Source organism: Bradyrhizobium sp. CCBAU 45384 (assembly GCF_028128665.1).
GTDB lineage: Bacteria > Pseudomonadota > Alphaproteobacteria > Rhizobiales > Xanthobacteraceae > Bradyrhizobium > Bradyrhizobium manausense.
In genome coordinates this window covers 1-55888 of sequence record NZ_LBIZ01000102.1, presented here as the reverse complement: position 1 = coordinate 55888, position 55888 = coordinate 1, and the positions used below count along the sequence as shown (strand labels likewise).

Sequence of the window (55888 nt, the reverse complement as noted above, 5' to 3'; positions counted from 1 at the left end):
TGAGCCCTACATCGATGCGATGATGACCGCGTCACCCGTGGGGCTACGGCTATCAAAGGAATGTCTCAACATGAGCGTCGATGCGGGATCGCTGGAAGCGGCGATCGCGATGGAGGACCGCAACCAGGTCCTGTGCAGCCGCTCCGAGGAATTTTCGGAAGGCATCAGGGCCTTCCTTGAGAAGCGAAAGCCTGTCTATATCAAGCGCTGAGACGAGAACGATCCGCAAAGGACAGTAATTCCGGGAGACGCAAAATGAGTGGAAGCGCGGCAGCGGTGATGGCGAAGCCCGCCTTTCGCAAGGTCGAGTGGCTGGCACGCGATATCGATGTCGAGCGCCGCGCCGACGGCACGGTGGTGCTGAAGTCGCGCATTCCGTTGCAGGCCTATGAGAAGCATCTTCCGGCCTCGCTGGCAAAATGGGCAAGGGAAGCGCCCGAGCGGATCTGGCTCGCGCAGCGCGGCGGCCCGAAGCGCGACTGGCGAAAAGTCTCTTACGGCGAAGCCAAGCGGACCGTCGATGCGCTGACCCAGGCACTGCTGAATCTCGAACTCGATGGGCGCCCGGTCGCGATCCTGTCAGGCAATTCGATCGAGCATGCGCTGATGACGCAAGCCGCGATGCAGGCGCGCGTCCCGGCAGCGCCGGTGTCGCCGGCCTACTCGTTGATGAGCCACGATCACGTCAAGCTGAAATATTTGTTCGACCTGATCAAGCCGGCTGTCGTGATGGTGCAGGACGGCCCGACCTTCGAGAAGGCGCTGAAGGCGATCGACCTAACCGGCGTCACGGTCGTTCACGTGGTGCGGCCCTGCGAGGGCGTCAAGAGCGTCAGTTTTGCCGAACTTGCCGCGACGCCGGTGACCAGCGACGTTGAGGTATCGATCGCCCAGATCACGCCCGACACCATCGGCAAGCTGCTGTTCACGTCGGGCTCGACCGGCATGCCCAAGGCCGTCATCAACACGCAACGCATGATGTGCGCCAATGCGGCGATGATGATGCAGGTGCGGCCGCGCACGCCTGGCGGTCCGCTACCGGTCGTGCTCGACTGGATGCCGTGGAATCACACGATGGGCGGCAACGCCGCCTTCCATCCAGTGCTGATCGACGGTGGTACGCTCTATATCGACGACGGCCGGCCAGTGCCGGGTCAGCTGGAAGAGACCATCAGGAACCTGCGCGAGATCTCGCCGACCTATTACGCCAACGTGCCCGCCGGCTACGCCGCACTCGCCGCTGCGATGGAGAAGGACGACGCGCTGTGCCGCTCGTTCTTCAAGAACCTGTCGATCATGGCCTATGGCGGCGCGCGGCTGCCTGATGATCTCTACGACCGCATGCAGGCGCTCGCGGTGAAGACCACCGGCGAGCGCATCGTGTTCTACACCGGCTGGGGCTCGACCGAGACCTCGCCGACCTCGACCGGCACCTATTGGGACACCGAACGCGTCGGCCTGATCGGCCTGCCGTTCCCCGGCGTCGAATTGAAGATGGTGCCATGCGGCTCGAAATACGAGCTGCGGCTGCGTGGCGTCAACGTCACATCAGGCTATTTCGGCCAGCCTGATCTGACGAACAAGATGTTCGACGAAGAGGGCTTTTACTGCATCGGCGATGCCGGTATTTTCGTCGACGACAACGATCCGGTGAAGGGCATCATCTTTGCCGGTCGCGTCGTCGAGGACTTCAAGCTCACCACCGGCACATTCGTGCATGTCGGCTCGCTCCGCACCGACGCGATCGCTGCCGCGACGCCTGTCGTGCATGACGCGCTGGTCGCGGGGCAGGATCGCGCCTTCATCGGGCTCCTTGCCTGGCCGAATCTGCATGCCTGCCGGCAGCTCGTCGGCAATGCCGATCTCAGCTTCGAGGATGCGGTGAAGCATCCCGAGGTGATTGCATGCTTCAAGCGCGGGCTCCAGGCCCATAACAAGGAATGCGAGGGTGCCAGCAGTCGCGTCATTGCGCGCGCGATGCTGATGGCCGAGCCGCCTTCGATCGACGGCAACGAGCTTACCGACAAGGGCTACATCAACCAGCGCGCCGGCCTCGAGCGCCGCGCGGCGCTGGTGGAGCGGCTTTATGCGGACAAGCCCGACCAGGATGTGATCGTGCTGCGATGAGTGCGACTGAATTCGTCATCCCGGGGCGCGCGCAGCGCGAACTATGGTGCGCAATTGCGCACCTGAGAATCCATCGGGCCCAATACGCGCGGCAGAATGGATTCCGGGCTCGCGCCAAGTGGCGCGCCCCGGAATGACGGTCTCAATGACAACGAATAACCGAGGGTAAGCCCGCCATGAACTTCGATTTCTCCGACGACCAGAAGCAGCTCCGCGACCAGGCGCGCAAATTCCTCGCCGAGAAATGCTCGCCCAAAGCCGTGCGCGTCGTGCTCGATGGCAAGGCGCCGTACGACAAGGAACTCTGGAAGGGGCTCGCCGAGATGGGCTTTCTCGGCGTCGCCATCCCCGAGGAGTTCGGCGGCGCCGGCGCCGGCCATCTCGAGCTTTGCGTGATCGCGGAGGAGATGGGCCGCGCCAATGCGCCGGTGCCGTTCTCCTCGACCGTCTATCTTGCCGCCGAAGCGCTGCTGATCGCCGGCAGCGACGCGCAAAAGAAGAAGTGGCTGCCCGCGATCGCCGCGGGCGAGGCGATCGGCACGCTGGCGCTGTTCGAGGGCAAGGGCAATCCCGCGCCGAAGAATGTCAAGCTGACGGCCGCGAACGGCGTGCTCAACGGCGTCAAGAAACCGGTCGCGGACGGCGCGATCGCCGACTTCGCGGTGGTGGCCGCGCGTACTGGTTCGGGCGGGCGCGACAGCGATATCTCGCTGTTCCTGGTCGATCTTAGGGACGGCGGCGCCGAGGTGAAAAGCCTCACCAATCTCGATCCGACCCGCGGGCAGGCGGAAATCACTTTCAAGGACTGCAAAGCGGAGCCGCTCGGTTCGGCTGGGGAGGGGTGGAGCATTCTCACCCGGATGCTTGACCGCGCCGCCGTGCTGTGTGCGTTCGAGCAGGTCGGCGGCGCAGACCGTGCGCTCGAGATGGGCCGCGACTACGCGCTCGACCGCATCGCCTTCGGCCGCCAGATCGGCTCGTTCCAGGCGATCAAGCATATGCTCGCGGACATGTATGTCTCGGCGACGCTGGCGCGCTCCAACAGCTATTACGGCGCCTGGGCACTCTCGACCAACGCGGCTGAATTGCCGGAGGCGGCCGCCGCCGCGCGCATCAGCGCGACGCAAGCGTTTCAGCATTGCGCCAAGAACAACATCCAGGTTCACGGCGGCATGGGTTTCACCTGGGAGTTCGATTGCCACATGTACTACCGCCGCGCCAACGCGATGGCGCTCGGGCTCGGCAGCCTGTCCTATTGGGAAGACCAGCTGATCGACCGCATGCGCAGGAAGAACGCGGCGTAAATTCTTGTGGTCATTCCGGGGCGCGCGAAGCGCGAACCCGGAATCTCGAGATGGGTCGATAACCTCTGGATTCCGGGTTCGATGCTTCGCATCGCCCCGGAATGACGGAAGAGAGAAAGAGACATGAACTTCGACGACACCCCGCAGGAGGCCGAATTTCGCGCCACCGCCCGCGCCTGGATCGGCGCCAACGCGCCGAAGCAGTACGAGGAGGAGCTGCGCAAATCCTCGCTCGGCCGCACCGTGCTCAAGAACGCAGACATTCTCGAGGTCGCAAAGGCTTGGCAGAAGAAGAAGGCCGACGCGGGTTGGGCCTGCCTGCATTGGCCAAAGGAATATGGCGGCCGCGGCTCATCGCCGATCGAGCGCGTGATCTGGCAGCAGGAGGAAGGGCCGTTCGGCCAGCTCTCCCGCATGTTCATCATCGGCCACGGCATGTGCGGGCCGACCATGATGGCGTTCGCGCGTGAGGAACATAAGCGCACGTATCTGCCGCCGCTCGCCTCCGGGGAGAAAGTGTGGTGCCAGCTGTTCTCCGAACCGGCCGGCGGCTCTGATGTCGCGGGCCTGCGCACGCGCGCCGAGAAGGACGGTGACGACTGGATCATCAACGGCCAGAAGATCTGGACCTCGGGCGCGCATTATTCCGATTATGGCATTCTGCTCACCCGTACCGATCCCACCGTGCCCAAGCACAAGGGCCTCACCATGTTCTTCCTGGACATGAAGAGCCCGGGCGTCGAGGTGCGGCCGATCAAGCAGGCGAGCGGCGCCTCCGATTTCAACGAGGTCTATTTCACCAACGTCCGCATCCCCGATCACCAGCGCCTCGGCGAGGTCGGCGACGGCTGGAACGTGTCGCTGACCACGCTGATGAACGAGCGCAGCGCGATCGGCGCGGCCGTCTCGACCGGTTTCCCGGAGCTGTTCGAATATTGCTCCAGCCTGATGCTCGACGACGGCCCTGCCATCGAGAATCGCGCGGTACGCTCGAAGCTGGCGAACTGGGCGGTGAAGGCGAGCGGGCTGAAATACACCAGCATGCGCGCCATCTCCGCGTTGTCGCGGGGTGAGCGACCGGGGCCGGAAAACTCCATCGGCAAGCTGGTCGCGGGCTCGATGATCCAGGACGTCGCGACCTACGCGCTCGATCTGCAAGGCGCAAGCGGCGTGGTCAGCGGCGAGGATGCCGAGCTCGCCGGCCGTTTCCAGGCGATGTTGCTGCGCGCGCCGGGCACGCGCGTCGAAGGCGGCACCGACGAGATCATGCGCAACATCATCGCCGAGCGGGTGCTGGGCCTGCCCGGCGACATCAGGGTCGACAAGGACGTGCCGTTCAACAAGATCCCGACGAGGGGAAGATGAGTTCGAATCGTAGGGTGGGTTAGCCCTGCGACTGCGCGAAGCGCAGAATCGTAGGGTGGGCAAAGGCGCGGTACGCGCCGTGCCCACGAATTCCATCGAGGGAAAGTGGTGGGCACGCTTCGCTTTGCCCACCCTACGCACCGCGCAAGGATAGAGAGGTTCGCCATGAATTTCGACGACACCCCGCAGGAAGCCGCATTCCGCGAGACGGCGCGCCAATGGATCGCCGCCAATGCGCCAAAGGAGTTCGAACAGGAGCTGTCCAAATCATCGCTCGGCCGCATCAGGCTTGCCAGACACGACATGGTCGAGGTCGGCAAGGCCTGGCAGAAGAAGAAGGCGGAGGGCGGCTGGGCCTGCCTGCACTGGCCGAAGGAATATGGCGGCCGTGGCGCCACGCCGATCGAGCGCGTGATCTGGCAGCAGGAAGAGGGCGTCTATGGCAAGCTGACGCAGCCGTTCCAGATCGGCGAGGGCATGTGCGGCCCCACCGTGATGGCCTGGGGCAGCGAGGACGCCAAGCGCCGGTACCTGCCGAAGCTTGCATCGGGCGAGGAGATCTGGTGCCAATTGTTCTCCGAACCGTCGGCCGGCTCCGACGTCGCGGGCTTGCGCACCCGCGCGGAGAAGAAGGGTGACGTCTGGGTCGTCAACGGCCAGAAGATCTGGACGTCGGGTGCGCATTATTCCGACTATGGCCTGTTGATCGCGCGCACCGATCCGAACGTGCCCAAGCACAAGGGCCTCACCATGTTCTTCCTGGACATGAAGAGCCCCGGTGTCGAGGTGCGGCCGATCAGGCAGGCCAACGGCATGCAGGAGTTCAACGAGGTCTATTTCACGGATGTGGTGATATCAGACAGCCAGCGGCTCGGCGCCGTCGGCGAAGGCTGGAGCGTGTCGCTGACCACGCTGATGAACGAGCGCATGTCGATCGGGGCACGGCTTGCGACCGGCGTGCCCGAGATGTTCGAGTTCTGCTCCAACCTGATGCTGGAGGATGGTCTGGCCATCGACGATCCCGCGGTGCGCTCGAAGCTCGCCAGCTGGGCCGTGAAGTCGAGCGGGCTGAAATACACCAGCTACCGCGCCATCTCGGCGCTGTCGAAGGGCGAGCGGCCGGGACCGGAGAATTCGATCGGCAAGCTTGTCTCGGGCATGATGCTCCAGGACATCGCGACCTATGCCATGGACCTGCAGGGCGCGGCCGGCGTGCTCACGGGCAGCGACGAGGAGACGGTGCACGGCCAATTCCAGCAGATGCTGCTGTCCTCGCCCTCGATGCGCATCGCCGGCGGCACCGACGAGATCCTGCGCAACATCATCGCCGAGCGCGTGCTGGGATTGCCGGGCGACATCCGCGTCGACAAGGATGTGCCTTACAACAAGATCCCGACCAAGGGGCGGTGATCTGGCCAAGGAATCGTAGGGTGGGCAAAGCGAAGCGTGCCCACCATATGCTGATGTGCCGGGGAAGGTCTGTCGGTGGGCACGGCGCGATGCGCCTTTGCCCACCCTACGAGCGCGAGCAAATTGATGGATGCCAAAGTACCCAACGCCCGTTACTCGAGCGAAGACCGCATCGGCGTGCTCGAAGAGCTCCTCAACGAGCGCTACTCCGTCCGCGCCTTTCTGCCCAAGGAAGTCGACCGCGCCACCATCGAGCATGTGCTGACCACGGCGCAGCGCACCGCGTCCTGGTGCAACAGCCAGCCCTGGCAGGTGGTCATCGCCAGCGGCGAGGCCAAGGAGCGCTTCCGGCAAGCGATCTACAAGGAGGCCTCAAGCGGCCTTGGCGACGACTATGATTTCACCCCGCCGCGCGAATATGTCGGCGTCTATCTCGAGCGCCGCCGCGAGAGCGGCTTTCAGCTCTACAACACGCTCGGGATCGCCCGCGGCGACAGAAGCGCGTATGCAAAACAGGCGCTGGAGAATTACAACTTTTTCGGCGCCCCGCATGTTGCCATCATTCACACCCATGAACCGCTCGGCATCTACGGTGCCATCGACTGCGGTGCCTATGTCTCGAATTTCATGCTCGCGGCGCAAGCGCTCGGGCTCGGGACCATCCCGCAGGCCGCGCTGGCGCGCCATTCCGGCCTGATCCGCCGCCACTTCAATCTGCCTGACGATCGTCGCGTCGTCTGCGGCATCTCGTTCGGTTATGCGGATCATGCGCACAAGGTCAACAGCTACCGCACCTCGCGCGCGAGCGTGGCCGACACCGTGACCTTCGTCGAGACGTGAGCCAGACACATGCAAGGCGGCCGCGCAAACGGCCGCCTTCGCGAGCTGTCGCCTTGAGCCTGGTGACGCGTGCCGCTATCCGCCGCTGCCGCCGATCACGGCGCGCACGGTCTCGTCGGGCCCGAAATCCTCGGCACCGTCGACATAGAGCAGCGCGGCGAGCTTCGAGCGCGCGCGGTTGACGCGGCTCTTGATGGTGCCGACGGCACAGCCGCAGATCGAGGCCGCATCCTCATAGGAGAAGCCGGAGGCGCCGACCAGGATCAAGGCTTCGCGCTGGTCCTGCGGAAGCTTGTCGAGCGCGCTGCGAAACTCCTCGAACTCGAGATGGGCGTTCTGCGAGGGCTGCGTCTTCAGCGTCTTGGCATAGTTGCCCTCGGCATCCTCGACCTCGCGCCGCCGCTTGCGATAGTCGGAGCGGAACAGGTTGCGCAGGATCGTGAACAACCACGCCGGCAGATTGGAGCCGGGCTGGAACGAGTCGATGTTGGCGAGCGCGCGGAGCAGCGTCTCCTGCACCAGATCATCGGCGCGGTCGGCATTGCCGCTGAGCGATATGGCGAATGCGCGCAGGCTCGGCACGGCCGCCAGAATGTCGTCACGCAGGGAGTTTGTGAGAGGCATTAGTCCCTCCCAGTGTTGTCGTTGGAGCCCCCAGCCCCATTCTCGTTTGGAGACCCACCTCCCGGCGCATCAAGCTTTTTGATGAGCTCCGCGAACCGGTCCGGAACCCCCTGCCGCACGACGTCATCATACATCGCGCGCAGTTGATGGCCGATCCGGGATTGAATCTCCGGAGTGAGGCCTCCCTTGCCGGGGGTCGTGCTTTTGCTGGCTTGAGACTTGAGATCTTTCATGACCTGTTCCACGTTTCCCCGAGTTAAGTGACTGCAAAATAGAGAAGTTTTCTCAACCGGGAGCCGTTCCCTGGACGAGTTCAATTCGACGTTCGACAAAAAGTTCCCAGCCAATGGGAACTTTTCTTATGCTGAGGCGTAATCAGCCCCAGCAGGGGAACCCGGGCCTCCCCTCATATTGCCTGGTCTCTCAAGGTTGGTCCGATGATGAATGGAGTGGGGATGTCCCGTTCACAGCTCGTTGCTGAACACTTGCCGTTGCTGCGCAGGTATGCGCGCGCCCTGACGGGCAGCCAGGCCTCAGGCGACGCCTACGTCGCAGCCATGTTGGAAGCCATGCTGGGAGATCCGTCGGTGCTCGACGAGAGCCATGGCCCGCGGGCCGGCCTGTTCCGGCTGTTCACCCAGATCTGGAATTCGGTCTCGGTCAATGACGATTCCGAGGTGGCGACATTGCCGATGCCGCCAGAACGCCGGCTGTCCAATATCACGCCGCTGCCGCGACAGGCTTTCCTGCTGCTCTCGCTCGAGGGCTTTTCGGAAGAGGAAGTCGCCTTCATTCTCGGCACCGATGTTGCCGAGACGCGCCGGCTGGCCGATGCCGCCGGCCGCGAGATGGCGGCGGAGATCGCAACCGACGTGCTGATCATCGAGGACGAGACCTTCATTGCCATGGACCTCGAGAGCCTGGTGAAGAATCTCGGCCACAATGTCGTCGGCGTCGCGCGCACCCATGCCGATGCGGTGGCGCTGGCCAAGAACAAACGGCCGGGCCTCATCCTCGCCGACATCCAGCTCGCCGACGGTTCGTCGGGCCTCGATGCCGTCAACGAATTGCTGCGCACCTTCGAGGTGCCGGTCGTGTTCATCACCGCCTATCCCGAGCGCTTCCTCACAGGCGAGCGGCCGGAGCCGGCGTTCCTGATCTCAAAGCCGTTCCAGCCCGCGATGGTATCGGCGGTGGCGAGCCAGGCGCTATTCTTCCAGCGCAACTCGCGCAACCGCGCGCCGAAGGCGCCGGCGGCGTAATCGGACCTGCATCCACCAAATAAGCGGCGCGCCGCAGGGCGCGCCGTTTTTGCTGCCTAGACCCCTCAGCAGCCGCGGCAGATGCTGCGAAGCATTGAATTAAGCTTGACGTCGCTCGGCCCGGGCGATTTCGCATTCACCTTGGCCTGGTCCTCGATCCAGGATTGGAGAAATTTTTCGCGTTCTGGCGACGGCCCCGCCGGAGGACGCTGCGTCCCGTCGAAAGCTAGGAGGACGGTCACTCTCTGCAGATCGTCCTTTGCCTCGGTGGGTGGCTTCGGGAACGGCACGGATCGCTCGACCATGGCGAGGGCTGCCGCGTCCAGCGGTGCGGAGCCAGTGCTTTCAACCAAAGCGTTCGAGATCAGTTTGCCAGAACGGTCAACTACGAATGTGACGCCGGCACCGGCCCGTTGGCCAATAGCCTCTGGGGGAAACGCCCTGTGACGCCAGACATGCTCGGTAACAGTCTTGCGCCAGGCGGCCATCAAACCAGACTCCGTAGGAGTGGAGGCCGGCTCGCTCAGCAGGATCGCGATGGGCGACACCTGAAATTGGCGGCCGGTAAAGTTGATCGGCACGGTGAACAAGAACGACTCGCCCCTCAATTCCGAAGGGGGTGCCGGAAAAGGTTCAGCGCGAGCGATGATCGTGAGCGCAGCGTCGTCGAGCGCCTGCGAGCCGGTGCTTTCAGCCAGCACCCGCGAGATCAATTTGCCGGACCGGTCGATGGTAAATGCGACCTTGGCGTTGCCGGTCTGCCCCAGTCCGCTGGCTGGAAAATACTTGTTACTGGCGATATGTGTCGCGATGCTTGCGCGCCAGGCTTTGGCGCTCTCGGAGGTCGCGTCAGTCTGTGCATGTGCGGGAAAAGTCGCCAGCAATCCAAGGAGCGCGACCAGTAGGGGAAATTTCATCTGCATCAATGCCGATACTAATCGCGGTGCGGTTGATTGCAAGGCTTACTGCTCGCATTGCGTTTGCATCGTTGTGGGCAATTCGAACAAACGGGCAGTCAGCGCGTGCTTGACGGCAACCTCATTGCCTCGTTGATATTTCGGGCCGATGACACCCATCGCAGCCTCAAGCCGCCGGGAGAGACGTACCATGGACCAGCAGCTCCTCGACCGCCTCGCCATCCGCGACCTCGTCGAGAACTGGGCGGTCTGGCGCGATGCTGGCGACTGGGAGCGCTTTGCCACCGTCTGGCACGAAGAGGGCTGGATGTCCGCGACCTGGTTTCAGGGGCCGGCGCGGGAGTTCATGCGGGTCAGCCAGGAGGGCTTTGCCAGGGGTGTCCGTATCCTGCATTTCCTCGGCGGCACCAGCATCGACCTTTCGGGCGTGCGTGCCATTGCACAAACCAAGATGGCGATCTCGCAGCGGGCCCTGGTACACGACGTGCTTTGCGACGTCGTCTGCACTGGGCGGTTCTACGATTTCCTGGAGAAGCGAAAGGGCCAGTGGGGCATCGTCCGCCGCCAGCCGATCTATGAGAAGGACCGGATCGACCCGGTCGACCCCGCCGCGACCCTGCGCCTCGACCAGCAGGCGCTCGCCGCACTGCCCGAAGGCTATCGGCATCTCGCCTACATGCAGGAGCTGATCGGCTACAAGGTCAAGCGCGACATGCCGGGCCTGATCGGTCCCGAGGTCGAGAAGCTCTATGGTGAGGCACGGGACTGGCTGGCGGGGAAGGCCAATAGTCTGCAAGCCAAATAGTCTGCAGGCCAAATAGTCTGCAGGCAAAGTGAGCCCCAGACAAAAGTAAGGCGCGACTGGCATCACCACAGTCGCGCCCTACGTCGCCGGCTTATGGGGCAGGGGGGAATAGCCGGCTGTTGAGACGACTCCCGGGCACGAGAGTCGTTCCAGCCGGGGCAAAATTTTTTATGCGGCTTTTTGTGCGCTCTGGCGTGAATTTGGCACACGGTTAAGTGATCTTAACTTCTGGGAAACTCCGGTCCTTCCCTCGCGTTGTTCCCGCGATCGCCATGGGGCGAGGGACCAATAATCATGTCACAGATTCAAAAGGTATTTTTAGGTGCCGTCGCGCTCGCCGCGACGCTTGGCGCCGTCCAGGTCGGCGCCGTGCAACTGGCTTCCGGCCAGGATCTGGCCGACCGCTGGGAAGCGGTCGCCGATCAGCCGGGCCAGACGTCGGGCCGCAACCTCGCCAGTCATAACGTCAACCGCACCAGCAAGTCAGACCGCCTCGCCGATCTGAAGCCAGCCGCAGTTCCGACTCGCACGGTCTCGATGCGGTTGAACGACTTGGCCGATACGTCCGTGCTGCTGCGGGTCCCCGCGACCACTGAGACCGGCAGCGCCAAGCCGGCGTCGTTGCTTCTGACGCCCGGTCGCAAGCCGACGATCGCCTGCGAGCCGATGGTCAGCTCCCTGACCGAAGTCGCCAAGCTGCTGCAGCCCGGTCGCTGCGTGACCTGATCGACCTGATCGACTTGGCCCTCGCGCAAAAAACGTCCTCCTGCCGGGGGGCGGCTTTGCGCGTCCACTTGATCCGCTCTCCCATCGCGTTATATCCCGGCTTTCTCCATTTTGGATTGACCGGGTAAACGCATGACGACGTCCGATACCGCCACGCATACGCAGCCCTTCCAGGCCGAGGTTTCCGAGCTGCTGCACCTGATGGTGCATTCCGTCTATTCGGAGACCGACATTTTCCTGCGCGAGCTGGTCTCCAACGCCTCGGATGCCTGCGACAAGCTGCGTTATGAGGCGATCGCAAATCCGGCCCTGCTGGGCGAGGGCGATGTGCTCAAGATCCGTATCATCCCGAACAAGGCAGCCACGACGCTGACCATTGCCGATAACGGCATCGGCATGGAGCGGCAGGAGCTGATCGACCATCTCGGCACCATCGCCCGCTCCGGCACCAAGGCCTTCGTGTCGAAGCTGAAGGAGGCGAAGGACGGGCTTGGCCTGATCGGCCAGTTCGGCGTCGGCTTTTATTCGGCCTTCATGGTCGCCGAGAAGATCGTCGTGATCAGCCGCCGCGCCGGCGAAAGCGACGTGTGGAGCTGGACGTCGTCGGGCGGCTCCGGCTTCGAGATCGCGCGCGCCAGTGACGAGGAAGCGGCGCGCGTCGCACGTGGCACCGAGATCGTCCTGCACCTGAAGGATGATGCCAAGAAATATCTCGAAACCTACGAGATCGAGCGCATCGTCAGCGCCTATTCCGACAACATCCTGTTTCCCATCGAGCTGGTGCCGGAAGAGGGTGAGCCGCGCCAGATCAATTCGGCGAGCGCGCTGTGGCAGCGCGCCAAGTCCGAGCTGACGGCGGAAGACTACAAGAAGGCCTATCAGCAGATCGCCTCCGCCTTCGACGATCCCGCGATGACGCTGCACTACCGCGCGGAGGGGCGCTACTCCTACGCCGTGCTGCTGTTTGCGCCCTCGACCAAGCCGTTCGACCTGTTCGAGCCGAACCGTAAGGGCCGGGTCAAGCTCTATGTTCGCCGCGTCTTCATCACCGACGATGCAGATCTGTTGCCCGGCTACCTCCGCTTCATCCGCGGCGTCGTCGACAGCGAGGATCTTCCGCTCAACATCTCGCGCGAGATGCTGCAGAACAACCCGCAGCTGGTGCAGATCCGCAAAGCCGTGGCGACCCGTGTCGTCAACGAGCTCGAAAGCCTCGCCGAGAAGGATGCGGAGAATTTCGCAAAGATCTGGGACGCCTTCGGCGCAGTGCTGAAAGAGGGAATCTACGAGGATTTCGAGCGCCGCGAGAAGCTGCTGGCGCTGTCGCGCTTCACCACGACGTCAGGCGAGAAGCGCGCGCTGAAGGACGTCGTCGCCGATTTCAAGCCGAACCAGACCGAGATCTATTATCTCGTCGGCGACAGCATCGAACGGCTGAAGTCCAGCCCGCGGCTGGAAGCTGCGACCGCACGCGGCATCGAGGTGCTGCTGCTGTCCGATCCGGTCGATGCGTTCTGGACCTCGATGCCATCGGAGTTCGAGGGCAAGCCGCTGAAGTCGCTGAGCCAGGGCGATCTCAATCTCGACCTGATCCCGCGCGTCGACGACAAGGACGAGGCGAAGAAGGACGAGCCTGCCGCGGACGAGGCCGCCACCATTGCGGTGATCAAGGCGGCGCTCGGCGAGCGTGTCAGCGACGTCAAGGCCTCGACCCGCCTCACCAGCTCCGCCTCCTGCCTCGTCGCCGACAGCCAGGGCCCTAGCCGCGAGCTCGAGCGCATCCTGGCGCAGCAGAACCGCGGCATGCGCACCAAGCCGATCCTGGAGATCAATCTGCGTCACCCCATGGTGACGGCGATCACCAGGGCCCAGGCCGGCTCGACGACGGTCGACGATCTCAGCCTGCTCCTGCTCGAACAAGCGCAGATCCTGGATGGTGAGCTGCCGGAAGATCCGGCAGCGTTTGCGGCGAGGCTCAACCGCCTGGTGCTGCAGGGGCTGGGCGGGTAGTGCGAGCCGCGCTCACCTTGCCGTCATTGTCCCCAGGAACAGTCGCCTCCGACGTGGTGTTGTGCCATAGGAGGGCGTCGGCGTCGGATCCGTCGACGCCACCGATTTGAGGAAATGTCCGATGCGCCTCCCACTCCTGTCTCTCACCGCCATTGCCGCGCTGTTCGTCGCGGCGGATGCCAGCGCCCAGACGTATGATCCGAACTATCCGGTTTGCATGCACGTCTACTCGGGCGCTACCGGTAGCGGCGGTGGCGGTGGCGGCGGCTGGTTCGAATGCACATTCACGTCGCTGGAGCAGTGCCGCGCCTCGGCATCGGGCCGCGCGGCCAGCTGCGACCTCAATCCGTACTTCGCTTTCAATGAGCCGCCGCCGGTACGCAGGCGTCACAAGAAGATGTACTGAAGCGGCGAGCTATTCCTTCTTGATCCCCGACAGCGCCACCACCTTGCGCCATCGCTCGGTCTCGTCGGCGAGCATGCCGCCGAACTCGCCGGCATTGCCATGCAGCGGGATCGCGCCGAGTTCGGCAATGCGCGCCTTGATCTCGGCATCGGAGAGCGCCGTGTCAATCTCGCGATTGAGCAGGTCGACGATCTCGCGCGGTGTGTCATAGGGCGCACCGACGCCGTAAAACGAGGATGTTTCATAGAAGGGCAGCGTGTCCGCGATCGGCGGCACGTCAGGCAGGACGTCCGAACGCTCGCGCGTAGAGACGCCGAGCGCGCGCAGCTTGCCGGCGCGCACCAGCTCGAGGGACGAGGTGACGTTGTCAAACATGCCCTGGACCTGGCCGCTCATCACGTCGGTCAGAGCAGGCGCGGAGCCGCGATACGGCACATGTGTGAACTGCACGCCGGCCATCGACTTGAACAGCTCGCCGGAGAGATGCAGCGAGGTGCCGATGCCCGAGGAGGCGATCGACATCTTGCCCGGATTGGCCTTGGCATAGGCGATGAAGTCGGCGACGTTTTTCACCGGCAAATCGTTGTTGACGACCAGCAGCAGCGGAATGCGTGCGACGCCGGCGATTGGCGCGATGCCCTTGGCGAAGTCATAGGGCAGCGCCGGATCGAATGATGTGTTGATCGCGTTCGCGGTCGAGGTCAGCAGCAGCGTGTATCCGTCCGGTGCGGAGCTGATCACGGCCTGCGTTCCGATATTGCTGCCGGCGCCCGGCTTGTTCTCGACAATGAATGTCTGGCCGAGCCGGTCGGACAGCCGCTGGCAGATCAGCCGTGACAGCACGTCGGTGGCCCCGCCCGGTGCGTAAGGCACCACCCATTTCACGCTGCGCGAGGGATAGGAGGGGTTGCCGATCGCAAAGGCGCGCGGCGCTGCGAGCCCAGCCACAGCGCAGGTCGCGGTCTGAAGGAAACGTCGCCTGGTGATCATCGTGGCCTCCAGCTCATCGCGCGCGCCGCGCATCCGAATGACTGGATTTGCTATCGCAAGAATCGCGCGCGGCCGCACGCCGATCCCGCCGGCTTGGTAAAGGATGATCGCGGTTAATCGAGAGCTAACCGGGTTTTACCTTGTCTCTTAACACCTGAGCAGGCCGCGCGAGATAAGCTGCCGGGACCAAGCGGATACCGCGCGAAAGAATGAACGGCATGACCACTGGTGTCATCGAGCAAGCCAAGGCCGGACGCGCGCCTTCGGCCTCAAAGATCTGGCTGAAGGCGATCGAGCTGACTGCGCGGATCGAGACGCTGCCCGGCCGCCTGTTCGCCGACGTCGTCGAGGATTGGGCGCGGCGCCAGCCCGACCGCGTCGCACTGGTCACGGACGATGCCACGCTCGACTATGACGGTCTGTCGAAGCGCATTATCAGCTATGCCCGCTGGGCGCGCTCGGTTGGCGTCGTCAAGGGCGACACAATCGGCCTGATCATGCCGAACGGCATCGATTACGTCGCGGCCTGGCTTGGCATCAGCCGGGTTGGCGGCGTGGTGGCGCTGCTGAACACCAAACTTGTCGGTCAGTCGCTCGCGCATTGCATCGATGTGGCAAAGCCCTCGCATCTCATCGTCGCGCACACGTTGACGGAGACGCTCGAGAGCGCGATTCCGCATCTAAAGACCGAGGCGAAAATCTGGACCCATGGCGATGCCCGCAGGGAGCGCGCGATCGATGTTGCCCTCGCCGCGCTCGATGACGGGGCGCTGTCGCCTGCAGAGCGCGACGACGTCACCATCGATGACCGCGCGCTGCTGATCTATACGTCGGGCACGACGGGGCTGCCGAAGGCCGCCAGCATCAGCCATCGCCGCATCCTCAATTGGGGCTTTTGGTTTGCTGGCCTTGCCGGCGCGACGCCGCAGGACCGGCTGTATGACTGCCTGCCGCTGTTCCATTCGGTCGGCGGCATCGTCGCGCCGTGCAGCATGCTGGCCGCCGGAGGCTCGGTGGTGATCGCGGAGAAGTTTTCGGCGTCGAATTTCTGGCCCGACATCGTCAGGCACGATTGCACGCTGTTTCAATATATCGGCGAGCTCTGCCGCTATCTGCTCAAGGCGCCGCCGTCGGAATACGAGAACCGTCACCGATTGCGGCTCGTCTGCGGCAACGGCCTGCGCGGCGACATCTGGGAGGATTTCCAGTCGCGCTTCGCTATTCCCCGCATTCTCGAATTCTATGCGGCGACCGAAGGCAATTTCTCGCTGTTCAATGTCGAGGGCCAACCGGGCGCGATCGGCCGCATCCCGCCGCTGCTGGCGCATCGCTTTCCGGCAAGTCTCGTCAAGCTCGACCCCGACAGCGGCACGCCACTGCGCAATGACGAGGGATTCTGCATCGCCTGCGCCCGCGGCGACGCCGGCGAGGCGATCGGCCGCATCGGCAAGGCCGAGGAGGGGGGCGGCCGCTTCGAGGGCTATACCGATGCTGAGGAGACCGAGAAGAAGATCTTGCGCGACGTCTTTACCAAGGGCGATGCCTGGTTCCGCACCGGCGATCTGATGCGGCTCGACGACAAGGGCTTCTTCCATTTCGTCGATCGCATTGGCGACACCTTCCGCTGGAAGGGCGAGAACGTCGCGACCTCGGAGGTCAATGACGCCGTGCGCGATTTCACCGGCGTGGTCGATGCCACGACCTATGGCGTCAGCATTCCCGGCACTGACGGCCGTGCCGGCATGAGCGCGATCGTGGTTAACGAGGGTTTTGACATCGAGGCGCTGCCGGCTCATCTCGCCCGGCGCCTGCCGGCCTATGCCCGCCCGGTTTTCATCCGTATCTCGCGTGAGCTCGATGCCACCGAGACCTTCAAGCAGAAGAAGGGCGATCTCGCCCGCGAGGGCTTTGACCCCGCCGGCATCGCCGAACCGCTGTACATGCTCGAGCCGAAATCCGGCGCGTATGTTGCGCTCGATCCAGGTGCATATGCGCAAGTCCTGAACGGTACGATCAGGCTGTAGGCGCGGCAAAATCGGCAGATAGGTCCAATTTTATCTGAATTGTCCAAGAGCCCATTTACTTCTGTCGGGTAAACAGGCCGGCATGGGAGGCGGTCATCAAGAGCCGCCGCAAGACACACGATCGATTAACTCAGGAAGAGGCGAGCCAGCCATGTCGGTAAGGTCCAAGGTCATCGAGGCGATCAAGCAGATCGCCAAGGAACAGAACGTCGCGCTTCCCGCGCTCACCGACGATCTGTCCCTGCATGAGACAGGCTTTGATTCGCTCGCCTTCGCGATCCTGGTCGCCCGTCTCGAGGACGAGACCGGTGTCGACCCCTTCACCATTTCCGAGGACGCCGCGTTCCCCGCCACCGTGGGTGATTTCGTGCGGGCCTACGAAAATGTCCCCGCGTGAGATCTTTGCGCTTCGCGACTATCTGAGTCCGGAGCTGACCGGGCGCACGCTGTCGGACGCGCATCATTGCGTTTCGTTGACAGATATCCTGTCGCAGACGGTCCTTGGCGGCCGCTTGTGCGAACTGTCCGGCCGCGCCGTCCTGTTGAAATTGTCCGACCAGCTCCGCTCGGGCCTTGCCATGATCGAGCTCGACGGCATCGCCCGTCGCATGCTGCTGTGCCCGCCCGACCTCAATCCGGCGCATCTTGACGCATTGATCGCCGATGCCGGGATCGATGCCGTCGTCACCGACGAGCCCGATCTCTGGGCCGACGCCGGCGTGTCGCTGGTCGTGACCGCACAATTGCCGCTTCGAGCCACCTCGCCCGCGAAGACCGAACGCGCAACCGAATGGCTGATGCTGACCTCGGGCACATCGGGCGTGCCGAAGATCGCCGGTCACACGCTGGAAGCGCTCACCGGCGCGATCGTTGCCGAAGGCCCTGCCAAGGGACCCGCGCCGGTCTGGGCCACGTTCTATGACATCCGCCGCTATGGCGGCTTGCAGATCTTCCTCCGCGCCATCCTCTCCGGCGGCTCGATGGTGCTGTCGGACCCGCATGAAGCGCTCGCCGATCACGTTGCCCGGCTGAACGCGCGCGGGGTCTCCCACATCTCCGGCACGCCATCGCATTGGCGCAAGCTCCTGATGAGCGGCTCGGCCGCAAAGTTTGCACCCGGCTACGTTCGGCTCTCCGGTGAGATCGCCGACCAGGCCGTGCTCGATGGTCTGAAGGCAGCTTTCCCGAACTCTTCCGTCGGCCATGCCTATGCCTCGACCGAGGCCGGCGTCGGCTTCGCCGTCAATGACGGGCTCGAAGGTTTCCCGGCCGACTATCTCGGCAATCGCAACGGCGTCGAGATGAAGGTCGTCGATGGCTCGCTGCGCATTCGCTCGACGCGCACCGCGCACGCCTATATCGGTCGCAATGCCGCCGCGCTCACCGATGCGGACGGATTCGTCGACAGCGGCGACATCGTCGAGCTGCGCGGCGACCGCTATTATTTCGTCGGCCGCCGCGGCGGCATCATCAATATCGGCGGGCTCAAGGTCCACCCCGAAGAGATCGAGGCGGCGATCAATCGGCATACCGATGTCAGGATGTCGCGGGCAAAGTCGCGCCGCAGCCCGATTACCGGCGGCATCGTCGTCGCCGACGTGATCCTCACTGAGGGCACCGATCCGGCACGCGCGAAGGAGATCCGCGACCAGATTCTGGATCAGTGTCGCGCCCAGCTCGCCTCGCACAAGGTGCCGGCAGTGATCCGCTTTGTCGAGGCGCTCGACGTCACCCCGGCCGGCAAACTGGCGCGCACCGATGCATAACGTTCTTGTCACCGGCGGCAGCCGCGGCATTGGCCTTGCGATCGGCAGGCGCCTCGTCGGCGCCGGCTACAACGTGATCGCGGCTGCGCGGCGCGAGAGCGACGAACTCAAGTCGGCGATCGCCGCCTCCGAGGGGCGTCTGCATTTCCGTGCCTGCGATCTCTCGGTGATCGATGCGATCCCCGCGTTCGCAAAGCTCGTGCGCGACGAATTCGGCCCGATTTACGGGCTGGTCAACAATGCCGGCCTCGGCACCGAAGGCCTGCTCGCCACCATGCACAATTCGGCGATCGAAGCGCTGGTGCAGCTCAACGTGCTGTCGCCGATCATCCTCACCAAATATGTCGCGCGCCAGATGATGGCCGACGGCGCGGGCCGCATCATCAACATCTCCTCGATCATCGCGACGACAGGCTATAACGGCCTTTCGGTCTATGGTGCGACCAAGGCGGCGGCGACCGGCTTCACCCGCTCGCTGGCGCGAGAGGTCGGCAAGCTCGGCATCACGGTCAACGCGGTTGCCCCCGGCTTCATCGATACCGAGCTCACGCACAATCTCTCCGACGAGGGTCGCAAGCGCATCGCCGGCCGTAGCGCGCTGCGCCGCCTGCCGGAGACCGAGGACGTCGCGCGTATGGTTGAATATTTGCTGGGCGAGGGCGGTCGCAACGTGACAGGCGCCGTGTTCACGATCGACGCCGGGAACACGGCCTGAGACGGAATCCCACCCGACAAAATGACGTTGATCCGGCGCAATGGCAACGAGCCGGATTTGGTCGTAAGATGCCGCCTCATCGATTGGGTTACGTCAATCGAACTGCCCTAAAGGAAAGGGAGCAGTCCATGGCAACGCCAAGCGTCAAGGCTGCGATCAAGGGGCGGGGATCCGCGGAGCCATCGCCTGCGAAACCGGACGATGTGCGCTGCCCGCCGATGTCGCATCAGAATTCCGGCAGCCACGGCCACGAAATGTATCCGCAGCAATTCGTGCGGCTGATCGGCTGTCATGATCCTGCCCTCGACGCCTTGCGCAAGCGCGAGAGCGAAAAACTGCATTAGCGCGCGCCCGCGCCTACGTCTGGGGTTTCGGAAGATCGATCCGTGCGTGCGAGAATTCCGGCGGCCCCTCTGTCAGACGGCGAATGCGGCGTTCGCGTTCGTTGGCGGGCAGAGCGGGATCGAGCAGTCCCTCGATCTCGTGCACGGCGACCTCTTCGATCCTGACGGCGTCGGACCCGACCGCGATGTGTGGTGACGTCGGCGCTGCCGGAGCGATCTTGAGGCCCAGCTCGACCAGTTTGCAGATTGCGTCGGCGCGCGACAATTGCCGCGCCTCGGCCCAGGCGTCCACGGCCGCAGTCAGCCCTTCCGGCATCTTGACGGCGCTGATGATGTCCAGGCCGGTACGTCGACGTACCGGACGGGCGGAATCCTCGTTGTCGAAGTCAGACACCCCTGATGTCCCATGTGATCCATAGACAAGCCAACCGTAGGCGTGATCTCCGGCCGGCTGTTTGATGCCGATCAATGACGAGATGCGGCATTGCGGCACGGCGCGACCTTGTCGTCCGGCGCCATTTCAGCCAAAGATCGAGACCTCGAATGGGACACCCCGGGGTGAACCCCGATCCATCCTGCCACGTATCTCGTCTGACCTGAAACCAGACTGGCTTCTGCAATGAGCGCCGCATCCTTCTACGGCAGCATCCCTGTCTTCCGCGGCTTCACCAGCCTGATGGACCCGAAACTCTATTCGCCGCTGCCGGAGGATTGGAGCATCGGCGTCGCCGACATCGTTGATTCCACCAAGGCGATCGCGGCGCAGCGCTACAAGGCCGTCAACATGGCGGGCGCTGCCGTGATCGCGGCGGTGACGAACGCGCTGGAGGGACGCGAATTCCCCTTCGTGTTCGGCGGTGACGGCGCGAGCTTTGCGGTTGCGCCTGATGATCTCGAGCTGGCGCGCGAAGCGCTGGCCGCGACCGCGACATGGGTGCGGGAAGACCTTGATCTGAAGATGCGCGTCGCGCTGGTGCCGGTGAGCGCAATAAGGGCCCAGGGCCTTGATGTACGCGTTGCGCGTTTCGGTCCGTCGGCCAATTTGTCCTATGCGATGTTCTCCGGCGGCGGGCTCGCCTTTGCCGATGCGGCGATGAAGCGCGGCGAGTTCGCGGTGACCGAGGCGCCGTCAGGCACGCAGCCCGATCTCACCGGCCTGTCCTGCCGCTTCGAGGAGATGCCGGCCTCGCGCGGGTTGATCCTGTCGGTGCTGGTGATGCCGGCTGCTGGGGCCGATCCGCTTGCGTTCCGCAAGGTGATCGAGGACATCATCCATCTGGTCGAGCGCAGTCCGGACGCGGGCCGTCCCGTGCCGCCGCAGGGGCCGCCGCTGAAATGGCCGCCGCAGGGGCTGGACTATGAGGCACGGGCGATGCGTGGCGGCTCCTTGTTCAAGCGCCGCGCCAGCCTGCTCGCCTTTACGTTTTTCGCCTATGTCCTGATGCGCTTCGACATCAAGGCCGGCAGCTTCCTGCCCAAGGTCTACAAGCGCCAGGTGGTCGAGAATTCCGACTTCCGCAAATATGATGACGGCCTGCGCATGATCCTCGACTGCACACCGGAGCTCGAGCGCGCCTTGAGCGATCGCCTCGCCACCGCTGCGCGCGACGGTGTCGTGCGCTACGGTCTCTATCCGCAGGATGCGGCGATGATGACCTGCTTCACGCCCTCGGCGCTGCGCAGCGATCACGTCCACTTCATCGATGGCGCGCGCGGCGGCTACGCCTCGGCGGCGACGGCGCTAAAGGCGATGGCAGCCGCAGCGCGCTAGAGCATCATGAGATTAGGTTTCATTTGCCGCGACGTGGGAGGTGCGCTCCCTCCCCCGCTTGCGGGGGAGGGTTGGGGAGAGGGTTTCTCCGCAACGGGACACTCCCCCAGGGGAGAGAACCCTCACCCGGCGCGTTGCGCCGACCTCTCCCGCAAGCGGGAGAGGTGCACCGAGTCCGCAGCGGCTTGATTCATCCCAGTCTCATCGTGCTTTAGCGCGACAGGCGGCTCCAGGTCTCGCCGCCGCAGAGCGCGCCGACGCAGCCTTCGACCCGCAAGGTCTCTGCTCCCGTCACGGTGACGCTGCTGGCATAGGTATTGCCGTCGTCGGCATTGTAGATCTGGCCCGACCATTTGTTCGGTCCTGCGGGCTGCATGCCGGAGAACAGCGGCAGTCCGATCATCGATCGCTTGGCGAGCGCGGGATTGGGATTTTTGCTGTCGGTCGCGGGCTGGCCGGTCGCGGTGTCCGTGGGCTCGCGCAGCCAGACGATGTGGCCGCAGATGCCGCCGCCGCATTTGCTGATCTTGACGCGGGCATCGCCCGCCTGGGTGAGCCAGGTCCCGCTTGCCTCGGCGCTCTGCGCCATTGCGGTTGTCGCGCCCGACAGGGCAGCCAGAAGGACGGTGAGAACAGCAAATCTGCAGGACATGGGGGAGGGACCTCGGAATGGAGGCGTCTCCATAGCAGCAAATTCGAATCGTGCAACGCCTGATGGAATCAAATTCCCGCGCGCATTTGCCCCGGCGAATCTGTCACCAGGGCAGGCCGCACAGGTCGATGGTGCCGAGCGTCGGCGCGCGGACGACGTTGAAGACATAGGGCGCCATGACATCGAAGCGGATTCGTCCCTCCGGCTGCTCGCAATAGACCTCGCCCTTGAAGGGCAGCCAGCTGCGGGCCTGGTAGAACGCGGCGTTGTGCGGCTCGCAGAACAGGATCGCGAACTTCACGGCCTCATTGGCGCGCATCGTATGTACCGCCGCGTCGATCGCCATGGTCGCATAACCCCTGTTACGGCGATCCTCACGCGTGCAGACGCCGCCGATACCGCCGACATGCACCTTCTGCCCATTCCAGGTGACGGTGCGGAAGTAGATGCCGACATGGCAGACGAGCCCGTCCTCGGGCGTCTCGATCAGCACGCGCAAATCGGCATTGGCCCATTTGACGTGCCTCCAAGGCTTGTCTGCGAGCTGTTGCGGGCCCCAGACCGCCTGATGCAGCGGCTCGGCGGTCTTCCACGAGGCATCGCCGTTCAGGATGTCGATCTCGATGCTCATCGCCTTCTCTCTCGCATCTTCGCGTCGTGGTTGGTTCGTTCTCCCATAAGCGTCTCAAAGGCAATGATATTTTGCGGCTTGTCACGTTGCTGCGGTCGCTTGCGTTGATTTTATGCAATCCGGCCAAGCCGTCGCATCACGCAATTTCGCAAATTGGCGGTATTTAACAGCGGCGGAACCTTCTATAAGGGGTGACCGTTAGAACACGTTCCCACCAGTTGCGGACAAGAACCCATGACATTCACGCTGCCCCCACTCCCTTACGCCTATGACGCCCTCGGCCAGTTCATGTCGAAGGAGACGCTGGAATTCCACCACGACAAGCATCATCAGGCTTACGTCACCAACGGCAACAACGCGCTCAAGGGCACCGAATGGGAAGGCAAGTCCCTTGAGGAGATCGTCAAGGGCTCATTCGGCAAGAACCCTGCGGTGTTCAACAATGCCGGCCAGCACTACAACCACATCCACTTCTGGAGCTGGATGAAGCCCAATGGCGGCGGCACCAAGCTGCCGGGCAAGCTCGCGAAGAAGATCGACGAGGATCTCGGCGGCTTCGAGAAGTTCAAGACCGATTTCCAGGCGGCCGGCGTCGGCCAGTTCGGCTCGGGCTGGTGCTGGCTCCAGGTCAAGAACGGCAAGCTCGAGATCTCCAAGACTCCGAACGGCGAAAACCCGCTGGTGCACGGCGCCACCCCGATCCTCGGCTGCGACGTCTGGGAGCACTCCTACTACATCGACTATCGCAACCGCCGTCCGGACTATCTCAAGGCGTTCGTCGAGAACCTCGTGAACTGGGAATACGTCGAGTCCCTGTTCGAGAAGGTCTGAGCGTCATTCCGGGGCGCGCGAAGCGCGAGCCCGGAATCCATTTATCCATTCGGATTGACGCCGGATGGATTCTCAGGTGCGCAATTGCGCACCATAGCTCGGCGCTAACGCGCCGCCCCGGAATGACAAGAAAGGCGGTCGCTACGCGGTCGCCTTTTTGCTGCGTCGGCCCTTCCCTGCGGTGGACACCTGTAATGTTATAATATAACATCTCTGCATGGTTCCCGCCGCGTCCCACTCCCACCATCACGGCCACGCCCATGGTCATTCTGGCCACTCTCACGGCCACTCCCATGACCACGGGCATGACCACACCCACGCCCATGTCCATGACGCCGCCTCGCCGCATCCGGCCCAGGATGCGCCTTGGTCGATCCTGCGCATGACCATGGCCGGGCGCCTTGCGGCCGCTGTGGCCGTCTGCGCCGCGCTCTGGGGCATCGTCTTCCTGGCGATGAGGTGACCATGGCCCAGCTCGCATTCCGCAACGTCACGCTCGGCTATGACCGCCACCCGGCCGTGCACCATCTCAATGGCGAGGTCGCATCAGGTGCGCTCGTGGCCGTGATCGGCCCCAACGGCGCCGGCAAATCGACGCTGCTGCGCGGCATCGTCGGCATCCTGAGGCCGCTCGACGGCAGCATCCATCTCGGTGGGCTGGACGCCCGCGACATCGCCTATCTGCCGCAGAGCGCGGACATCGACCGCAGCTTCCCGATCTCGGTATTCGATTTCGTCAGCACCGGGTTGTGGCGCGCGGCCGGCCTGTTTGGCGGCATCGGCAGGGTTGCGCGCGAAAAGATCCTTCGCGCCATCGCGTCGGTGGGCCTCAACGGCTTCGAGAACCGGCCCATCGGCACGCTCTCGGGCGGGCAGATGCAGCGCGTGCTGTTCGCGCGCGTGCTGCTCCAGGATGCGCGCCTGATCGTGCTCGACGAGCCCTTCAACGCCATCGACAGCAAAACCATTGCCGACCTGCTCGCGCTGGTGAAGCATTGGCATCACGAAGGCCGCACCGTGATCGCCGCACTCCACGACATGGAGATGGTGCGCACCCATTTCAGCGAGACCCTGGTGCTGGCGCGCGGCCCCGTGGCCTGGGGACCGACCGCGGAGGTGCTGACGCCGGAGAACCTGATGGTCGCGATGCGGATGTGCGAGGCCTTCGACGACAGCGCCACCGCCTGCGCGGCTGACGATATCAGCTCGCGGGCGGCGTGATTCCAGATGATCTATGACGCGCTGATCGGTCCGTTCACCGAATTCGAGTTCATGCGGCGCGCGCTCGCCGCCGTCATCGCGCTGTCGCTGGCGGGCGCGCCGATCGGCGTGTTCCTGATGCTGCGGCGGATGAGCCTCGTCGGCGATGCCATGGCGCATGCGATTCTGCCCGGCGCCGCAATCGGCTTCCTGCTCTCCGGCCTCAATCTGTTCGCGATGACGGCCGGCGGCCTGATCGCGGGTTTTGCCGTCGCAATCCTCGCCGGCGTGGTGGCGCGCTCGACCGGGCTGAAGGAAGATGCATCGCTTGCGACCTTCTATCTGGCCTCCCTGGCGCTCGGTGTCACCATCGTCTCGATCAAGGGCACCAATATCGACCTGCTCCATGTCTTGTTCGGCAACATCCTGGCGATGGACGACCAGACGCTGCTGGTGGTCGCCTTCAACGCCACTGTGACGCTGCTGGTGCTCGCGGTGATCTATCGCCCTCTGGTGATCGAGAGTGTCGATCCATTATTTTTGCGCACCGTGAGCCGGGCTGGCGGCCCTGCGCATCTCGCTTTCCTCGCGCTCGTCGTCGTCAACCTCGTCAACGGCTTTCAGGCGCTCGGCACGCTTCTCGCCGTTGGCTTGATGATCCTGCCGGCCGGCATTGCGCGGTTCTGGTCGCGCGATCTCACCGTCATGATCTGCATCGCCGTGGTTGCTGCGGCAGTCTCAGGCTATGCCGGCCTCGTGCTGTCGTTCCAGACCCGCGTGCCCTCGGGCCCGGCGATCATCCTGGTGGCGACGGCGATCTACATCGCCTCGGTCCTGTTCGGCCGCGTCGGCGGCATCGTCAGGCAGATGTTTCCCGGCCGGCATCTGGAGGCGTGACGATGCGCGTCCTTTTGCTTCTGGCATCGCTGCTGATGGCCTCGCCACTGCAAGCGGCTGAACGGCTCAACGTCGTCGCGAGCTTCTCGATCCTGGCGGATTTCGTCCGCACGATCGGCGGAGACAAGATCAACCTGACGACGCTGGTGGGTCCTGACAGCGACGTGCATGTCTACACGCCGGCGCCGGCTGATGCGAAGCGCATCGCGGAGGCCCGGCTCGTTATCGTCAATGGCCTCGGGCTGGAGGGCTGGCTGCCGCGTCTTGTGCAGTCATCAGGGGCCAAGGCGCAGGTTGTCACCGCGAGCGCTGGCATCGCACCATTGAAGCTCGGCTCGGCCGCCGATCCGCATGCCTGGCAGTCCATCCCCAATGCCAGGATTTACGTCGCCAACATCACAGGCACGCTGGCTGCCACCGACCCTGACGATGCGGATGTCTTCCGTGCCCAGGCAAAAGCCTATCTGGAAAAGCTCGAAGCGCTCGACCGCGAGGTCCGCGAGGCCGTCGCAAAAATCCCGCCGGAACGGCGCAAGGTGATCTCGACCCACGATGCCTTCGGCTATTTCGCCGCCGAATACGGCATCCAGTTCATCGCGCCCCTCGGCGTCTCCACCGAAACCGAGCCCAGCGCACGGGACATCGCCACCATTATCGGGCAGATCAAGGCCCAAAAAATCCCGGCCGTTTTCCTGGAAAATATCAGCGATGACCGCCTGATCCGCCGGATCGCGGCCGAGACCGGCGCCAAGGTCGGTGGGACCCTGGTTTCGGACGGTTTGACCGGCGAAAAGGGCCCTGCACCCACTTACATTGACATGGTCAGGCACAATATAAAGGCCCTGACCAGCGCGCTTGACCATTAGGGCAGGGGCCACCCCTCGCGGCGACCCGCCGTGCGTCGCGCGACAAGCCTACGTCCGGAGTTCTTATGTCTGAAGCGACCGCCTCCAAAATTCCCGTGACCGTGCTGACCGGCTATCTCGGCGCCGGCAAGACCACGCTTTTGAACCGCATCCTGTCGGAGAACCACGGCAAGAAATACGCCGTCATCGTCAACGAATTCGGCGAGATCGGCATCGACAACGACCTCATCATCGGTGCCGATGAGGAAGTGTTCGAGATGAACAATGGCTGCATCTGCTGCACCGTGCGCGGCGACCTCGTCCGCATCATGGACGGCTTGATGAAGCGCAAGGGAAAGTTCGACGCCATCATCGTCGAGACCACCGGCCTTGCCGATCCGGCGCCGGTCGCCCAGACCTTCTTCGTCGACGAGGACGTGCAGAAGAACGCGCGCCTCGATGCGGTGGTTACCGTCGCCGACGCCAAATGGCTGTCCGATCGGCTCAAGGACGCGCCCGAGGCCAAGAACCAGATCGCCTTCGCCGACGTCATCGTGCTGAACAAGACCGATCTCGTCACCAAGGGCGAGCTCGCCGAAGTCGAGGCCCGCATCCGCGGCATCAACCCCTATGCGAAGCTCCACCGTACCGAGCGCTGCTCGGTCGCGCTGGCGGACGTGCTCGATCGCGGCGCCTTCGACCTCGACCGCATCCTCGACATCGAGCCTGATTTCCTCGAGGCCGATGATCATGACCACGACCATGATCATCACCATCATCACGGCCACGACCATCACCACCATGATCACGGCCACGGCCTGAAGCACTATCACGACGAGGACATGCAGTCGCTGTCGCTCAAGACCGACAAGCCGCTCGATCCGAACGTGTTCATGCCCTGGCTGCAGAACCTGGTTCAGGTCGAGGGCGGCAAGATCCTGCGCTCCAAGGGCATCCTCGCCTTCCACGATGACGACGACCGCTACGTCTTCCAGGGCGTCCACATGATGCTGGAGGGCGACCACCAGCGGAAGTGGAAGGACGGCGAGAAGCGCGAAAGCCGCCTCGTCTTCATCGGCCGCGAATTGCCGGAGAAGGCCATTCGCGAAGGTTTCGAGAGCTGCATCGTTTCGTGATGAAAGAGTTTACGCCGCCTCCCGATTCCGCCTCGATCGTCTCCGTCACCGACCGCGTCAAGCCTGTGACGCTCGGCATGGGCGTGACCTCCGTGCACTTCCTTGGTCCCCGCGCCGCCTTCGTCGGTGGCGAGGAGAACGTTGCGTTCGTCGACGACAAGGGCGAAGTCACCAAGGTTGCCGTGCACAGCGGCGGCATTCTCTCGGCCGCCTCCGACGGCAAGCGTCTCATCATGGGCGGCGACGACGGCAAGGTCGTCGCGCTCGACGCCAAGGGCGAGGTGACGCTGCTCGCCACCGATCCGAAGCGGCGCTGGATCGATGCAGTGGCGCTGCATCCTGATGGTGCCTTTGCCTGGTCGGCCGGCAAGACGGCGACCGTTAGAAGCGGCAAGGCCGAGGAAAAGTCGCTCGACGTGCCCTCGACCGTGGGCGGTCTCGCCTTCGCCCCGAAAGGCCTGCGGCTCGCGATCGCGCATTACAATGGCGCCACGCTGTGGTTCCCGAACATGGAAGGTTCGGCCGAATTCCTGCCCTGGGCCGGCTCGCATCTCGGCGTCACCTTCAGCCCGGACAACAAGTTCCTGGTCACTTCGATGCATGAGGCGGCGCTGCATGGCTGGCGGCTGGCCGACAACAGGCACATGCGCATGACCGGCTATCCCGGCCGCGTCCGCTCGATGTCCTGGAGCGCCGGCGGCAAGGGTCTCGCGACCTCGGGCGCCGACACCGTCATCATCTGGCCGTTCGCCAGCAAGGACGGCCCGATGGGCAAGGAGCCCGCGATGCTCGCGCCATTGCAGGCGCGCGTCGCGGTCGTCGCCTGCCATCCCAGGAACGACATCCTGGCGGCCGGCTACAGCGACGGCACCATACTCATGGTGCGGATGGAAGACGGCGCCGAGATCCTGGTCCGCCGCAACGGCACGCCGCCAGTGGCCGGGCTTGCCTGGAACGCCAAGGGCACGCTGCTCGCCTTCGCCGACGAAAATGGGGACGGCGGGTTGCTGGCGCTTTAATCTGTCATGGTTCAAGCCGTAGGGTGGGCAAAGGCGCTCTTGCGCCGTGCCCACGATCTTTTTTGGTTTGAGGGAGGCCGTGGGCACGCTTCGCTTTGCCCACCCTACGGCAGTTCACATTCATGCGCTTTCTGACGACCTTCCAGCTCGCCGACTTCGCGGACACGCTGGTCAGCCTGTTCACGGCCTTCGTGCTCGGCACACTGATCGGCGCCGAGCGGCAATATCGTCAGCGCACGGCTGGCCTGCGGACCAATGTCCTCGTCGCGGTCGGCGCTGCGGCCTTCGTTGATCTCGCCATGCATCTGGACGGTGCCGAGGGCGCGGTGCGAGTCATCTCTTACGTCGTCTCCGGCATCGGCTTCCTCGGCGCCGGCGTCATCATGAAGCAGGGCATGGACGTGCGTGGGCTCAACACCGCGGCGACGCTGTGGTCCTCGGCCGCTGTCGGCTCCTGCGCCGGCGCCGACATGGTCGCACAGGCCGCGGCGCTCACCGTCTTCGTCATCGCCGGCAACACGATGCTGCGTCCGCTGGTCAATGCCATCAACCGCATTCCGCTGAACGCGAAGGCGCTCGAGGCGACCTATTATTTCAAGCTCGCGGTTGCGATGGATGCCCTGCCTGACATGCGCGACCGGCTCGTCGACAAGCTCGAGGATGCCAAATATCCCGTCGCCGACGTCGAGGTTGTCGAGACCGGCGACGATCTCATCGAGATCGTCGCCGAGCTGGTCGCGACCGCGGTCGATCCGAACGAGCTCAATGCGGTGGCAACCGAGCTCCAGCACCTGCCCGGCGTCCGTCACGCCACCTGGGAAGTCAGCACGACGGATTGAGCCCGGTTCCCGCCTCTCCCAGCGCGGAACCCGCCGGCTCCAGTTTCGTTGATCCCGTGGACAAAGGCGGTGATCGACATGACCGGCCAGAACAACAAGCGAAACCTGAAGCTCGACCTCACAATCGCCTGCACGCTGTTCGCAGCGGGTGTCTTGGTGTCCGTGATGTCGCTGGCGCAAATCCGCGCCCAAAGCCGGATGGATCTGGCGCAGGCCACCCAGCCGCTTCAGGGCACGCCTTCCGACGACCAGACCAAGACGCCCGCAGAGGCAAAACCCGGCGGCGACCGGCCGACCACGCCAGCGCCCGAGCCCGCGCGCCCCGAGCCGCAGACACAGGGCGCGGCGGGAGCCGCCAAGCCCGCGCTGCCGCCGGCCCCGGCCGAGAAGATCGCGCCGCCGATCAAGGATAAGCAGTAGACAGCGCACGCGTTTTTGCCGCAGGCGCGCAATGGCCTGCCATTGCGCGGTCTACTGTGCATGGGGTTGTTTTCGCTGTTTTGTCAGCGAGCCCGCTCACCGCACCAGAATGTTCTTGAACTGCCAGGGATCGCTGGTGTCGATGTCCTCAGGGAACAGGCCCGGCCGATCCGTCAGCGGCGTCCAGTCGGTGTAAAAACCCTTCACCGGGCCGAGATACGGCAGCTGGATCTCCAGGAGGCGATCGAAATCAATCTCGTCGGCTTCGACGATGCCTTCGTTCGGATTCTCCAGCGCCCACACCATGCCGCCGAGCACGGCGGAGGTCACCTGCAGCGCGGTGGCGTTCTGATAGGGGGCAAGCTCCCGGGTCTCTTCGATCGAGAGCTGCGAGCCGTACCAGTACGCGTTCTTGTCGTGGCCGAACAACAGCACGCCGAGTTCGTCGATGCCGTCGACGATTTCGTCCTCTTCGAGGATGTGGTGCTTCTCCTGCATCTTGCCGGCGCGGCCGAACAGCTCATGCAGCGACAGCACGGCGTCGTCGGCCGGATGATAGGCGTAGTGGCAGGTCGGCCGGTAGATCGCCTTGCCCGATGCGTCCCGCACCGTGAAGTAATCGGCGATCGAGATCGACTCGTTGTGGGTGACGAGGAAGCCGTATTGCGCGCCGCGGGTCGGGCACCAGGTGCGCACGCGCGTGTTGGCACCGGGCTGCATCAGATAGATGGCGGCGCCGCAGCCGGCCTCGTGGGTATGCGCATTCTCGGGCATCCACTTCTCATGGGTGCCCCAGCCGAGCTCGGACGGCTGCATGCCCTCCGACAGGAAGCCTTCCACCGACCAGGTGTTGACGAAGACGTCAGGCTCTTTCGGCTTCTTGGCGCGCTGGGTGTCGCGCTCGGCGATGTGAATGCCCTTGATGCCGGCCTGCCGCATCAGGTCGGCCCATTCGGCCTTGGTCTTCGGCTTCGGCGCATTGAGCTTCAGGTCGGCGGCGACGTTGAGCAGCGCCTGCTTGACGAAGAAGGAGACCATGCCGGGATTGGCGCCGCAGCAGGACACGGCCGTGGTCGAGCCGGCGGGGCGCGCCCGCTTGGCGGCCAGCGTCACCTCGCGCAGCGCGTAGTTGGAGCGGGCCTCGGGGCCCTTGGACGCGTCGAAATAGAAGCCGAGCCAGGGCTCGTTGACGGTGTCGATATAGAGCGCGCCGAGCTCGTTGCAGAGCTCCATGATATCGGTCGAGCCGGTGTCGACCGACAGGTTGACGCAAAAGCCCTGGCCGCCGCCTTCGGTCAGCAGCGGGGTCAGCAATTCGCGATAATTGTCCTTGGTCACGGCCTTCTGGATGAAGCGCACATTGTGCTTCTCGCAATGCGCCCTGCGGCCCTCATCCTTGGGATCGATCACGGTGACGCGCGACTTGTCGTAATCGAGGTGCCGCTCGATCAGCGGCAAGGTGCCCTTGCCGATGGAGCCGAAGCCGACCATGACGATGGGACCGGTGATCTTCGCGTAGATCTGCGAGGGAGGGCTCATAAGTTTCTCCGGAACGTGCTGGCGGACATCTGGTGAGTGGATCAGGCGCGGCGCTTGTCAGACGCTGCGGCGCTTGGCGGTGACTTCGATCTCGACCTTCATCTCGGGCTTGGCGAGGGCGCTGACGACCAGCAAGGTCGCTGCCGGCCTGATGTCGCCGAGAACCTCGCCGCAGACGGCGAAGTGGGCATCGATGTAGCCGGCGTCGGTGACGTAGTAGGTCGCACGGACGATGTCGGCCATCTCGAAGCCGCCCTCCTTCAGGGCCGCTTCGATGGTCTTGAAGCAGTTGCGTGACTGGCTCGTGACATCGGAGGGCATCGTCATCGTCGTGTAGTCATAGCCGGTGGTTCCCGCGACGAAGGCGAACTCGCCGTCGATCACGGCGCGGCTGTAGCCGACGCTCTTTTCGAGGGGGGAGCCGGTGGAAATCAGGCGACGGGGCATGGATTCGGCCTCGACTGAAGGGGAGAATTTCGTGGGTTTATGGGCAATTTCCGGGCCCGCGCAACCCCAAAGGACGTGAGCTTAACGGAGACGCGGTCGGGCGAAGCCACCCAGTGCGGCTCCGGTCGTCGCCATCATGGCAAGTCCTTACGCCGCGCGCGCCTGGAGGGCGCGAACTACCCTCCGTTTGGGAAGGGCCGCGCCGGTCGGGACGATCATCCCTTCGGCGCCATCAAGCACACCGTCGGTGAACTCGATCGCGAGCAGACGGTCGCGCTCGAACGGGCCGGGCAGCAGCAGCGCGCCGGTCTTCTCGGCCGAGAAGCCGAAACGGGCGTAGTAGGGCGCATCGCCGAGCAGAATCACGGCGTCATGCCCGCGCGCCCGGGCGGCGGCCAGCGCTTGTTGCATCAGCGCGGCGCCGATCCCGAGCTCGCGGCAGGCAGGGTCCACCGCCAGCGGTCCGAGGACCAGAGCGGGCCTGCCTGCGGCGCTGACGTGCCACAACCGCACGGTTCCCACGAGCTTTCCCTCACGCACGGCGGCCAGCGCGAGGCCGGCGGCAGGTGCGCGTCCGTCGCGCAGGCGCTGGCAGGTGCGGTCATGGCGATCCTCGCCAAAGCAGGCATCCAGCAGCGCTTCACGGGCGGCGACGTCGACAGCCCGCTCGCTTCGGATCGCGAACGGAGCGGCTTTCGAGGTGAGGGCGACTTGTGGCTTCCGAAAAGCAGTCATGGCGCGTCAGTCCCCGCTTGGAGCCGCGCACCAAGGCACGCGAGCTCAAGCGTCGTCAGAATGGCAATGTCGGGTAAGGAGCCGGCAAGCCGGCTCCCGGGTTCGTCGTGCCTCGGAGCAGCGAGGCGCTTAGATGTGGTACGTCTTCAGCGGCGGGATGCCGTTGAACGCCACCGCCGAGTAGGTCGACGTATAGGCCCCGGTGCCTTCGATCAGCAGCTTGTCGCCGATCTCGAGCGTGACGGGAAGCGGATACGGGGTCTTCTCGTACAGCACGTCGGCGCTGTCGCAGGTGGGGCCGGCGAGCACGCACGGGGTCATGTCCGCGCCGTCATGCGGGGTGCGGATGGCGTAGCGGATCGACTCGTCCATGGTCTCGGCGAGACCACCGAACTTGCCGATGTCCAGGTACACCCAGCGCACCTCGTCCTCGTCGCTCTTCTTCGAGATGAGCACGACTTCGGATTCGATGATGCCGGCGTTGCCCACCATGCCGCGGCCCGGCTCGATGATGGTCTCCGGAATCTGGTTGCCGAAGTGCTTGCGCAGCGCGCGGAAGATCGAGCGGCCGTAGGTGACGACCGGCGGCACGTCCTTCAGGTACTTGGTCGGAAAGCCGCCCCCCATGTTGACCATGGAGAGGTTGATGCCGCGCTCGGCGCAGTCGCGGAACACCTGCGAGGCCATTGCCAGCGCGCGGTCCCACGCCTTCACCTTGCGCTGCTGTGATCCGACATGGAACGAGATGCCGCACGGCTCGAGGCCCAGACGCTTGGCGGCGTCGAGCACCTCGACCGCCATCTCCGGGTCGCAGCCGAACTTGCGCGACAGCGGCCATTCGGCGCCGGCGCAGTCATAGAGGATGCGGCAGAACACCTTGGCGCCGGGAGCGGCGCGGGCGATCTTCTCGACCTCGGGAACGCAGTCCACCGCGAACAGGCGAATGCCGAGCGCGAAGGCGCGCGCGATGTCGCGCTCCTTCTTGATCGTGTTGCCGAAGGAGATGCGGTCGGGCGTCGCGCCGGCGGCCAGCGCCATCTCGATCTCGGCGACGGTCGCGGTGTCGAAGCAGGAGCCCATGGAAGCCAGCAGCGACAACACTTCCGGCGCCGGGTTCGCCTTGACGGCGTAGAACACGCGGCTGTCGGGCAGCGCCTTGGCGAAGCTCTGGTAGTTGTCGCGCACGACCTCAAGGTCGACGACGAGGCACGGCTCGGTGTCGAGACCTTCCTTGCGGCGGTTACGCAGGAATTCCTGGATTCGTTCGGTCATGGCACTCTCCAACGGTCCCAGCGACAGGATCCGCATCAACGTGACGTCGGATAAGAGTGCTTCGGCCACATCGCGCGATGGAGGCGCGCTGAAGCCAAAAGACTCAAACCAGACTGTGCTGCCGTGGATTGGTTGGGAGAGTCTCCCGCCCGCTCACCTGGCAATGAAGGACAAGCCTTTTCAGTAGCCCGCGCCGGCGGTGGAATGCCGGTAGAGACCAAAAAAGCCCGATCCGTCGTTGCTTTAAGTCGCGTCCCCCGTTGAGAGCGGGGTGCGCCGGTTCGCCTCCGGCTGCCAGTCACGGTTGCAAAGAGCGAAGTCACCTTCGACAAGGCATCTCTTTGAGAGAGATGCTGGGCGCTCCGGGTTTGCCGTCAGTCGTTCGACTTTTCAGTCCTCGACTTCTGCACTTCCGAAGAGCCCCTCGGCTTCTTCACCCCTTGGCGGCTGTCCGGCCTCTTGTCCGGATACCTACCGACTGACACACGACCACAGGCACGTGCGAAATTGGGCAAAAACGCACATAAGGGTTTTGACTCGGCTTCGCAAGAATTTTTTTAGGCTGAGAACAGAATTGCCTAACATCTGCTTGCGCGGTGTTGCGCGAGCGACGCGGAAGATGAACGTGCGTTAAGTTTTTGGTGTCGCGCGCGTGACTGCGTCGCGCAAGACGACTCAGCGGCGCTTGAAGAACGGCTCGACGCGCTGAGCTGCGCGGATGAAGGCGGTCATGACTAGCACGCCGAGTGCGAACAGCACGGCCTGAAGGATGTGCGCGCCCTGGTCACCGAGCCCGATCAGAATGGCGAGCGCCCAGCCGCCGGCAAACGCGGCGCCGAACACCTCGGCGCCAATCAGGATGGCGGCGCTGATGACGGTGATGACGCTCGGCCAGACGATCTGACGGGACGACGAGGAGGGCGCGTTCATGGGCGTTGAGGTCCGTGGTTTCGAGGGCCGCAATCTCCCCGAAAAGCCGGGCGGGAGCAAGGCCAAATGGCCCAAAAAAGCCCCATCGCGTGCTATAGCTGGCCCCAACAAATCGCCTCAAAAAACGGGACTTGCGATGTCAGACCCCCGCCAAACCACGGACGCCGAGACCAATCCGCTACTGAAGGCCTGGGTGACGCCGTTTGCGACCCCGCCCTTCAACGAGATCGTGCCGGAGCACTTCCTGCCGGCCTTCGAGCAGGCCTTCGCCGATCACTCCGCCGAGATCGCGGCCATCACCAATGATCCGGCTGCGCCCGACTTCGCCAACACCATCACGGCGCTGGAACGCTCCGGCAAGCTGCTCAGCAAGGTCGCCTCGGTCTTCTACGACCTGGTCTCGGCGCATTCCAACCCGGCCATCCTCGAGATCGACAAGGAGGTCTCCTTGCGGATGGCGCGGCACTGGAATCCGATCATGATGAACGCCGTGCTGTTTGGCCGCATCGCCCAGCTGCACGAGAACCGCGGCAGTCTCGGTCTGACACCGGAGCAGCTCCGCCTCTTGGAGCGCACCTATACCCGCTTCCACCGGTCCGGCGCCGGCCTGTCCGACGAGGCCAAGACGCGCATGGCCGAGATCAACGAGAAGCTGGCCCAGCTCGCGACCGGCTTCAGCCATCACCTGCTCGGCGACGAGCAGGACTGGTTCATGGAGTTAGGGGAGGCCGACCGCCAGGGCCTGCCCGAGAGCTTCATCGCCGGCGCCAAGGCGGCGGCGGAAGATCGCGGCATGGCAGGCAAGGCCATCGTCACGCTGTCGCGCTCCTCGGTCGAGACGTTCCTGAAGAGCTCAGGCCGGCGAGACCTGCGCGAGAAGGTCTACAAGGCCTTTATCGCGCGCGGCGACAACGGCAATTCCAACGACAACAACGCGACCATCGGCGAGATCCTGAAGCTGCGCGAGGAGACCGCCAGGCTCCTGGGCTATCCGACCTACGCCGCCTACCGGCTCGAGGATTCCATGGCCAAGACGCCCGACGCGGTGCGCGGCCTCCTGGAGCGGGTCTGGAAGCCGGCCCGCGCCCGGGCACTCGCCGACCGCGATGAGATGCAGGCGCTGATCACGGAGGAGGGCGGCAATTTCAAGCTCGCGCCCTGGGACTGGCGTTTCTATGCCGAGAAGCTCCGCCTCCAGCGCGCCAATTTCGACGACGCCGCGATCAAGCCCTATCTGACGCTCGACCACATGATCGCCGCAGCCTTCGACTGCGCCACGCGCCTGTTCGGCATCACCTTCGAGGAGCGCAAGGACGTCCCGGTCTGGCATCCCGACGTCCGGGTCTGGGAGGTCAAGGGCCCCGACGGCAAGCACAAGGCGCTGTTCTACGGCGACTACTTCGCCCGGCCGTCCAAGCGCTCCGGCGCCTGGATGACCTCGCTGCGCGACCAGCAGAAGCTCGACGGCGAGATCGCGCCGCTCGTCATCAATGTCTGCAATTTTGCCAAGGGCACAGGCGGCGAGCCCTCGCTGCTGTCGCCCGACGATGCCCGCACCCTGTTCCACGAGTTCGGCCACGGCCTGCACGGCATGCTCTCCAACGTGACCTATCCCTCGCTGTCGGGCACGTCGGTCTTCACCGACTTCGTCGAGCTGCCGTCGCAGCTCTATGAGCATTGGCAGGAGCGGCCCGAGGTGCTGCAGCAGTTCGCCCGGCACTACCAGACCGGCGAGCCGCTGCCGGACGATTTGCTCAAGCGCTTCCTCGCCGCGCGAAAATTCAACCAGGGCTTTGCCACGGTCGAATTCGTCTCCTCGGCGCTGGTCGATCTCGAGTTCCACTCCCAGCCCGCCGCCGCCGCGCAGGATGTCCGCGCCTTCGAGAAACGCGAGCTGGAGAAGATCGGCATGCCCGAGGAAATCTCGATGCGGCACCGGCCGACCCAGTTCGGCCACATCTTCACGGGCGACCACTATGCTGCCGGCTATTACAGCTACATGTGGTCAGAGGTCATGGACGCCGATGCCTTCGGGGCGTTCGAGGAAGCCGGCAACATCTTCGATCCCGCGGTGGCCAGGCGCCTCCACGACAACATCTATTCGAGCGGCGGGTCGGTCGATCCGGAAGCGGCCTATGAGGCGTTCCGCGGCCGCCCGCCTGAGCCCGACGCGCTGCTCCGCCGCCGCGGCCTGCTCGACGACAAGGCGGCTTGATCGACATGCGCGTGCTGCTGGGATGGCTGCTCGCCGCCGGCCTGCTGCTTGCATCGGGTCCGGCGAGCGCGCATCCGCACGTCTGGATCACCGCTTCAAGCGAGCTGCTCTACGCCGAGGACGGCAGCATCACCGGCGTGCGTCACGCCTGGACGTTTGACGACGCATTCTCGGCCAATGCTGTGCAGGGGCTTCAGGAGAAGTCCAAGGGCACCTATACCCGCGAGGAGCTGGCGCCGTTGGCGAAGACCCAAGTCGAATCACTGAAGCACAACGCCTACTTCACTTTCTTGAGTGTACGCGAGAGGCTTCCGTTTGCTGAGCCAGTCGATTACTTCTTCGATTACGAGGATGACCACCTCACTCTACATTTCACGCTACCGCTGCAAACGCCTGTGAAGGCGAAGACTGTTCGTCTGGCTATTTATGATCGTTCCTTTTTCATCGATTTTCGATTGGCAAAGGAGCATCCGCTTAAACTCGTTGGCGCGCCTGCTGGTTGTGAGATATGGCTCGGGCATTCATGGCAGGCGCGGTCCATCGGCAACGACCGGGACCGCGAGCTGGTCCAGGAAGCGAGCGAGGATACCTTCAGGGAGGGCGGTGCGAATGCCGCTGTCGGGCTGTTGTTCCTCGTCCCGATCTTGGTGGAGTGCCCATGATCCTGTCGGTTTGGACACCTCCGATGCGCCGACTGCTCGGATGGCTGCTCGCTGCCGGCCTGCTGCTTGCATCGGGTCCGGCGAGCGCGCATCCGCACGTCTGGATCACCGCTTCAAGCGAGCTGCTCTACGCCGAGGACGGCAGCATCACCGGCGTGCGTCACGCCTGGACGTTTGATGACATGTTCTCGGCCTATGCGGTGCAAGGGCTCGAGAGCAAGAAGAAGGGCGCCTATACGCGCGAGGAGCTCGGGCCGCTGGCGCAGACCAATGTCGAGTCGCTGAAGGAATACGCCTACTTCACCTTCGCCAAGGCCGACGGCAAGAAGGAGCGCTTTGGCGAGCCGGTCGACTATTATCTGGACTACAAGGACACTGTGCTGACCCTGCACTTCACGCTGCCGCTGAAGACGCCGCTCAAGCCCAAACAGCTCGTGCTGGAAGTGTTCGACCGCTCCTTCTTCATCGATTTCCAGATGGCCAAGGATAATCCCGTCAAGCTGGTCGGCGCGCCATCAGGCTGCCAGATGAAGCTCGATCGTCCGAGCGACGGCACCGCGACCGCGCAGAAGCTCAACGAGCAGACTTTCATGGACGGCCCGAATGCCAATTTCGGCATGATGTTCGCCAACAAGATCACGGTGGATTGTCCGTGAAGCCGAAACTTTCGTCCGTTGCGCGCGGGCTCATCGCTTGCGCCGCCGTTCTCCTCGCCGTCGGCGTGGCGGATGCCGCGCTTCACCATGTCCTGGCGCAAAATCCGTTCGGCGCGCCGAAGCAGTCGCCAGCGGCGCAGCCCGAGGCCAGTGGCCTGATCGGCTGGCTGCTGGCAAAACAGTCGGAATTCTATCGCCAGATGTCGTCGACCATCCGCGCTGCCAAATCCGACGGCTCGGCGCTGTGGACGCTGCTCTTCATCTCCTTTGCCTACGGCATCTTCCATGCTGCCGGCCCCGGCCACGGCAAGGCGGTGATCGCCTCCTATCTCGTCGCCAACCGCGAGACCGCGCGGCGCGGCATCGCGCTGTCGTTCGCCTCAGCGCTGATGCAGTCGCTGGTGGCGATCCTGATCGTCGGCATCTCGGCCTGGATCCTGAACGCCACTGCCAGGACCATGTGCAAGGCGGAAGGGGCGATCGAGATTGCAAGCTACGCCTTGATCGCGCTGTTCGGCCTGCGCCTGGTCTGGACCAAGGGCGGCACCTTCATCCGCGCGCTCCAGGTGACGCAGCCGGTGCCGGCCATGGCGGGCGTGCCGCATGACCATCATGATCACGGTCATCACCATCATGACCATGATCACCATCACCACGATCACGCACACGCCCCTCACCACCACGGGCACGACCACGTCCATGAAGAGCATTGCGGCCATTCCCATGGCCCGACCCCGAGCGAGCTCGCCGGTCCCGGCGGCTGGCGGCGCGGGTTCGCCGCGATCCTGACCGTCGGCATCCGCCCCTGCTCGGGCGCGATCCTGGTGCTGGTCTTCGCACTCGCCCAGGGTTTGTTCTGGGCCGGTATTGCCGCGACCTTCCTGATGGGGCTGGGCACCGCGATCACGGTCGCGGCCATCGCCGTGGTCGCCGTCTCGGCCAAGGACATCGCCGGCCGCCTCAGCGCGGGCCGCGACGGTGGAGGCGCGCTGTTCATGCGCGGCATCGAATTCGGCGCCGCGGCTCTGGTGCTACTGTTCGGGGCGGGGCTGCTGTTCGGCTACATCGCGGCCGAGCGGACGACGTGCTTTTGAGCCAAGCCGCGATCACTTAATCCCGTCACCCTGAGGTGGCCGCTTCTTCAGCGGCCCTCGAAGGGCGACGGCCCGGCTGCATCGGGGCCGTCCATCCTTCGAGGCTCACCCCGCGGTGCGTTGCACCGCGGGGCTCGTGCCTCCAGCGACAACGGCTTCGCCGTTGCGCGGGGATGACGGTTTAGGGGAGCCGTGCAACTCACCCCGGCAAAAACCGCTTCAACATCGGCATGAGGAAGATCGCCAGGTTGAGTGCAAAACCGACGCTCCAGAGGATGGAGCGGAGGGTCGGCCGGTTGCCGAGATAGGTCAGCACATAGGCGACCCGCACGATCAGGAACAGCACTGCGAGCTCGTCGATCAGGCGCTGCGGGGAGTCACGAAATTCTGCGAGCAGGACGGCGAAGGCGAAGAACGGGAAGGTCTCGATGCCGTTCTGGTGCGCGCCGAGCGCGCGCTGCGAGATGGCGTCTTGGTAAAAGGCCGGATCGCGCGGCCGGGAATTGTCGAAGCCGCGAAACCTGATCCATTTGATCGAGACGATCGTTAAGAGATAGAGCAGCAGCGCTCCGAGAACGCACCATTCCGCGAGCGTCATCTTCCCTCCCCCGCTTGTGGCGGACCCTAGCGAAACCGGGCTCATCTTGACAAGTTCGGAGCAACGCGCGACGCAACTGGACATGACGACCCTGGCCCCCCTCGTTTCAGCGAAGCCGACCGTTCAACCCAGCCAGCCCCGCGTCGGTGTGCTGCTGATAAATCTCGGCACGCCCGATACGGCCGACGCCGCCGGCGTGAGGGTGTATCTGAAGGAATTCCTGTCGGACGCCCGCGTCATCGAGGACCAGGGCCTGATCTGGAAAGCCGTGCTGAACGGCATCATCCTGCGCAGCCGCCCCCGCACCAAGGCGCTCGACTACCAGAAGATATGGAACGTCGAGAAGAACGAGTCGCCGCTGAAGACCATCACGCGGTCGCAAGCGGGCAAGCTCGCCGCCGCGCTGTCGGATCGCGCGCATGTCGTGGTGGATTGGGCGATGCGCTACGGCAATCCCTCGATCAAGGCGGGGATCGATGCGCTGATCGCAAAGGGATGTGAGCGCATTCTCGCCGTGCCGCTCTATCCGCAATATTCCGCTTCGACCTCGGCGACCGTCTGCGACGAAGTGTTCCGCGTGCTCGCCAGCCTGCGCAACCAGCCGACATTGCGGGTGACGCCGCCTTACTACGAGGACGAAGCCTATATCGAGGCGCTCGCCGTCTCGATCGAGACCCATCTGGCGAATTTGTCCTTCAGGCCCGAGCTGATCGTCGCGTCCTTTCACGGCATGCCGAAGGCCTATGTCGACAAGGGCGATCCCTATCAAAGGCAATGCATCGCGACGACGCAGGCGCTGCGTCGCCGGCTCGGTATGGATGAGACAAAACTGCTGCTGACCTTCCAGTCGCGCTTCGGCAATGACGAGTGGCTGCAGCCCTACACCGACAAGACGATGGAGCGGCTGGCGAAAGAAGGCGTGCGCCGTATCGCGGTGGTGACGCCGGGTTTCTCCGCCGACTGCCTGGAGACGCTGGAGGAGATCGCGCAGGAGAATGCCGAGATCTTCAGGCACAATGGCGGCGAGCAGTTTTCCGCGATCCCCTGCCTGAACGACAGCGATCCTGGAATGGACGTGATCCGAACGCTGGTGCTGCGCGAGCTGCAGGGCTGGATCTAACATGCCTGGCTCCAGGGAGCGTTTCATGAACCGCCGCGACTGTCTGGCGCTTCTGGGAACGATCGCGGCATGGCCGGCCTCCGCGCCGGCCCAGCAGCCGGCCGCGCAACGCCGGCTCGGGGTGCTCTCGGTCACATCAGCTGATGAGGTGATCGGTCAGGCCAACCTCGTCGAGGCGCTGGCCGCTCATGGCTGGAAGGGAGAGGACAATCTCAGGATCGACTGGCGCAGCAGCGCCGGCGATCGGACGCGTCTCGCGCAGCTTGCCGACGAGCTGATCGCGCTTAAGCCCGACATCCTGCTCGCGCTCGGCACGCCGTCGGTGGAGGAGCTGCGCCGGCGCACCACGACGATCCCGATCGTGTTTGCGGTGGTCACCGATCCGGTCAGCCAGGGCCTTGTCCAGAACCTCGCCCATCCCGGCGGCAACATCACCGGATTCACTGATTACGACGGTCCGCTCGCCGGCAAATGGCTGGAGATGCTGACGCAGGTCACGCCAAAGGTCTCCCGTGCCTTCGTCGTCTACAATCCTGCCACCGCGCCATTCGCGACGCTGATGCTGCATACGCTCGAGGAGGCCGCACCGACGCTGCATGTGACGATCGAGCCTGCGCCGGTGCATGATGTCGCTTCGATCGCCACGCTGGCCGCGCGCAAGGATGGCGGTTTCCTCGTCCTGCCTGACTTCTTCGCCATCGCGAACCGCGCGCCGCTGCTAGCGGCGATTGAGCAGGCGCATCTCCCGGCTGTGTTTTGCATCCGCGCCTTTGTCGATGAGGGCGGGCTGATGTCCTACAGCACGGACAGTGCCGAGCAGCTCCGACGCGCGGCGGGCTATATCGATCGCATTCTGAAGGGTGCCTTACCGGCCGACCTCCCGGTCCAGAATCCGACCAAGTTCGAGCTGGCGATCAATCTCAAAACGGCCAGGGCGATTGGCGTCACGCTTCCCCCCGGCCTGCTCGCAATCGCGAACGAGGTCATCGAGTAGCGTCGCTATTTGTTAATTTTTGCCGGTAGGTCTGCGCCGTGGCGCTTTCAAGAGCCCTTCGAAAATACATAATCGAGACCGTTCGTGCATCTGGCGTCTTGTGCGGAAAGGCACCGATGCCGACGTGAAAAGCGGCCGCTGAACCGGTAGGGTGCCGATCCCGACCAATGACAGCGCGGGAAGGGCCTGTTTCCCGGCTTCTTTCCCGCCTTGGAGGAGATATGAGCGGTTTCGATATTTTTGCGATTGTTCTGGTGTTGCTCGTCATCATCACGCTGATTGCCGGCGTGAAGACGGTGCCACAGGGCTATGACTGGACCATCGAGCGGTTCGGCAAATACACGCAGACGCTGAGCCCCGGGCTCAATCTGATCGTGCCCTATTTCGATCGTGTCGGGCGCAAGATCAACATGATGGAGCAGGTGATAGACATTCCCGAGCAGGAGGTCATCACCAAGGACAACGCCACCGTGACGGTGGACGGCGTCGCCTTCTATCAGGTGTTCGACGCGGCGAAGGCCAGCTACGAGGTCGCCAACCTCAACCAGGCCATCACGGTGCTCACCATGACCAACATCCGCTCGGTGATGGGCTCGATGGATCTCGACCAGGTGCTGTCGCATCGCGACGAGATCAACGAGCGCCTCTTGCGCGTCGTCGACGCCGCGGTCTCGCCCTGGGGCGTCAAGGTCAACCGCATCGAGATCAAGGACATCGTGCCGCCCGCCGACCTCGTCGAGGCCATGGGCCGGCAGATGAAGGCCGAGCGCGTCAAGCGCGCCGACATTCTCGCCGCCGAAGGCCAGCGCCAGTCCGAGATCCTGCGCGCCGAGGGCGCCAAGCAGGGCCAGATTCTCCAGGCCGAAGGCCGCAAGGAAGCGGCGTTTCGCGACGCCGAAGCGCGTGAGCGGTCCGCCGAGGCCGAGGCCAAGGCGACGCAAATGGTCAGTGAGGCCATCGCCAAGGGTGACGTCGCGGCGCTGAACTACTTTATCGCCGATAAATACATCAAGGCGTTCGGCCAGTTCGCGGAGGCGCCGAACCAGAAGATCATCATGCTGCCGATGGAGGCGACCAGCATGCTCGGCTCGCTCGCCGGCATCGGCGAGATCGCCAAGGCAACGTTCGGAGAAAGTGCTGCGTCGGCGGTCGCTGCGGCCCGTCGCGGCGGTTCGGTGCCGCCGTCAGGTCCGACGCCGCCGACTCCACCGGCGGTGCCGTGAAGGCAGCATTGAGAGAGGTTGTGTCATGACTGACATGTTCGTATCGCTCGGCACCTGGAACTGGCTGATCTTCGGCTTCATCCTGATGGCGTTGGAGGTGGTCGCGCCGGGCGTGTTCCTGTTCTGGCTCGGGCTTGCCGCGCTTTTGGTCGGCCTGATCTCGTTCGTTACAGTGATCTCCTGGCAGATCCAGCTGGTGATGTTCGCGGTGTTCGCAGCGGCCGCCGTGCCGGTCTGGCGCCGGCTCGCCCGGCCGAAGCCGGATGACAGTGCCAGTCCCTTCCTCAACAGGCGAACCGAGGCACTGCTCGGCCGTGAGTTCACGCTGGAGAAGCCGATCATCGACGGCAACGGCACCGTGCGCATCGGCGATACGGTGTGGCGCGTCGCAGGCCCGGATACGCCGGCAGGCACGCGGGTGAAGGTGGTGCAGGTGGATGGTGCCAACCTGACGGTGGCGGCGGCGTGAGCCGCCGTCATTGCGAGCGCAAGCGAAGCAATCCAGACTGTCTCCGCGGAAAGACTCTGGATTGCTTTGCTGCGGTCGCAATGACGAGCTTGCGGATGGAGCGCCAGACTCAGGCACCGCTCTTGCTTCGCCACCTCTCCGCAAACCGGTGCAGCGGCATGACCATCTCGCCCAGCTCGCGTCCGAGCGCCGTCAATCCATAACCGCCGCCGTCACCGAGCTCGACAAACCCCGCCTCGCGCAGTTCCGTCAGCCGCGCCTGCAGCACTGTCGGCGAAGCCTCGTCGCAGGCCGTGCGCAACGCACGCGAGGTGAGGGGTTTTTCGCGCAACTCCCACAGGATCCGCAAAGCCCAGCGCCGCCCCAGCAGATCGAGCAGCACCATGATCGGCCGCCCGGTGCGCGAGCCGCGCACGCGGCGGTCCCCCGAGCCCGTCTGTTTCGCCATCCTACCCTCTTGCGATTTGCTACAGATAATGTAGCGTCATGCTACATTATCTGTAGCAAATAGGACGTCCATGTCATCCCCGGCTCCGCGTATCGCCCCGCTCACGCCGCCTTATCCACCGGAGATCCAGGCGCAGTTCGATCGCATCATGCGCGGCGCGCCGCCGCTGATGTTGTTTCGGGTGATGGCGGGCCATGGTCGCGCCTGGGACAAGTTTCGCGCCGGCGGCCTGCTCGATCCCGGCCCGTTATCGTTGCGAGAGCGCGAGATCGTCATCGACCGCACCTGCGCGCTGAACAGATGCGAATATGAATGGGGCGTCCATGTCGCGGTCTTTGCCGCGCCGGCAAAACTCACCGAGGATGAGGTCCGTGCGACGGTCGAGGGCGATGCGAGCTCATCCTGCTGGTCACCTGCCGAGCGGGCCCTGATCGCCGCCGTGGATGCGCTGCACACAAGCGCGACGTTCACCGACGCCGAGTTCGCGGCACTGTCGGCGCATTACGACGAGGCGCAGATCCTGGAGATCATGTTGCTGTGCGGCTCTTATCGTACCGTCTCGTATCTGGCGAACGGGCTGCGATTGCCGCTGGAAGAGAAGGCGGCGCGGTTTCCGGGGTAGTTGTCATTCCGGGGCGCGCGAAGCGCGAGCCCGGAATCCATAGAGCGACAAACTCCGCGGCATGATGGATTCCGGGCTCGCGCCCAAGGGGGCGCGCCCCGGAATGACGAGTGGAGAGAGCGGAAGCCTTACGCCACGCCCGCCCGTAGCAGATCGTGCAGATGCACGATACCGACCACCTTGTCCGCCTCGGTCACCACAAGCGTCGTGATCTTGCGCGTGTTCAGCACCTCGATCATCTCCGTCGCCAGCATCGAGGGCGGCACGGTCTTGGGCTGCCTGGTCATGATCTCGTCGACCGACGCGGTCAAAAGGTCCGGCCGCATGTGGCGGCGCAGATCGCCGTCGGTGATGATGCCGATCGCCTCGTTGGCGTCATTGACGATGCAGACACAGCCCAAGCCCTTGGCCGACATCTCCATCACCGCGTCCGACATTTTGGTGCCGAGCGGCTTGACCGGGATTTCGGCGCCGGTGCGCATGTAGTCGCGGACGAATTTCAGCATGGCGCCGAGCTTGCCGCCGGGATGGAAATGCGCGAATTCCAGCGCAGTGAAGCCGCGGCCCTCGAGCAGCGCAATCGCGATGGCATCGCCGATCGCGACCTGCATCATGGTCGAGGTGGTCGGCGCCAGATTGTGCGGGCAGGCCTCGCGCGCCTTCGGCAGCTCGATGACGATGTCGGCGGCCTGGCCGAGCGAGGACGCTGCGTTCGACGTCACCGCGATCATCGGGATCGCAAAGCGCGCCGAGTAGTTCACCAGCGTCTTCATCTCCGGCTGCTCGCCGGACCAGGACAGCGCCATGATGACGTCGTCGGCGGTGATCATGCCGAGGTCGCCATGGGCGGCTTCCGCGGTGTGGACGAAGAAGGCCGGTGTGCCTGTCGAGGCCAGGGTCGCCGCGATCTTGCGGGCCATGTGGCCGGACTTGCCGAGACCGGTGACGATGACGCGGCCCTTGGCGTTGCGGATCAGGTCGACCGCTTTCGCGAACGGCTCGCCGAGCGGGCCGCGCAGCGCGGCCGCAAGCGCGTTGATGCCGCCGCTCTCGGTCTCCAGCGTGCGGAGCGCGGATTCAACGGATGTAGGGGTGGGGCCGGATGAGGAGGTCATCAGCGGTTTCGAACTCGGCATAGACAAGGTCCAGGGAGGAGGGGCGTCGGCCCAGTGGCCGCCTCCTTAGCACGCCCCGGCCGATCAGGCGACGCGGGCGCCAAAGCCCGCAACGGGTCATTAACCATAATTGTTTTAACTCCATTAACGATGGTTCCCCCGCACCGGCGGAAAGCCGTCGTTGAAGTATTTGATTTTGTTGGAGTTATTTTATCGTGGGGTCGCCTCCAGGCAGGGGCCGGAGCCGCAGCGCGTGCGCTTTCCGCGCTGCCTTGCCGTGCCTGCTGCTATCAGCGCTGGAAAGCTCACCAGTGGCGGCCCAGAGCCTCACGCCCGATCTTTTCAATCCCAGCCGCGGCGGCTTCGTGGCGCCTGACGCGCTGCCGATGCGCCGCACGGCGGGCGTCTTGCAGGCGCCGTCGGACGCGGTCCCGCAGCCGCCGGATCCCAACGGCGATCCGCGCAAGAAAAGCGATGCGCCGGCGACGTCGCGCGTCGGTCAGGTGCCCAGCTACGGGCTGCCCGCCGCGAACGGCGCGAGCAGCTCGGGCTACGACTCGCTCAATCGCAAGCGCCAGCAACCAAAACTCTATCCGGGCCAGCTGAAGCCGAAGAAGCCCGCCGGCCCCGGCTCGCCGGTGCCAGCTGCAACGCCGGCGGTCTCCACGCTGGGACCGCCGCGCATTGCGCCGCCGCCGTCGGAGACCGCGCACAAGACGCCGCTGCCGCCGGCGATGGCCGGTGTCGTGCCCGGCCAGCCGCTGCGCCGCCGCCTCAAGGTCGACGACGATGCGTTCGGCGCGGTCGGCGACTACGCCGGCAGTTTTCTGATCAAGGGCGGGCTCGAGCTCTCCACCGGCTATGACACCAATCCCGCGCGTCTCAGCAAGCCGGTCGGCTCGCCTGTCTACGTCGTCGCGCCGGATCTTCTTGTCATATCCGACTGGGAGCGCCACGCGCTGGTCGCCGATTTGCGCGGCTCGTTCTCCGGCTACACCAACAATATGCCGGCGACGATCGACGGGCTTCCCTCGCCCTCGCCGGTCGAGATCAACCGCCCCGATTTCATCGGCCATGTCGACGGCCGCTACGACGTCGACCGCGATCTCAAGCTGACCTCGCAGCTGCGGCTGCGGCTCGCCACCGACAATCCCGGCAGCCCGAACGTGCAGGCGGGCCTACAGAAATATCCTGTCTACGCCACCTATGGCGGCACCTTCGGCTTCGACCAGGCCTTCAATCGCTTCCAGGTCGCCGCCGGCGCCACGATCGATCGCACCGCCTACACCGATTCAAAGCTCACCGACGGCTCGACCTTCAGCAATGACGACCGCGACTTCAACCAGTATGGCGGCGTCGGCCGCTTCTCCTACGAGCTCAAGCCGGGCCTGAAACCCTTCGTCGAGATCGAGGGCGACAACCGCGTCCACGACCAGGCGGCCGACCGCAACGGTTACTTGCGCGATTCAAACGGCGGCTACGCCAAGATCGGCTCGTCCTTCGAGTTCTCGCGTATCCTCACCGGCGAAGTCTCGGTCGGCTATTCCGCGCGCAACTATGTCGACCCGCGCCTGAGCCAGCTCTCGGGCTTCCTCACCTCGGGCTCGCTGATCTGGAACGCCAGCGGGCTGACGACGGTGAAGTTCAACACCGACACGCAGATCGCGGAAACCACCATCCCCGGTTCCTCCGGCGTGCTGGTGCACACCTATGCCGCCGAAGTCGACCACGATTTCCGCCGCTGGCTCACCGCGATCGGCAAGTTCACCTACGGCACCTACGACTACCAGGGCCAGAATCGCAACGACAAGACCTACTCGCTCGAAGGCAATTTGATCTACAAGCTCAACCGCAACATCTGGATCAAGGGCACGCTGCGCCACGACATCCTGGATTCGAACCAGCCGGGGTCGAGCTCGCAGGGCACGGTGGCGATGCTGGGGGTGAAGCTGCAGAATTAGCTCCGCTCGTCATTCCGGGGCGCGCCACTTGGCGCGAACCCGGAATCCATCAGGCCTCAGTGTTCGCGGATAAATGGATTCCGGGCTCGCGCTTCGCGCGCCCCGGAATGACGAAACCTACCGCGGCAGATCCGTCTTCCCCATCAGGAACGTATCGATCGACCTGGCACAAAGTCGACCCTCACGGATCGCCCACACCACCAGCGATTGCCCACGCCTCATGTCGCCGGCGGAGAACACGTTCGGGCGCGAGGTCTGGTAGTCGAGCGTGTTGGCCTTGACGTTGCCGCGCGGGTCGAGATCGACTGCGAGCTGCTTCAAGAGGCCCTCGTGCACGGGATGGACGAAGCCCATCGCGAGCAGCACCAGCTCGGCGTCGAGTTCGAACTCGGTGCCTTCGATCGGCTTGAACTTGTCGTCGACGCGGACGCAGTGCAGCTTCTTGACCTTGCCGTTCTCGCCGGAAAACTTCTGCGTCAGCACGGCGTATTCGCGGATCGCGCCTTCGGCCTGGCTCGAGGACGTGCGCATCTTCAGCGGCCAGTTCGGCCAGGTCAGGGCCTTGTTCTCGCGCTCGGGCGGGGCGGGCATGATCTCGAGCTGGGTCACCGACAGCGCGCCCTGGCGCAGCGAGGTGCCGATGCAGTCGGATCCGGTGTCGCCGCCGCCGATGACGACGACATGCTTGCCGCCGGCCAAGATCTCCTTGACGCCGTTCAGCGGCTCCTCGGAGACGCGGCGGTTCTGCTGCGGCAGGAAGTCCATCGCGTAGTGGATGCCGTCGAGCTCGCGGTCGGGAATCGGCAGATCGCGCGGAGCTTCGGCACCGCCGGTCAGCGCCACCGCGTCATACTCGTTGAGCATCTCGCGCGGATCGACATTGCCGGCCGCGCCGACATGGCTGTTGTAGTGGAAGGTGACGCCTTCGGCTTCCATCTGCTTGACGCGACGGTCGATGATGCCCTTCTCCATCTTGAAGTCGGGGATGCCATAGCGCAGCAGCCCGCCGGCCTTGGCGTACTTCTCGTAGACATGCACGTCGTGGCCGGCGCGCGCGAGCTGCTGGGCGCAGGCCATGCCGGCCGGGCCGGAGCCGATCACCGCGACCTTCTTGCCGGTCTTGACCGCAGCGATCTCAGGCTTCAGCCAGCCATTGTCCCAGGCGCGGTCGACGATCGCGCATTCGATGGTCTTGATGGTGACAGGGTTGTCGTCGATGTTGAGCGTGCAGGACGCTTCGCACGGCGCAGGACAAATGCGGCCGGTGAACTCCGGAAAATTGTTGGTCGAGTGCAGGTTGCGCGAGGCTTCTTCCCAGTTGCCCTGATAGACGAGGTCGTTGAAGTCAGGGATCTGGTTGTTGACCGGACAGCCGGGCGTGCCCGGCGCGACCGAGCCGGTGCCGTGGCAATAGGGAATGCCGCAATTCATGCAGCGCGCGGCCTGGTCGCGCGTTTCCCTTTCGGTCAAGGGAACGACGAATTCTTTGTAATGCTTCACGCGCTCGACGACCGGGGTGTACTTGCGATCGTGCCGTTCGATTTCGAGAAAACCCGTGATCTTGCCCATTAAACCCGAAGTCCCTGCCGCTTAAATTCGTTCTGTTTCTTGCTCGTCGTCATTGCGAGGAGGTCGTGACAAAATTGCTAGGCAATTTTGCACTGTAGCGACGAAGCAATCCAGTCTGTTTCCGCGGAGAGTTTCTGGATTGCTTCGCTGCGCTCGCAATGATGGGGTGTGATGCCTTACGCCCCGATCGCGATTTTCGGCTCGGCGTCCGCGTTGGCCGCCATTTCGCGCAGCGCGCGCCGGTACTCGACCGGCATCACCTTGCGGAATTTCGGCAGCCATTCCTTCCAATTGGCAAGGATATCGGCCGCACGCTCGGAGCCGGTCGCCTTGGCATGGCGCGTGATCAGGACGTGCAGCCTCTCGACGTCGGAGGCGAGCAGGTTCTGGAACACGTCGACCCGGCCGTGTGCTTCGAGGTCCCCGGCATGGTGATAGGTGCCGGCGTTGATCAGCTCTTCGGACAACACCGGCTCGAGCTCGACCATGCTGAGATTGCACAGCTTGTCGAACTCGCCGGTCTCGTCGAGCACGTAGGCGATGCCGCCGGACATGCCCGCCGCAAAGTTGCGCCCGGTCTTGCCAAGCACGACCACGATGCCGCCGGTCATGTATTCGCAGCAATGATCGCCGGCGCCTTCGACCACGGCGACCGCGCCCGAGTTGCGCACGGCAAAGCGCTCGCCGGCGACGCCGCGGAAGTAGCACTCACCCTCGATCGCGCCGTACATCACGGTGTTGCCGACGATGATGCTCTCTTCCGGCACGATGGCGGAGTTCTTCGGCGGCTTGACGATGATCTTGCCGCCCGACAGGCCCTTGCCGACATAGTCGTTGGCTTCGCCTTCGAGCTCGAAGGTGACGCCATGAGCGAGCCACGCCCCGAACGCCTGGCCGGCGGTGCCCTTGAGGCTGACATGGATGGTGTCATGCGGCAGGCCGGCATGGCCGTAGATCTTGGCGACCGCGCCCGACAGCATCGCACCCGCGGAGCGGTTGGTGCTGTTGATCGCAGCCTCGATTCTGACCGGCGCGCCGCGGTCGAGCGAAGGCTGCGCCTGCGCGATCAGCGAGCGATCGAGCACCGCCTCCAGATGATGGTTCTGGCGCTCGGAGTGATAGATCTTCTGGCCCTTCTCTTCCTTCTGCTTGACGAACAGCTTGGAGAAGTCGAGGCCCTTGGCCTTCCAGTGCGCCACCAGCCTGGTCTGGTCGAGCAGCTGAACCTGGCCGACCATCTCGTTGAAGGTGCGGAAGCCGAGCGAGGCCATGATCTCGCGGACTTCCTCCGCGACGAAGAAGAAGTAGTTGATCACGTGCTCGGGCTGGCCGGTGAAGCGCTTGCGCAGGACGGGATCCTGCGTCGCGACGCCGACCGGGCAGGTGTTGAGATGGCACTTGCGCATCATGATGCAGCCGGCCGCGATCAAGGGTGCGGTGGCGAAGCCGAACTCGTCGGCGCCGAGCAGCGCGCCGATCACGACGTCACGCCCGGTGCGGAAGCCGCCGTCGACCTGGACCACGATACGGCTGCGCAGCTGCTCGCGCACCAGCGTCTGGTGGGTTTCGGCAAGGCCGATTTCCCAGGGGCTGCCGGCGTGCTTGATCGAGGTCAGCGGCGATGCGCCGGTGCCGCCCTCGAAGCCCGCGATGGTGACATGGTCGGCGCGCGCCTTGGCAACGCCTGCGGCCACCGTGCCGACGCCGATCTCGGAGACCAGCTTGACCGAAACGTCACCCGTCGGGTTGACGTTCTTGAGGTCATAGATCAGCTGCGCCAGATCCTCGATCGAGTAGATGTCGTGGTGCGGCGGCGGCGAGATCAGGCCGACGCCCGGGGTCGAGTGACGCACTTTGGCGATGGTCGCGTCGACCTTGTGGCCGGGCAGCTGGCCGCCTTCGCCGGGCTTGGCACCCTGCGCCATCTTGATCTGCATCATGTCGGAGTTGACGAGATACTCCGTGGTGACGCCGAAGCGGCCCGAGGCGACCTGCTTGATCGCCGAACGCATGGAATCGCCGTTCGGCATCGGCTTGAAACGGTCGGCTTCCTCGCCGCCTTCACCGGTGTTCGACTTGCCGCCGATCCGGTTCATGGCGATCGCGAGCGTCGTGTGCGCCTCGCGCGAGATCGAGCCGAAGCTCATCGCACCGGTGGCGAAGCGCCTGACGATGTCCTTGGCCGGCTCGACCTGCTCGATCGGGATCGGCTTGCGCTTCTCTTCCTCCGCGTTCTTGATCCGGAACAGGCCGCGCAGCGTCAGCAGGCGCTCGGACTGCTCGTTCAGGATCTTGGCGAAGGCACGATAGCGCTCCTGCGAATTGCCGCGCGCGGCGTGCTGGAGCAGCGAGACCGACTCGGCGGTCCAGGCATGGTCCTCGCCGCGGCTGCGGTAGGCGTATTCGCCGCCGACATCGAGCGCGTTCTTGTAGACCAGCGCCTCGCCGAAGGCGTCGGCATGACGGCGCACGGCTTCCTCGGCAATCTCGGCAAGGCCGACGCCTTCGACGCGGGTATGCGTGCCGGCGAAGAATTTTCCGACGAAATCGGCCTTGAGGCCGACCGCGTCAAAAATCTGCGCGCCGCAATAGGACTGGTAGGTCGAGATGCCCATCTTGGACATCACCTTCAGCAGGCCCTTGCCGATCGACTTGATGTAGCGCTTGACGATCTCGTAGTCGTCGAGCGAGCCGGGCAGGCGGTCCTTCATCGCGATGATGGTTTCGAACGCGAGGTAAGGATTGATCGCTTCGGCGCCGTAGCCGGCAAGGCACGCGAAGTGATGCACCTCGCGCGGCTCGCCGGATTCGACGACCAGACCGACCGAGGTGCGCAGGCCCGTGCGGATCAAATGATGATGCACGGAGGCGCAGGCCAGCAGCGACGGGATCGGAACCCGGTCCGTGCCGACCATGCGGTCGGACAGGATGATGATATTGACGCCCTCGCGCACGGCGGCCTCGGCGCGCGCGCAGAGCTCATCGAGCACCTGGTCCATCCCGGCCGCGCCGAGACCGGCATGGAAGGTGGTATCCAGCGTGCGCGACTTGAAGTGCGTGTCGGCCACGTCGGAGATCGAGCGGATCTTTTCGAGATCCGCGTCGGTCAGAATCGGCTGGCGCGCTTCCAGGCGCTTGGTGGTGGCAAGGCCCTGCAGATCGAACAGGTTCGGCCGCGGTCCGATGATGGAGACGAGGCTCATCACCAGCTCCTCGCGGATCGGGTCGATCGGCGGGTTGGTGACCTGCGCAAAATTCTGCTTGAAATAGGTGAATAGCGGCTTGGCCTTGTCCGACAGCGCCGAGATCGGCGTGTCGTTGCCCATCGAGCCCGCGGCTTCCTCGCCGGTGGCTGCCATCGGCGTCATCAGGATGGAAATGTCTTCCTGGCTGTAGCCGAACGCCTGCTGGCGATCGAGCAGCGACAGGTTCGAGCGCACGCCTGTGGTCGGCACCTTCGGCAGGTCTTCCAGCACGATCTGGGTCCGTTCCAGCCACTCCTTGTAGGGATGGCTCTTGGCGAGCTCGGCCTTGATCTCGTCGTCAGGAATGAGACGGCCCTGCTCGAGGTCGACCAGCAGCATCTTGCCGGGCTGCAGGCGCCACTTGGTGATGATCTGGTCCTCGGGGATCGTCAGCACGCCCATTTCGGACGCCATCACGATGCGGTCGTCCTTGGTGACGAGATAGCGCGCCGGCCGCAGGCCGTTGCGGTCGAGCGTGGCGCCGATCTGGCGGCCGTCGGTGAAGGCGATCGCGGCGGGGCCGTCCCACGGCTCCATCAGGGCAGCGTGATATTCGTAGAAGGCGCGGCGCTTCTCATCCATCAAGGGATTGCCGGCCCACGCCTCCGGGATCATCATCATGACGGCATGCGGCAGCGAGTAGCCGCCCTGCACCAGGAATTCGAGCGCGTTGTCGAAGCAGGCGGTGTCCGACTGGCCTTCGTAAGAGATCGGCCAGAGCCGGTTGATGTCCTTGCCGTAGAGCTCGGAGCTGACCGAGGCCTGGCGCGCCGCCATCCAGTTGGTGTTGCCGCGCAGCGTGTTGATCTCGCCGTTATGCGCGATCATGCGATAGGGATGCGCCAGCGACCACGCCGGGAAGGTGTTGGTCGAGAAGCGCTGGTGAACCAGCGCGAGCGCGCTCTCGAAATCCTTCTCGTGCAAATCGGGATAGTACTTGCCGAGCTGGTCGGCGAGGAACATGCCCTTGTAGATCACGGTGCGGCAGGACATGGAGCAGGGGTAATAGCCGGCGAGGCCGCGGTCGCGGCGCTGGTAGATCGCCTGCGAGATCGACTTGCGCAGGATGTAGAGCCGGCGCTCGAACTCGTCCTCGGTCTTGGCGACGCCGTTGCGGCCGATGAACACCTGCATGCAGGCGGGCTCGGTCGGCTTCACGGTGACGCCGAGCGAGGAATTGTCGGTCGGCACGTCGCGCCAGCCGAGCAGGGTCAGGCCTTCCGCCTTGATCTGGTCGGCGATGATGCTCTTGATGACGTTGCGCCAGGCGGTGTCGCGCGGCATGAACAGCGCACCGATGGCGTATTCACCGGGCGCCGGCAGCTCGAACTTGTTCTCCTTGGCCTTGCGGCTGAAGAAGGCATGCGGGATCTGCACCAGGATGCCGGCGCCGTCACCGGCGCGCGGGTCGGCGCCGACCGCGCCGCGGTGCTCGAGGTTGCAGAGGATGCTCAGCGCGTCCGAGACGATCTCGTGCGACTTCTTGCCCTTGATGTTGGCGATGAAGCCGACGCCGCAGGAGTCCTTCTCCAGGCTCGGATCGTACAGGCCTTCGGCTTTGGGCCGTGAATTGTGCTCCTGAATCGGATCGGTCGTTTTCGAGGCGACCGTCGCCGACAGCTCTTCTGCCACGATGTTTCCGCGCTCGAATTGCGACCCGTTCATTGTTCCAATCCTCTCCATGCGGCAAGCTGCCTCACCGCCATCTTCGGCGCACCTTCGGCGTTCCGCGGCACCCGCCTGGGTCACCGCTCGTCCGCTGCGAGCCGCATTTTCTTAAATTCAGGCCAAGGCGTTCTTCGTCCCCGAGAACGGCTTTTCCTGTTGCCTTATGGTGCTCGGAAGCACCGACTTTCGTTGCAATCCCTGTGCCGGGACCGCAAGCAAAATTGAGACAGTCTTCCTGTCCTAAACATCACCTTGCCAAATTTTTGTCTATCACACAAGCGCGCGGAAGTCCCGATTCCTCATAAGTCAATCGATCGCTTTCCAAAAGTTGCGCGGCCCCCGTTTTGAAGCAAACGCGCCCCGATCCGGCCCAAGCGGCGCCGAAATCCCCAATGAAGCTTCACCTCAGCCCTTCGAAAGGCGCACCACGCCGCAAGAAGCGAAAGAGCGCTGACCATTCAGGGGCCTGACAGGAGCGTGCCGACCATGAAGTTTTTCACAGGATGTGTGGCCGCCGCCGCGCTGGCGCTGGTGGCAAATGCCGCGGAGGCCCAGGTCTCGGCGAAGGGAGCCGCGGGCGGGGCCTATATCGCGGTCTCGGATTTCGACGGACCCTACGCCCCGCCGGTGGCCGCGCCGCCACCGCGTTACGGCTATGGCTATGGCTATGAGGAGCGCGGCGAGGGCCCGGCGCTGCTGCCGGCCACGGAGGTCTATGCCGTGCTGCGCGACAACGGCTTCTCGCCAACAGGCATCCCCCACCTGCGCGGCGCGGTCTACACCATCGCGGTGATCGACCGCCGCGGCGACGACGGCCGGCTCGTGATCGACGCCCGCGATGGCCGGATCATCCGCTTCATGCCGGCCGCTGACGCCTATGGCATGGCGCCGGCCTATGAGGAGCCGCAGGTGGCACCTTACCGGCCGCAAAGCGCACTGCCGCCGCCGACCATGGTCCGTGGCGGCCCGCCGCGCCCGCCTGCCTCGATCCCGCATGTCGCCAGCCGCGCCGTGCCGCTGCCGAAGGCGGCTCCGCAGCGTGCCGAGACGCCGGTTGCGGCAGCCAAGCCTGCAGAGCAGGCGACGCAGGTCCAACCCGCACAGCAGACCGCGACCGTGCAAGCAAAACCCGCGGAGGCGGCGCCGACCGTGGGCCAGGCCAAGCCGGCTCCGACGATCCTGCCGACTCAGGAGATGCCGGCGGTGCAAGGATTGGATTAGGCGAGGCTGCGCATCACACCATCGGTGTCGTCCCGGCCTAGTGCGCAATTGCGCACTAGGCCCGGGGCGACATCGTGGAGGGAGGTTGGCAAAACGAAAGGCGCCTGAGCACTCAGGCGCCTTTTGCATTGTGCGCCCAGCATGGGCGCATTCTTATGGGTGAAAGTCCCATCGTGAGCTGATCACGGCGAGCGAAGTGAAGCGCAACT

At 64.4% G+C, this 55888-nt stretch carries 54 protein-coding genes (1 of these 54 cut by a window edge); 37 read left to right on the top strand and 17 right to left on the bottom strand.

Translation table 11 applies throughout. The annotated features are described in order from the left end of the window. From XH80_RS13495 to XH80_RS13470, 6 genes are all read left to right on the top strand, one after another. On the top strand, positions 1 to 211 hold the 3' portion of the coding sequence (locus tag XH80_RS13495) for an enoyl-CoA hydratase/isomerase family protein (RefSeq protein WP_271598985.1). The gene continues 596 nt to the left of window position 1, outside the view; the window shows 211 of its 807 coding nt (coding positions 597-807); its start codon lies off the left edge, out of view; it ends in the stop codon at positions 209 to 211. A 44-nt stretch (positions 212 to 255) separates the two neighbouring features. Then, the gene (locus XH80_RS13490) at positions 256 to 2127 is read left to right on the top strand and encodes an AMP-binding protein (RefSeq protein ID WP_271598984.1); all 1872 of its coding nucleotides are present in this window, start codon (positions 256 to 258) and stop codon (positions 2125 to 2127) included. 176 nt (positions 2128 to 2303) lie between these two features. After that, positions 2304 to 3431, top strand: a complete 1128-nt coding sequence (locus tag XH80_RS13485; RefSeq protein ID WP_271598983.1) for an acyl-CoA dehydrogenase family protein — start codon at positions 2304 to 2306, stop codon at positions 3429 to 3431. Positions 3432 to 3554: 123 nt separating this feature from the next. Then, positions 3555 to 4796 carry an acyl-CoA dehydrogenase gene (locus tag XH80_RS13480; protein ID WP_271598982.1) on the top strand — a complete coding sequence of 414 codons (1242 nt, stop codon included), beginning with the start codon at positions 3555 to 3557 and terminating at the stop codon, positions 4794 to 4796. Positions 4797 to 4961: 165 nt separating this feature from the next. Continuing rightward, on the top strand, positions 4962 to 6206 hold the full coding sequence (locus XH80_RS13475; protein WP_271598981.1) for an acyl-CoA dehydrogenase: 1245 nt from the start codon (positions 4962 to 4964) through the stop codon (positions 6204 to 6206). Between the two features lie 126 nt (positions 6207 to 6332). Then, complete coding sequence (locus XH80_RS13470; protein WP_271598980.1) at positions 6333 to 7046, top strand: nitroreductase; 714 nt, start codon at positions 6333 to 6335, stop codon at positions 7044 to 7046. A gap of 75 nt (positions 7047 to 7121) precedes the next feature. Here XH80_RS13470 and XH80_RS13465 read toward each other — a convergent pair whose 3' ends face one another. Together XH80_RS13465 and XH80_RS13460 are read right to left on the bottom strand one after the other, a co-directional pair. Further along, positions 7122 to 7670, bottom strand: coding sequence for a sigma-70 family RNA polymerase sigma factor (locus tag XH80_RS13465; protein WP_083513939.1), 549 nt, complete (start codon positions 7668 to 7670; stop codon positions 7122 to 7124). Beyond that, complete coding sequence (locus tag XH80_RS13460) at positions 7670 to 7903, bottom strand: NepR family anti-sigma factor (RefSeq protein ID WP_220002316.1); 234 nt, start codon at positions 7901 to 7903, stop codon at positions 7670 to 7672. The genes XH80_RS13465 and XH80_RS13460 overlap by 1 nt, the downstream gene beginning before the upstream one ends. A 222-nt stretch (positions 7904 to 8125) precedes the next feature. On the opposite strand from XH80_RS13460, the gene XH80_RS13455 reads away from it, so the two are divergent. Then, the gene (locus XH80_RS13455) at positions 8126 to 8932 is read left to right on the top strand and encodes a response regulator (RefSeq protein WP_057742550.1); all 807 of its coding nucleotides are present in this window, start codon (positions 8126 to 8128) and stop codon (positions 8930 to 8932) included. Between the two features lie 65 nt (positions 8933 to 8997). Here XH80_RS13455 and XH80_RS13450 read toward each other — a convergent pair whose 3' ends face one another. Further along, entirely contained in the window at positions 8998 to 9855 is an 858-nt protein-coding gene (locus tag XH80_RS13450) for an energy transducer TonB family protein (RefSeq protein ID WP_271598979.1), read from the bottom strand. 184 nt (positions 9856 to 10039) lie between these two features. On the opposite strand from XH80_RS13450, the gene XH80_RS13445 reads away from it, so the two are divergent. From XH80_RS13445 to XH80_RS13430, 4 genes are all read left to right on the top strand, one after another. Continuing rightward, complete coding sequence (locus tag XH80_RS13445) at positions 10040 to 10654, top strand: nuclear transport factor 2 family protein (RefSeq protein ID WP_271598978.1); 615 nt, start codon at positions 10040 to 10042, stop codon at positions 10652 to 10654. 294 nt (positions 10655 to 10948) lie between these two features. Beyond that, on the top strand, positions 10949 to 11380 hold the full coding sequence (locus tag XH80_RS13440) for a hypothetical protein (protein ID WP_220002319.1): 432 nt from the start codon (positions 10949 to 10951) through the stop codon (positions 11378 to 11380). A gap of 132 nt (positions 11381 to 11512) precedes the next feature. After that, positions 11513 to 13390: a molecular chaperone HtpG gene (gene htpG / locus XH80_RS13435; protein WP_271598977.1), complete on the top strand. Its 1878-nt coding sequence runs from the start codon at positions 11513 to 11515 to the stop codon at positions 13388 to 13390. A gap of 121 nt (positions 13391 to 13511) precedes the next feature. After that, entirely contained in the window at positions 13512 to 13796 is a 285-nt protein-coding gene (locus XH80_RS13430; protein ID WP_271598976.1) for a DUF3551 domain-containing protein, read from the top strand. A gap of 9 nt (positions 13797 to 13805) precedes the next feature. On the opposite strand, the gene XH80_RS13425 is transcribed toward XH80_RS13430, so the two are convergent. Next, positions 13806 to 14786 carry a Bug family tripartite tricarboxylate transporter substrate binding protein gene (locus XH80_RS13425; protein WP_271598975.1) on the bottom strand — a complete coding sequence of 327 codons (981 nt, stop codon included), beginning with the start codon at positions 14784 to 14786 and terminating at the stop codon, positions 13806 to 13808. A gap of 209 nt (positions 14787 to 14995) precedes the next feature. Here XH80_RS13425 and XH80_RS13420 point away from each other — a divergent pair, with 209 nt between their 5' ends. From XH80_RS13420 to XH80_RS13400, 5 genes are all read left to right on the top strand, one after another. Further along, positions 14996 to 16810, top strand: a complete 1815-nt coding sequence (locus tag XH80_RS13420) for a long-chain-acyl-CoA synthetase (protein ID WP_271598974.1) — start codon at positions 14996 to 14998, stop codon at positions 16808 to 16810. 151 nt (positions 16811 to 16961) lie between these two features. Then, positions 16962 to 17207 carry an acyl carrier protein gene (locus tag XH80_RS13415; protein ID WP_220002324.1) on the top strand — a complete coding sequence of 82 codons (246 nt, stop codon included), beginning with the start codon at positions 16962 to 16964 and terminating at the stop codon, positions 17205 to 17207. Beyond that, positions 17194 to 18576: a class I adenylate-forming enzyme family protein gene (locus XH80_RS13410; protein WP_271598973.1), complete on the top strand. Its 1383-nt coding sequence runs from the start codon at positions 17194 to 17196 to the stop codon at positions 18574 to 18576. Before XH80_RS13415 ends, XH80_RS13410 begins: the two co-directional genes overlap by 14 nt. Next, complete coding sequence (locus XH80_RS13405) at positions 18569 to 19291, top strand: SDR family NAD(P)-dependent oxidoreductase (RefSeq protein ID WP_271598972.1); 723 nt, start codon at positions 18569 to 18571, stop codon at positions 19289 to 19291. The genes XH80_RS13410 and XH80_RS13405 overlap by 8 nt, the downstream gene beginning before the upstream one ends. 128 nt (positions 19292 to 19419) lie before the next feature. Continuing rightward, positions 19420 to 19635 carry a hypothetical protein gene (locus XH80_RS13400; protein ID WP_271598971.1) on the top strand — a complete coding sequence of 72 codons (216 nt, stop codon included), beginning with the start codon at positions 19420 to 19422 and terminating at the stop codon, positions 19633 to 19635. Between the two features lie 13 nt (positions 19636 to 19648). Here XH80_RS13400 and XH80_RS13395 read toward each other — a convergent pair whose 3' ends face one another. Continuing rightward, entirely contained in the window at positions 19649 to 20029 is a 381-nt protein-coding gene (locus tag XH80_RS13395; RefSeq protein ID WP_271599066.1) for a hypothetical protein, read from the bottom strand. Between the two features lie 225 nt (positions 20030 to 20254). On the opposite strand from XH80_RS13395, the gene XH80_RS13390 reads away from it, so the two are divergent. After that, positions 20255 to 21406, top strand: a complete 1152-nt coding sequence (locus tag XH80_RS13390; protein ID WP_271598970.1) for a DUF3095 domain-containing protein — start codon at positions 20255 to 20257, stop codon at positions 21404 to 21406. A gap of 211 nt (positions 21407 to 21617) precedes the next feature. On the opposite strand, the gene XH80_RS13385 is transcribed toward XH80_RS13390, so the two are convergent. Both XH80_RS13385 and XH80_RS13380 read right to left on the bottom strand, forming a co-directional pair. Beyond that, entirely contained in the window at positions 21618 to 22058 is a 441-nt protein-coding gene (locus XH80_RS13385; RefSeq protein ID WP_057752852.1) for a DUF2147 domain-containing protein, read from the bottom strand. Positions 22059 to 22161: 103 nt separating this feature from the next. Beyond that, complete coding sequence (locus tag XH80_RS13380; RefSeq protein ID WP_271598969.1) at positions 22162 to 22689, bottom strand: GNAT family N-acetyltransferase; 528 nt, start codon at positions 22687 to 22689, stop codon at positions 22162 to 22164. A 234-nt stretch (positions 22690 to 22923) separates the two neighbouring features. Here XH80_RS13380 and XH80_RS13375 point away from each other — a divergent pair, with 234 nt between their 5' ends. From XH80_RS13375 to XH80_RS13335, 9 genes are all read left to right on the top strand, one after another. Next, complete coding sequence (locus XH80_RS13375) at positions 22924 to 23520, top strand: superoxide dismutase (protein ID WP_271598968.1); 597 nt, start codon at positions 22924 to 22926, stop codon at positions 23518 to 23520. 217 nt (positions 23521 to 23737) lie between these two features. Then, on the top strand, positions 23738 to 23983 hold the full coding sequence (locus XH80_RS13370; protein ID WP_271598967.1) for a hypothetical protein: 246 nt from the start codon (positions 23738 to 23740) through the stop codon (positions 23981 to 23983). 2 nt (positions 23984 to 23985) lie between these two features. Next, complete coding sequence (locus XH80_RS13365; protein WP_057752844.1) at positions 23986 to 24741, top strand: metal ABC transporter ATP-binding protein; 756 nt, start codon at positions 23986 to 23988, stop codon at positions 24739 to 24741. 6 nt (positions 24742 to 24747) lie between these two features. Continuing rightward, a complete protein-coding gene (locus tag XH80_RS13360) occupies positions 24748 to 25617 on the top strand; it encodes a metal ABC transporter permease (protein WP_271598966.1) in 870 nt (289 codons plus the stop codon). A gap of 2 nt (positions 25618 to 25619) precedes the next feature. Continuing rightward, positions 25620 to 26483, top strand: coding sequence for a metal ABC transporter substrate-binding protein (locus tag XH80_RS13355; RefSeq protein ID WP_271598965.1), 864 nt, complete (start codon positions 25620 to 25622; stop codon positions 26481 to 26483). A 65-nt stretch (positions 26484 to 26548) separates the two neighbouring features. After that, the gene (locus XH80_RS13350; RefSeq protein WP_271598964.1) at positions 26549 to 27598 is read left to right on the top strand and encodes a CobW family GTP-binding protein; all 1050 of its coding nucleotides are present in this window, start codon (positions 26549 to 26551) and stop codon (positions 27596 to 27598) included. Next, the gene (locus XH80_RS13345) at positions 27598 to 28617 is read left to right on the top strand and encodes a WD40 repeat domain-containing protein (RefSeq protein ID WP_271599065.1); all 1020 of its coding nucleotides are present in this window, start codon (positions 27598 to 27600) and stop codon (positions 28615 to 28617) included. The genes XH80_RS13350 and XH80_RS13345 overlap by 1 nt, the downstream gene beginning before the upstream one ends. Before the next feature lie 122 nt (positions 28618 to 28739). Beyond that, positions 28740 to 29456: an MgtC/SapB family protein gene (locus tag XH80_RS13340; protein WP_271598963.1), complete on the top strand. Its 717-nt coding sequence runs from the start codon at positions 28740 to 28742 to the stop codon at positions 29454 to 29456. A gap of 78 nt (positions 29457 to 29534) precedes the next feature. After that, positions 29535 to 29876, top strand: a complete 342-nt coding sequence (locus XH80_RS13335; RefSeq protein WP_271599064.1) for a hypothetical protein — start codon at positions 29535 to 29537, stop codon at positions 29874 to 29876. A gap of 96 nt (positions 29877 to 29972) precedes the next feature. Here XH80_RS13335 and XH80_RS13330 read toward each other — a convergent pair whose 3' ends face one another. From XH80_RS13330 to XH80_RS13310, 5 genes are all read right to left on the bottom strand, one after another. Further along, a complete protein-coding gene (locus XH80_RS13330; RefSeq protein ID WP_271598962.1) occupies positions 29973 to 31415 on the bottom strand; it encodes a homospermidine synthase in 1443 nt (480 codons plus the stop codon). A gap of 57 nt (positions 31416 to 31472) precedes the next feature. Then, the gene (locus tag XH80_RS13325) at positions 31473 to 31862 is read right to left on the bottom strand and encodes a RidA family protein (RefSeq protein ID WP_271598961.1); all 390 of its coding nucleotides are present in this window, start codon (positions 31860 to 31862) and stop codon (positions 31473 to 31475) included. A 147-nt stretch (positions 31863 to 32009) separates the two neighbouring features. After that, positions 32010 to 32597 carry a GNAT family N-acetyltransferase gene (locus tag XH80_RS13320; protein WP_271598960.1) on the bottom strand — a complete coding sequence of 196 codons (588 nt, stop codon included), beginning with the start codon at positions 32595 to 32597 and terminating at the stop codon, positions 32010 to 32012. Between the two features lie 129 nt (positions 32598 to 32726). Further along, a complete protein-coding gene (locus XH80_RS13315) occupies positions 32727 to 33869 on the bottom strand; it encodes a type III PLP-dependent enzyme (protein WP_057752824.1) in 1143 nt (380 codons plus the stop codon). Between the two features lie 675 nt (positions 33870 to 34544). After that, positions 34545 to 34799, bottom strand: a complete 255-nt coding sequence (locus XH80_RS13310; protein WP_057752820.1) for a hypothetical protein — start codon at positions 34797 to 34799, stop codon at positions 34545 to 34547. 136 nt (positions 34800 to 34935) lie between these two features. Here XH80_RS13310 and XH80_RS13305 point away from each other — a divergent pair, with 136 nt between their 5' ends. Genes XH80_RS13305 through XH80_RS13290 form a run of 4 tightly spaced genes read left to right on the top strand, consistent with a single transcriptional unit; the run spans position 34936 to position 39426 of the window. After that, complete coding sequence (locus tag XH80_RS13305) at positions 34936 to 37014, top strand: M3 family metallopeptidase (RefSeq protein ID WP_271598959.1); 2079 nt, start codon at positions 34936 to 34938, stop codon at positions 37012 to 37014. Continuing rightward, positions 37014 to 37676 carry a DUF1007 family protein gene (locus tag XH80_RS13300; RefSeq protein WP_271599063.1) on the top strand — a complete coding sequence of 221 codons (663 nt, stop codon included), beginning with the start codon at positions 37014 to 37016 and terminating at the stop codon, positions 37674 to 37676. The genes XH80_RS13305 and XH80_RS13300 overlap by 1 nt, the downstream gene beginning before the upstream one ends. A 23-nt stretch (positions 37677 to 37699) precedes the next feature. After that, positions 37700 to 38332, top strand: a complete 633-nt coding sequence (locus XH80_RS13295) for a DUF1007 family protein (protein WP_271599062.1) — start codon at positions 37700 to 37702, stop codon at positions 38330 to 38332. Beyond that, on the top strand, positions 38329 to 39426 hold the full coding sequence (locus XH80_RS13290) for a nickel/cobalt transporter (protein ID WP_271598958.1): 1098 nt from the start codon (positions 38329 to 38331) through the stop codon (positions 39424 to 39426). The genes XH80_RS13295 and XH80_RS13290 overlap by 4 nt, the downstream gene beginning before the upstream one ends. A gap of 199 nt (positions 39427 to 39625) precedes the next feature. On the opposite strand, the gene XH80_RS13285 is transcribed toward XH80_RS13290, so the two are convergent. Continuing rightward, positions 39626 to 40024 carry an MAPEG family protein gene (locus XH80_RS13285; RefSeq protein ID WP_271598957.1) on the bottom strand — a complete coding sequence of 133 codons (399 nt, stop codon included), beginning with the start codon at positions 40022 to 40024 and terminating at the stop codon, positions 39626 to 39628. 82 nt (positions 40025 to 40106) lie between these two features. Between XH80_RS13285 and hemH the strand changes: the two genes are divergently transcribed. The 4 genes from hemH to XH80_RS13265 all read left to right on the top strand — a co-directional run bounded on the left by hemH (position 40107) and on the right by XH80_RS13265 (position 43830). Further along, on the top strand, positions 40107 to 41144 hold the full coding sequence (gene hemH / locus XH80_RS13280) for a ferrochelatase (protein WP_271598956.1): 1038 nt from the start codon (positions 40107 to 40109) through the stop codon (positions 41142 to 41144). Between the two features lie 25 nt (positions 41145 to 41169). Further along, a complete protein-coding gene (locus XH80_RS13275) occupies positions 41170 to 42138 on the top strand; it encodes an ABC transporter substrate-binding protein (protein WP_271598955.1) in 969 nt (322 codons plus the stop codon). Positions 42139 to 42359: 221 nt separating this feature from the next. Further along, positions 42360 to 43361: an SPFH domain-containing protein gene (locus XH80_RS13270; RefSeq protein WP_057752809.1), complete on the top strand. Its 1002-nt coding sequence runs from the start codon at positions 42360 to 42362 to the stop codon at positions 43359 to 43361. 25 nt (positions 43362 to 43386) lie between these two features. Next, positions 43387 to 43830 (top strand): NfeD family protein, encoded by a 444-nt coding sequence (locus XH80_RS13265; RefSeq protein ID WP_271598954.1) that lies wholly within the window; start codon positions 43387 to 43389, stop codon positions 43828 to 43830. Positions 43831 to 43939: 109 nt separating this feature from the next. Here the strand turns inward: XH80_RS13265 and XH80_RS13260 are convergent, their stop codons facing one another. Then, positions 43940 to 44278, bottom strand: a complete 339-nt coding sequence (locus XH80_RS13260; RefSeq protein ID WP_271598953.1) for a winged helix-turn-helix transcriptional regulator — start codon at positions 44276 to 44278, stop codon at positions 43940 to 43942. Between the two features lie 70 nt (positions 44279 to 44348). Between XH80_RS13260 and XH80_RS13255 the strand changes: the two genes are divergently transcribed. Beyond that, positions 44349 to 44900 (top strand): carboxymuconolactone decarboxylase family protein, encoded by a 552-nt coding sequence (locus XH80_RS13255; RefSeq protein WP_271598952.1) that lies wholly within the window; start codon positions 44349 to 44351, stop codon positions 44898 to 44900. A gap of 128 nt (positions 44901 to 45028) precedes the next feature. Here XH80_RS13255 and XH80_RS13250 read toward each other — a convergent pair whose 3' ends face one another. Beyond that, the gene (locus tag XH80_RS13250) at positions 45029 to 46036 is read right to left on the bottom strand and encodes a KpsF/GutQ family sugar-phosphate isomerase (RefSeq protein WP_271598951.1); all 1008 of its coding nucleotides are present in this window, start codon (positions 46034 to 46036) and stop codon (positions 45029 to 45031) included. Between the two features lie 194 nt (positions 46037 to 46230). Here XH80_RS13250 and XH80_RS13245 point away from each other — a divergent pair, with 194 nt between their 5' ends. Continuing rightward, positions 46231 to 47976, top strand: a complete 1746-nt coding sequence (locus tag XH80_RS13245) for an outer membrane beta-barrel protein (RefSeq protein ID WP_271598950.1) — start codon at positions 46231 to 46233, stop codon at positions 47974 to 47976. Positions 47977 to 48093: 117 nt separating this feature from the next. Here XH80_RS13245 and XH80_RS13240 read toward each other — a convergent pair whose 3' ends face one another. Then, complete coding sequence (locus tag XH80_RS13240) at positions 48094 to 49545, bottom strand: glutamate synthase subunit beta (RefSeq protein WP_271598949.1); 1452 nt, start codon at positions 49543 to 49545, stop codon at positions 48094 to 48096. A gap of 176 nt (positions 49546 to 49721) precedes the next feature. Beyond that, a complete protein-coding gene (gltB, locus tag XH80_RS13235) occupies positions 49722 to 54455 on the bottom strand; it encodes a glutamate synthase large subunit (RefSeq protein ID WP_271598948.1) in 4734 nt (1577 codons plus the stop codon). Positions 54456 to 54944: 489 nt separating this feature from the next. On the opposite strand from gltB, the gene XH80_RS13230 reads away from it, so the two are divergent. Further along, on the top strand, positions 54945 to 55679 hold the full coding sequence (locus XH80_RS13230; RefSeq protein ID WP_271598947.1) for a hypothetical protein: 735 nt from the start codon (positions 54945 to 54947) through the stop codon (positions 55677 to 55679). The last annotated feature ends 209 nt before the right edge of the window (positions 55680 to 55888 follow it).

Bases quoted from the DNA above. Each gene is read 5' to 3' on its own strand.
- XH80_RS13490 (WP_271598984.1), top strand. From the start codon at position 256: ATGAGTGGAAGCGCGGCAGCGGTGATGGCGAAGCCCGCCTTTCGCAAG.
- XH80_RS13485 (WP_271598983.1), top strand. From the start codon at position 2,304: ATGAACTTCGATTTCTCCGACGACCAGAAGCAGCTCCGCGACCAGGCG.
- XH80_RS13480 (WP_271598982.1), top strand. From the start codon at position 3,555: ATGAACTTCGACGACACCCCGCAGGAGGCCGAATTTCGCGCCACCGCC.
- XH80_RS13475 (WP_271598981.1), top strand. From the start codon at position 4,962: ATGAATTTCGACGACACCCCGCAGGAAGCCGCATTCCGCGAGACGGCG.
- XH80_RS13470 (WP_271598980.1), top strand. From the start codon at position 6,333: ATGGATGCCAAAGTACCCAACGCCCGTTACTCGAGCGAAGACCGCATC.
- XH80_RS13465 (WP_083513939.1), bottom strand. From the start codon at position 7,670: ATGCCTCTCACAAACTCCCTGCGTGACGACATTCTGGCGGCCGTGCCG.
- XH80_RS13460 (WP_220002316.1), bottom strand. From the start codon at position 7,903: ATGAAAGATCTCAAGTCTCAAGCCAGCAAAAGCACGACCCCCGGCAAG.
- XH80_RS13455 (WP_057742550.1), top strand. From the start codon at position 8,126: ATGTCCCGTTCACAGCTCGTTGCTGAACACTTGCCGTTGCTGCGCAGG.
- XH80_RS13450 (WP_271598979.1), bottom strand. From the start codon at position 9,855: ATGCAGATGAAATTTCCCCTACTGGTCGCGCTCCTTGGATTGCTGGCG.
- XH80_RS13445 (WP_271598978.1), top strand. From the start codon at position 10,040: ATGGACCAGCAGCTCCTCGACCGCCTCGCCATCCGCGACCTCGTCGAG.
- XH80_RS13440 (WP_220002319.1), top strand. From the start codon at position 10,949: ATGTCACAGATTCAAAAGGTATTTTTAGGTGCCGTCGCGCTCGCCGCG.
- htpG (WP_271598977.1), top strand. From the start codon at position 11,513: ATGACGACGTCCGATACCGCCACGCATACGCAGCCCTTCCAGGCCGAG.
- XH80_RS13430 (WP_271598976.1), top strand. From the start codon at position 13,512: ATGCGCCTCCCACTCCTGTCTCTCACCGCCATTGCCGCGCTGTTCGTC.
- XH80_RS13425 (WP_271598975.1), bottom strand. From the start codon at position 14,786: ATGATCACCAGGCGACGTTTCCTTCAGACCGCGACCTGCGCTGTGGCT.
- XH80_RS13420 (WP_271598974.1), top strand. From the start codon at position 14,996: ATGAACGGCATGACCACTGGTGTCATCGAGCAAGCCAAGGCCGGACGC.
- XH80_RS13415 (WP_220002324.1), top strand. From the start codon at position 16,962: ATGTCGGTAAGGTCCAAGGTCATCGAGGCGATCAAGCAGATCGCCAAG.
- XH80_RS13410 (WP_271598973.1), top strand. From the start codon at position 17,194: ATGTCCCCGCGTGAGATCTTTGCGCTTCGCGACTATCTGAGTCCGGAG.
- XH80_RS13405 (WP_271598972.1), top strand. From the start codon at position 18,569: ATGCATAACGTTCTTGTCACCGGCGGCAGCCGCGGCATTGGCCTTGCG.
- XH80_RS13400 (WP_271598971.1), top strand. From the start codon at position 19,420: ATGGCAACGCCAAGCGTCAAGGCTGCGATCAAGGGGCGGGGATCCGCG.
- XH80_RS13390 (WP_271598970.1), top strand. From the start codon at position 20,255: ATGAGCGCCGCATCCTTCTACGGCAGCATCCCTGTCTTCCGCGGCTTC.
- XH80_RS13385 (WP_057752852.1), bottom strand. From the start codon at position 22,058: ATGTCCTGCAGATTTGCTGTTCTCACCGTCCTTCTGGCTGCCCTGTCG.
- XH80_RS13380 (WP_271598969.1), bottom strand. From the start codon at position 22,689: ATGAGCATCGAGATCGACATCCTGAACGGCGATGCCTCGTGGAAGACC.
- XH80_RS13375 (WP_271598968.1), top strand. From the start codon at position 22,924: ATGACATTCACGCTGCCCCCACTCCCTTACGCCTATGACGCCCTCGGC.
- XH80_RS13370 (WP_271598967.1), top strand. From the start codon at position 23,738: ATGGTTCCCGCCGCGTCCCACTCCCACCATCACGGCCACGCCCATGGT.
- XH80_RS13365 (WP_057752844.1), top strand. From the start codon at position 23,986: ATGGCCCAGCTCGCATTCCGCAACGTCACGCTCGGCTATGACCGCCAC.
- XH80_RS13360 (WP_271598966.1), top strand. From the start codon at position 24,748: ATGATCTATGACGCGCTGATCGGTCCGTTCACCGAATTCGAGTTCATG.
- XH80_RS13355 (WP_271598965.1), top strand. From the start codon at position 25,620: ATGCGCGTCCTTTTGCTTCTGGCATCGCTGCTGATGGCCTCGCCACTG.
- XH80_RS13350 (WP_271598964.1), top strand. From the start codon at position 26,549: ATGTCTGAAGCGACCGCCTCCAAAATTCCCGTGACCGTGCTGACCGGC.
- XH80_RS13345 (WP_271599065.1), top strand. From the start codon at position 27,598: ATGAAAGAGTTTACGCCGCCTCCCGATTCCGCCTCGATCGTCTCCGTC.
- XH80_RS13340 (WP_271598963.1), top strand. From the start codon at position 28,740: ATGCGCTTTCTGACGACCTTCCAGCTCGCCGACTTCGCGGACACGCTG.
- XH80_RS13335 (WP_271599064.1), top strand. From the start codon at position 29,535: ATGACCGGCCAGAACAACAAGCGAAACCTGAAGCTCGACCTCACAATC.
- XH80_RS13330 (WP_271598962.1), bottom strand. From the start codon at position 31,415: ATGAGCCCTCCCTCGCAGATCTACGCGAAGATCACCGGTCCCATCGTC.
- XH80_RS13325 (WP_271598961.1), bottom strand. From the start codon at position 31,862: ATGCCCCGTCGCCTGATTTCCACCGGCTCCCCCCTCGAAAAGAGCGTC.
- XH80_RS13320 (WP_271598960.1), bottom strand. From the start codon at position 32,597: ATGACTGCTTTTCGGAAGCCACAAGTCGCCCTCACCTCGAAAGCCGCT.
- XH80_RS13315 (WP_057752824.1), bottom strand. From the start codon at position 33,869: ATGACCGAACGAATCCAGGAATTCCTGCGTAACCGCCGCAAGGAAGGT.
- XH80_RS13310 (WP_057752820.1), bottom strand. From the start codon at position 34,799: ATGAACGCGCCCTCCTCGTCGTCCCGTCAGATCGTCTGGCCGAGCGTC.
- XH80_RS13305 (WP_271598959.1), top strand. From the start codon at position 34,936: ATGTCAGACCCCCGCCAAACCACGGACGCCGAGACCAATCCGCTACTG.
- XH80_RS13295 (WP_271599062.1), top strand. From the start codon at position 37,700: ATGCGCCGACTGCTCGGATGGCTGCTCGCTGCCGGCCTGCTGCTTGCA.
- XH80_RS13285 (WP_271598957.1), bottom strand. From the start codon at position 40,024: ATGACGCTCGCGGAATGGTGCGTTCTCGGAGCGCTGCTGCTCTATCTC.
- hemH (WP_271598956.1), top strand. From the start codon at position 40,107: ATGACGACCCTGGCCCCCCTCGTTTCAGCGAAGCCGACCGTTCAACCC.
- XH80_RS13275 (WP_271598955.1), top strand. From the start codon at position 41,170: ATGAACCGCCGCGACTGTCTGGCGCTTCTGGGAACGATCGCGGCATGG.
- XH80_RS13270 (WP_057752809.1), top strand. From the start codon at position 42,360: ATGAGCGGTTTCGATATTTTTGCGATTGTTCTGGTGTTGCTCGTCATC.
- XH80_RS13265 (WP_271598954.1), top strand. From the start codon at position 43,387: ATGACTGACATGTTCGTATCGCTCGGCACCTGGAACTGGCTGATCTTC.
- XH80_RS13260 (WP_271598953.1), bottom strand. From the start codon at position 44,278: ATGGCGAAACAGACGGGCTCGGGGGACCGCCGCGTGCGCGGCTCGCGC.
- XH80_RS13255 (WP_271598952.1), top strand. From the start codon at position 44,349: ATGTCATCCCCGGCTCCGCGTATCGCCCCGCTCACGCCGCCTTATCCA.
- XH80_RS13250 (WP_271598951.1), bottom strand. From the start codon at position 46,036: ATGCCGAGTTCGAAACCGCTGATGACCTCCTCATCCGGCCCCACCCCT.
- XH80_RS13240 (WP_271598949.1), bottom strand. From the start codon at position 49,545: ATGGGCAAGATCACGGGTTTTCTCGAAATCGAACGGCACGATCGCAAG.
- gltB (WP_271598948.1), bottom strand. From the start codon at position 54,455: ATGAACGGGTCGCAATTCGAGCGCGGAAACATCGTGGCAGAAGAGCTG.
- XH80_RS13230 (WP_271598947.1), top strand. From the start codon at position 54,945: ATGAAGTTTTTCACAGGATGTGTGGCCGCCGCCGCGCTGGCGCTGGTG.